The 57,671-nt window shown below is 70.9% G+C and carries 51 protein-coding genes (1 of these 51 running past the window's edge); 34 read left to right on the top strand and 17 right to left on the bottom strand.

What is annotated here, in order from left to right; all coding sequences use genetic code 11:
- Both C471_RS10935 and C471_RS10930 read right to left on the bottom strand, forming a co-directional pair.
- Positions 1-343, bottom strand: the beginning of a protein-coding gene (locus C471_RS10935; protein WP_004048988.1) for an L-lactate permease. It extends 1,424 nt beyond the left edge of the window; only the first 343 of its 1,767 coding nucleotides appear in the window; its start codon is at positions 341-343; its stop codon lies beyond the left edge, outside the window.
- A gap of 462 nt (positions 344-805) precedes the next feature.
- Positions 806-1,255, bottom strand: a complete 450-nt coding sequence (locus C471_RS10930; RefSeq protein ID WP_004048987.1) for an acyl-CoA thioesterase — start codon at positions 1,253-1,255, stop codon at positions 806-808.
- Between the two features lie 120 nt (positions 1,256-1,375).
- On the opposite strand from C471_RS10930, the gene C471_RS10925 reads away from it, so the two are divergent.
- From C471_RS10925 to C471_RS10910, 6 genes are all read left to right on the top strand, one after another.
- Positions 1,376-2,965, top strand: coding sequence for a methyl-accepting chemotaxis protein (locus C471_RS10925; RefSeq protein ID WP_004048986.1), 1,590 nt, complete (start codon positions 1,376-1,378; stop codon positions 2,963-2,965).
- Positions 2,962-3,699 (top strand): bacteriorhodopsin, encoded by a 738-nt coding sequence (locus tag C471_RS10920; RefSeq protein ID WP_004048984.1) that lies wholly within the window; start codon positions 2,962-2,964, stop codon positions 3,697-3,699. Before C471_RS10925 ends, C471_RS10920 begins: the two co-directional genes overlap by 4 nt.
- A gap of 149 nt (positions 3,700-3,848) precedes the next feature.
- Positions 3,849-4,031 (top strand): HVO_0416 family zinc finger protein, encoded by a 183-nt coding sequence (locus tag C471_RS18125; RefSeq protein WP_080505597.1) that lies wholly within the window; start codon positions 3,849-3,851, stop codon positions 4,029-4,031.
- Positions 4,032-4,119: 88 nt separating this feature from the next.
- Positions 4,120-4,278 (top strand): DUF7563 family protein, encoded by a 159-nt coding sequence (locus C471_RS17715; RefSeq protein ID WP_004048982.1) that lies wholly within the window; start codon positions 4,120-4,122, stop codon positions 4,276-4,278.
- Positions 4,279-4,413: 135 nt separating this feature from the next.
- Positions 4,414-6,258 carry a UvrD-helicase domain-containing protein gene (locus C471_RS10915; protein ID WP_004048981.1) on the top strand — a complete coding sequence of 615 codons (1,845 nt, stop codon included), beginning with the start codon at positions 4,414-4,416 and terminating at the stop codon, positions 6,256-6,258.
- Positions 6,255-7,655, top strand: coding sequence for a M24 family metallopeptidase (locus tag C471_RS10910; RefSeq protein WP_004048980.1), 1,401 nt, complete (start codon positions 6,255-6,257; stop codon positions 7,653-7,655). Before C471_RS10915 ends, C471_RS10910 begins: the two co-directional genes overlap by 4 nt.
- A 15-nt stretch (positions 7,656-7,670) precedes the next feature.
- Here the strand turns inward: C471_RS10910 and C471_RS10905 are convergent, their stop codons facing one another.
- Positions 7,671-8,000: a DUF7533 family protein gene (locus tag C471_RS10905; RefSeq protein ID WP_004048979.1), complete on the bottom strand. Its 330-nt coding sequence runs from the start codon at positions 7,998-8,000 to the stop codon at positions 7,671-7,673.
- A 112-nt stretch (positions 8,001-8,112) separates the two neighbouring features.
- Between C471_RS10905 and C471_RS10900 the strand changes: the two genes are divergently transcribed.
- Positions 8,113-8,712 carry a riboflavin synthase gene (locus C471_RS10900; protein WP_004048977.1) on the top strand — a complete coding sequence of 200 codons (600 nt, stop codon included), beginning with the start codon at positions 8,113-8,115 and terminating at the stop codon, positions 8,710-8,712.
- Positions 8,713-8,751: 39 nt separating this feature from the next.
- Here the strand turns inward: C471_RS10900 and C471_RS10895 are convergent, their stop codons facing one another.
- The gene (locus C471_RS10895; RefSeq protein ID WP_004048975.1) at positions 8,752-9,450 is read right to left on the bottom strand and encodes a phosphoglycerol geranylgeranyltransferase; all 699 of its coding nucleotides are present in this window, start codon (positions 9,448-9,450) and stop codon (positions 8,752-8,754) included.
- 85 nt (positions 9,451-9,535) lie between these two features.
- Positions 9,536-10,615 (bottom strand): tubulin/FtsZ family protein, encoded by a 1,080-nt coding sequence (locus tag C471_RS10890; RefSeq protein ID WP_004048972.1) that lies wholly within the window; start codon positions 10,613-10,615, stop codon positions 9,536-9,538.
- 76 nt (positions 10,616-10,691) lie between these two features.
- Between C471_RS10890 and C471_RS10885 the strand changes: the two genes are divergently transcribed.
- The 12 genes from C471_RS10885 to C471_RS17710 all read left to right on the top strand — a co-directional run bounded on the left by C471_RS10885 (position 10,692) and on the right by C471_RS17710 (position 23,504).
- Positions 10,692-11,441: a DUF7310 family coiled-coil domain-containing protein gene (locus C471_RS10885; RefSeq protein ID WP_004048970.1), complete on the top strand. Its 750-nt coding sequence runs from the start codon at positions 10,692-10,694 to the stop codon at positions 11,439-11,441.
- Between the two features lie 27 nt (positions 11,442-11,468).
- On the top strand, positions 11,469-11,939 hold the full coding sequence (locus tag C471_RS10880; protein WP_004048967.1) for a DUF7311 family protein: 471 nt from the start codon (positions 11,469-11,471) through the stop codon (positions 11,937-11,939).
- A gap of 33 nt (positions 11,940-11,972) precedes the next feature.
- Positions 11,973-13,943 (top strand): ATPase, T2SS/T4P/T4SS family, encoded by a 1,971-nt coding sequence (locus C471_RS10875; RefSeq protein WP_004048965.1) that lies wholly within the window; start codon positions 11,973-11,975, stop codon positions 13,941-13,943.
- A complete protein-coding gene (locus C471_RS10870) occupies positions 13,940-15,763 on the top strand; it encodes a hypothetical protein (protein ID WP_004048962.1) in 1,824 nt (607 codons plus the stop codon). Before C471_RS10875 ends, C471_RS10870 begins: the two co-directional genes overlap by 4 nt.
- Before the next feature lie 86 nt (positions 15,764-15,849).
- The gene (locus C471_RS10865; RefSeq protein WP_004048954.1) at positions 15,850-16,344 is read left to right on the top strand and encodes a DUF7283 family protein; all 495 of its coding nucleotides are present in this window, start codon (positions 15,850-15,852) and stop codon (positions 16,342-16,344) included.
- Positions 16,325-16,765 carry a DUF7285 family protein gene (locus C471_RS10860; RefSeq protein WP_004048953.1) on the top strand — a complete coding sequence of 147 codons (441 nt, stop codon included), beginning with the start codon at positions 16,325-16,327 and terminating at the stop codon, positions 16,763-16,765. The genes C471_RS10865 and C471_RS10860 overlap by 20 nt, the downstream gene beginning before the upstream one ends.
- Positions 16,762-17,262, top strand: a complete 501-nt coding sequence (locus C471_RS10855; protein WP_004048951.1) for a DUF7284 family protein — start codon at positions 16,762-16,764, stop codon at positions 17,260-17,262. Before C471_RS10860 ends, C471_RS10855 begins: the two co-directional genes overlap by 4 nt.
- Positions 17,256-20,567 carry a DUF7286 family protein gene (locus C471_RS10850; protein ID WP_004048949.1) on the top strand — a complete coding sequence of 1,104 codons (3,312 nt, stop codon included), beginning with the start codon at positions 17,256-17,258 and terminating at the stop codon, positions 20,565-20,567. The genes C471_RS10855 and C471_RS10850 overlap by 7 nt, the downstream gene beginning before the upstream one ends.
- A 42-nt stretch (positions 20,568-20,609) precedes the next feature.
- Positions 20,610-21,059 (top strand): DUF5791 family protein, encoded by a 450-nt coding sequence (locus C471_RS10845; protein ID WP_004048947.1) that lies wholly within the window; start codon positions 20,610-20,612, stop codon positions 21,057-21,059.
- The gene (locus C471_RS10840; RefSeq protein ID WP_004048944.1) at positions 21,056-21,994 is read left to right on the top strand and encodes an NAD-dependent epimerase/dehydratase family protein; all 939 of its coding nucleotides are present in this window, start codon (positions 21,056-21,058) and stop codon (positions 21,992-21,994) included. The genes C471_RS10845 and C471_RS10840 overlap by 4 nt, the downstream gene beginning before the upstream one ends.
- Positions 21,995-22,096: 102 nt before the next feature.
- Positions 22,097-23,272, top strand: a complete 1,176-nt coding sequence (locus tag C471_RS10835; protein ID WP_004048942.1) for a DHH family phosphoesterase — start codon at positions 22,097-22,099, stop codon at positions 23,270-23,272.
- Between the two features lie 85 nt (positions 23,273-23,357).
- Positions 23,358-23,504, top strand: a complete 147-nt coding sequence (locus C471_RS17710) for a hypothetical protein (RefSeq protein ID WP_004048940.1) — start codon at positions 23,358-23,360, stop codon at positions 23,502-23,504.
- A gap of 54 nt (positions 23,505-23,558) precedes the next feature.
- On the opposite strand, the gene pan1 is transcribed toward C471_RS17710, so the two are convergent.
- The 6 genes from pan1 to C471_RS10805 form a co-directional block, all read right to left on the bottom strand.
- Complete coding sequence (gene pan1, locus C471_RS10830; RefSeq protein WP_004048939.1) at positions 23,559-24,776, bottom strand: proteasome-activating nucleotidase Pan1; 1,218 nt, start codon at positions 24,774-24,776, stop codon at positions 23,559-23,561.
- A gap of 233 nt (positions 24,777-25,009) precedes the next feature.
- Positions 25,010-25,336, bottom strand: coding sequence for a NifU family protein (locus C471_RS10825; protein WP_004048937.1), 327 nt, complete (start codon positions 25,334-25,336; stop codon positions 25,010-25,012).
- A 290-nt stretch (positions 25,337-25,626) separates the two neighbouring features.
- A complete protein-coding gene (locus tag C471_RS10820; RefSeq protein ID WP_004048935.1) occupies positions 25,627-26,619 on the bottom strand; it encodes a DUF1616 domain-containing protein in 993 nt (330 codons plus the stop codon).
- A complete protein-coding gene (locus C471_RS10815) occupies positions 26,616-27,275 on the bottom strand; it encodes an ABC transporter ATP-binding protein (RefSeq protein ID WP_049909310.1) in 660 nt (219 codons plus the stop codon). Before C471_RS10815 ends, C471_RS10820 begins: the two co-directional genes overlap by 4 nt.
- Positions 27,272-28,882, bottom strand: a complete 1,611-nt coding sequence (locus tag C471_RS10810; RefSeq protein ID WP_004048931.1) for a hypothetical protein — start codon at positions 28,880-28,882, stop codon at positions 27,272-27,274. Before C471_RS10810 ends, C471_RS10815 begins: the two co-directional genes overlap by 4 nt.
- Positions 28,879-31,782, bottom strand: coding sequence for an FtsX-like permease family protein (locus C471_RS10805; protein ID WP_004048921.1), 2,904 nt, complete (start codon positions 31,780-31,782; stop codon positions 28,879-28,881). Before C471_RS10805 ends, C471_RS10810 begins: the two co-directional genes overlap by 4 nt.
- Before the next feature lie 75 nt (positions 31,783-31,857).
- Here C471_RS10805 and C471_RS10800 point away from each other — a divergent pair, with 75 nt between their 5' ends.
- Both C471_RS10800 and C471_RS10795 read left to right on the top strand, forming a co-directional pair.
- Positions 31,858-33,012, top strand: a complete 1,155-nt coding sequence (locus C471_RS10800) for a glycosyltransferase (protein WP_049909306.1) — start codon at positions 31,858-31,860, stop codon at positions 33,010-33,012.
- Positions 33,013-33,040: 28 nt separating this feature from the next.
- On the top strand, positions 33,041-34,306 hold the full coding sequence (locus C471_RS10795; RefSeq protein WP_004048917.1) for a hypothetical protein: 1,266 nt from the start codon (positions 33,041-33,043) through the stop codon (positions 34,304-34,306).
- On the opposite strand, the gene C471_RS17175 is transcribed toward C471_RS10795, so the two are convergent.
- Both C471_RS17175 and C471_RS10790 read right to left on the bottom strand, forming a co-directional pair.
- Positions 34,196-34,459, bottom strand: coding sequence for a hypothetical protein (locus C471_RS17175; RefSeq protein WP_004048915.1), 264 nt, complete (start codon positions 34,457-34,459; stop codon positions 34,196-34,198). The genes C471_RS10795 and C471_RS17175 overlap by 111 nt on opposite strands.
- Positions 34,460-34,491: 32 nt before the next feature.
- Positions 34,492-35,685 (bottom strand): glycosyltransferase family 4 protein, encoded by a 1,194-nt coding sequence (locus tag C471_RS10790; RefSeq protein WP_004048914.1) that lies wholly within the window; start codon positions 35,683-35,685, stop codon positions 34,492-34,494.
- Positions 35,686-35,765: 80 nt separating this feature from the next.
- On the opposite strand from C471_RS10790, the gene C471_RS10785 reads away from it, so the two are divergent.
- Positions 35,766-36,716, top strand: a complete 951-nt coding sequence (locus C471_RS10785) for a hypothetical protein (protein ID WP_004048913.1) — start codon at positions 35,766-35,768, stop codon at positions 36,714-36,716.
- Between the two features lie 2 nt (positions 36,717-36,718).
- Positions 36,719-37,954, top strand: a complete 1,236-nt coding sequence (locus C471_RS17170) for a glycosyltransferase family 4 protein (RefSeq protein ID WP_152421896.1) — start codon at positions 36,719-36,721, stop codon at positions 37,952-37,954.
- A gap of 56 nt (positions 37,955-38,010) precedes the next feature.
- On the opposite strand, the gene C471_RS10775 is transcribed toward C471_RS17170, so the two are convergent.
- Positions 38,011-39,816 (bottom strand): ABC transporter ATP-binding protein, encoded by a 1,806-nt coding sequence (locus C471_RS10775; protein ID WP_004048911.1) that lies wholly within the window; start codon positions 39,814-39,816, stop codon positions 38,011-38,013.
- A gap of 146 nt (positions 39,817-39,962) precedes the next feature.
- On the opposite strand from C471_RS10775, the gene C471_RS10770 reads away from it, so the two are divergent.
- The 5 genes from C471_RS10770 (at position 39,963) to C471_RS10750 (ending at position 45,971) form a co-directional block, all read left to right on the top strand.
- Positions 39,963-41,075 (top strand): DUF4330 family protein, encoded by a 1,113-nt coding sequence (locus C471_RS10770; RefSeq protein WP_004048910.1) that lies wholly within the window; start codon positions 39,963-39,965, stop codon positions 41,073-41,075.
- Positions 41,076-41,321: 246 nt separating this feature from the next.
- Complete coding sequence (locus C471_RS10765; RefSeq protein WP_004048908.1) at positions 41,322-41,906, top strand: GNAT family N-acetyltransferase; 585 nt, start codon at positions 41,322-41,324, stop codon at positions 41,904-41,906.
- A complete protein-coding gene (locus tag C471_RS10760) occupies positions 41,903-43,261 on the top strand; it encodes a lysine N(6)-hydroxylase/L-ornithine N(5)-oxygenase family protein (protein ID WP_004048907.1) in 1,359 nt (452 codons plus the stop codon). Before C471_RS10765 ends, C471_RS10760 begins: the two co-directional genes overlap by 4 nt.
- A 2-nt stretch (positions 43,262-43,263) precedes the next feature.
- The gene (locus C471_RS10755) at positions 43,264-45,084 is read left to right on the top strand and encodes an asparagine synthase-related protein (protein WP_004048906.1); all 1,821 of its coding nucleotides are present in this window, start codon (positions 43,264-43,266) and stop codon (positions 45,082-45,084) included.
- Positions 45,081-45,971: a glycosyltransferase gene (locus tag C471_RS10750; RefSeq protein ID WP_004048904.1), complete on the top strand. Its 891-nt coding sequence runs from the start codon at positions 45,081-45,083 to the stop codon at positions 45,969-45,971. The genes C471_RS10755 and C471_RS10750 overlap by 4 nt, the downstream gene beginning before the upstream one ends.
- Here the strand turns inward: C471_RS10750 and C471_RS10745 are convergent.
- The 3 genes from C471_RS10745 to C471_RS10735 are packed head-to-tail and all read right to left on the bottom strand — an operon-like array spanning position 45,941 to position 50,077.
- Complete coding sequence (locus C471_RS10745; RefSeq protein ID WP_004048901.1) at positions 45,941-47,113, bottom strand: ABC transporter ATP-binding protein; 1,173 nt, start codon at positions 47,111-47,113, stop codon at positions 45,941-45,943. The two genes, C471_RS10750 and C471_RS10745, sit on opposite strands and share 31 nt — an antisense overlap.
- Before the next feature lie 59 nt (positions 47,114-47,172).
- Entirely contained in the window at positions 47,173-48,822 is a 1,650-nt protein-coding gene (locus C471_RS10740) for an ABC transporter permease (RefSeq protein WP_004048899.1), read from the bottom strand.
- A 1-nt stretch (position 48,823) separates the two neighbouring features.
- A complete protein-coding gene (locus C471_RS10735) occupies positions 48,824-50,077 on the bottom strand; it encodes an extracellular solute-binding protein (protein ID WP_049909304.1) in 1,254 nt (417 codons plus the stop codon).
- A 337-nt stretch (positions 50,078-50,414) separates the two neighbouring features.
- On the opposite strand from C471_RS10735, the gene C471_RS10730 reads away from it, so the two are divergent.
- The 6 genes from C471_RS10730 (at position 50,415) to rad50 (ending at position 57,620) form a co-directional block, all read left to right on the top strand.
- Positions 50,415-51,845, top strand: coding sequence for a sugar transferase (locus tag C471_RS10730; protein WP_004048897.1), 1,431 nt, complete (start codon positions 50,415-50,417; stop codon positions 51,843-51,845).
- Between the two features lie 10 nt (positions 51,846-51,855).
- A complete protein-coding gene (locus C471_RS10725) occupies positions 51,856-52,665 on the top strand; it encodes an undecaprenyl-diphosphate phosphatase (protein WP_004048896.1) in 810 nt (269 codons plus the stop codon).
- Positions 52,666-52,866: 201 nt separating this feature from the next.
- Positions 52,867-53,130, top strand: coding sequence for a MarR family transcriptional regulator (locus C471_RS10720; protein ID WP_049909309.1), 264 nt, complete (start codon positions 52,867-52,869; stop codon positions 53,128-53,130).
- 115 nt (positions 53,131-53,245) lie between these two features.
- Positions 53,246-53,557, top strand: a complete 312-nt coding sequence (locus C471_RS10715; RefSeq protein ID WP_004048894.1) for a hypothetical protein — start codon at positions 53,246-53,248, stop codon at positions 53,555-53,557.
- Between the two features lie 65 nt (positions 53,558-53,622).
- Entirely contained in the window at positions 53,623-54,915 is a 1,293-nt protein-coding gene (mre11, locus tag C471_RS10710) for a DNA double-strand break repair protein Mre11 (protein ID WP_004048892.1), read from the top strand.
- Positions 54,912-57,620 carry a DNA double-strand break repair ATPase Rad50 gene (rad50, locus tag C471_RS10705; RefSeq protein WP_004048890.1) on the top strand — a complete coding sequence of 903 codons (2,709 nt, stop codon included), beginning with the start codon at positions 54,912-54,914 and terminating at the stop codon, positions 57,618-57,620. The genes mre11 and rad50 overlap by 4 nt, the downstream gene beginning before the upstream one ends.
- Positions 57,621-57,671 lie beyond the last annotated feature (51 nt).

The following is a 57,671-nucleotide window of genomic DNA, read 5'->3' as shown; positions in this document are numbered from 1 at the left end:
TCGCCATGAAGAAGGCGATCAGGACGATCTGCACGCGTCGGTCGTCGCTGACCGTCGCGAATCCCTGATTTATCCGGTCGAACGCACCGGCCTCCATCAGGGTGTACAACAGCACGAGCGCACCGAAGACGATCCAGAGGATCTCGATCGCGGTCATGAACCCTCTCGCCGACGCCGCCGCCAGCCAGTTCACCGGCATGTTCCACGCCGCGTACCCGATCACCATGGCTGCGACCCACGCGATGGGCATCGCGCGCGTCGCCGGCCACAGGAACCCGACGAGGAGAACCCCGGCGAGAAGCAGCGGAATCGCGGCCACGGCGACGTCGATTCCGGTCGTCATAGGTCCCCTCCACCGTTACTCTCGTTCGCTCGATTCCACCGACGACTCATGTGACAAGTTACCATCCACATGCGACGGAGGTACATCACGTTCATTGATTATAAAAGGTAAGTTTCCGGACAACGACGTGTCCGGAAGCGACCGGGTGCACGGTGCAGTCGCCTCCGTGAACAACTCGCTCTACGACTGGGGGATTGTCCGAACGGATCCATCAACGACCGATCATTTTCCGACCGGTCATTCGTCCGGTAGGTACCGGTCACGGCTCGCCGTCCGTCCGAGAAGCCGAGCCGTTCCCACCGAAACGTCGTCCAGGGACCTCAACGAGATGCGGCGCGCGTGGGAATTGGGTAGGGACCTCAACGAGATGCGGCGCGCGTGGGACTTGGGTAGCGGCGACCGGCTCGGCGCCTTAAGCGATGCCGAGGCGGACCGGGTCGCGGGCTCTCGTCCGCCCCGTCGTCACCGGTCTTCTTCCGGCTCCGCGGCGAGCGCGGCGTCGCGCAGCTCTCGGCAGCGGTCACCCTCGACCGTCAGCTCCGGCACCGCCGTCGGACTTCCGTCGGCGTCGACGGCGACGAACACGAAGTACGACTCCGTCGTCAGCTCGCGCTCGCCGGTCCGGGGAGACTCGCGGAACGCCCGGATCCGCGTTCGGAGGCTCGTTCGCCCGACCGCGTACACGTACGACTCGACGATACAGGTGTCGCCCTGCGGTACCGGTCGCTTGAAGTCGAGCCCGTTGATCTTGGCCGTGACGCACGTCTCGCCGGCGGCGCGCATCGCCGACATCGCGCCGATTTCGTCCATCCACTTGACGACGTTGCCCCCGTGGGCCGACTCGTAGTTGTTCGTGTGGGTCGGCTGGACGCGCTGGCGGTTCTCGATGTAGGTGTCGCTGACGGTCGGCATGGCCGCCCCAACACGCCCGGTGGTGAAAGGAGCGTCGGCGGGGCGCAAACGGATTATCACACACGATAACTCGACGATCAGTCCTATATGACCCACATATCCTCCTTCGAGTAACGATCTATGTTCGACTCGATAACGGACCACTACGGGCGCCGAGTGGGCGTCCTCGTGTTGCTCGCGTTGGGCACCACGCTGGCGTTCGTCGCGATCTTCGGCGCGCACGTCGCCGCCGTCGGCACGGGCGAGGCGGGGCTCGCGGCGCTGAGCGCCACGGCGGTCGTGGTCACGCTCAATCTCGGGCTCTTGGGGATCGTCCTCGTCGGGAACGTCGGGGTGGACCTGCGGCGGCTCACGGCGGTCGCGGAGGCGGTCCGCGACGGCGACTTCGAGGCGAGCGCCGACTCCGACCGACCGGACGAGATCGGGCGGCTGTTCGGCGCCGTCGACGAGATGCGGCGCTCGCTGCGCGACGCGGTCGCGGAGTCGGAACGGGCGCAGGCCGACGCGGAGGCGGCCCGCGAGGAGGCGGAGGCGCTCACCGACGACCTCCTCGACCACGCCGAGGGGATCGGCTCGGCGATGGAGGACGCGGCCGACGGCGACTTCACCCGACGGCTGCCCGAGGACGCTGACGTGGACGCGATCGCGCGGATCGCCGGCGCGTACAACGAGATGGCCGCGGACCTGTCCGCGACGCTCGACGACCTCCACGCGTTCGCCGAGGACGTGGAGTCGACGGGCGAGCGGATGGCCGAGCGCGCCGACGACGTGGCGGAGATGAACGAGACGGTCGCGACGGAGATGCGGGAGCTGGCGGGCGCGCTCGACGACCAGACGGCCCGGCTCCGGGAGGCGTCCGACGAGACCGACGACTTCTCCGCGATGGTCGAGGAGATCGCCTCCACCACCGACGACGTGGCGGGCGACGCCGCGGCCGCGGCCGAGCTCGGCGAGGCCGGCGAGCGACACGCCGCCGAGGCGGTCGACTCCGTGCTCGCCATCGCCGACCTGCTCGGCGAGCTGCAGGAGCTGATCGACGGGCTCGACGACCGGATGGACGGGGTCGGCGAGACCACCGACATGATCGCCGACATCGCCGAGCAGACGAACATCCTCGCGCTGAACGCCTCGATCGAGGCCTCCCGCGCCGGGGGCGACGGCGACGGCTTCGAGGTCGTCGCCGACGAGGTGAAGTCGCTCGCGGAGGAGACGCGGGCGTCCACCGAGGAGATCGACGAGACGATCGACGCGGTGACCGGCGACGTGGCGGCGGTGGCCGCGGAGATGGACGAGACGATGGCGGAGCTCGACGAGACCACGGAGGCCGCCCGCGACGCCGGCGACGCGATCGAGGAGCTCACCGGGACCGTCGAGGACGTCGACGCCGCGATGGCGGACATCGCGCAGGCGACCGACGAGGGCGCGACGGGCGTCGAGGCGATCGCGGCGACCGTCGACGAGGTCCACGGGACCGCGGAGGCCGCGGCCGACCGGGCGCGGTCCCTCGCGGAGACCGCCGACGAGACCGCGGCGACGATGGAGACCGTCCGCGAGACGGCCGCGTCGCTGTCGGACCGGACCCGGACGCTCGAACGCCGCCTCGACGAGTTCGACACGCGGACCGACCGCTCGACCCAGACCGCGAGCGGCGAGCCGACGGGCGACCGCGCCGCGGTTCCCGCCGCCGACGGTGGGGAGGTGGACCGATGATCGAGCCGTCAACGGTGCGGTTCGTCTCCGCGACCCTGTACGGCGGCTGGGCGGTGGCGCTGTTCGCGGCGGTCCGGCTGAAGCGGCCCGCCGCGCGGCGGTACTGCTACCCGTTCGTCGCGGTGGTCGCCGCCGCCTCGGTGCTCGTCGCCGCTCGCGGCGCGGGGGTCGGCGCCGTGCCGGTGGGCACGGGCGAACTGGTGTTGCCACAGACGGTCAGCGACTACGCGACCTACCCACTCCTGTTCGGGTTCGCGGCGTTTGTCGCGGGTGCGAGCCGCCGGTACATCGGGGTCGTCGTCGCGACGATCCTCCTCATGCGGACCGCCTACGACGTGGCCGACGTGGCCGACGGAACGGTCGGACTCGCGGCGACCGCGGCCATCGTCGTCGGATACGCGCTACTCGCGCTGCTCTACTTCGGCCCGGTGGCGGCGGCCGCGCGGCGACGGTCCCCGCGGCGGGCGCTGTTCTACCGGAAGACCCGGAACCTCGTGTTGTTCGTCTTCGGGATCTTGATCACGTGGGCGATGCTCCAGCTGTTCGGCGTCTTCGACGCGTTCACGCAGGCGGTGACCCTGGAGTACATCGACTTCATCCTGCGGGTCGGCTTCGCGGGCTTCGTGATCGCGAACGCCGAGACGCTGCTCGACGACGAGGGCGAGGCAGACGCGACGGGCGGGGGCGACCGCACCGGCCCCGGTTCGGGAACCGCCCCGACGGCGGCCGACTGATCGGACAGATCGGATTGGAACGGGACGGCCTAAGCCGCGTCGCGAGGTTCGACAGTTCTGTCCGTGAATCTCGATCATTCGTGGCCGTTTTCGCAGATTGATAGAGCCGCAACAAGATATTTATACTCGCGTGGCATTCACTAGCATGCATGTCTAGTAGTGCACCCAGCGCGGACGACGACGTGTTCGACGAGTTCCTGTCCGATCACGGCCACGAGACAGAGATCGTACGCTGGGAGCGATCCTATAACAAGCTTCAGTGTCCGGAGTGTGGTGCGCTACATCCCGAAGGAACCGCACAGTGTGACGTCTGCGACTGGCGTCCGACCTGACGCTGACGGCGTCGCACGGGCGATTAGCGGTTTTCTTTCGACTGAGTTTGGCGGCAGTATTATGTGGTATCAATCGATAGTGGCGAGTATGCCGACCTGCCAGAACTGCGGTTCGTTCGTCACGACCGACTACGTTCGGGTCTTCACGCCGAACGAGATCGATCGGCCCCGAGTCTGTCCCGACTGCGAGGATCTCGTCCGCGACGGCGCCGACGTGCGCGAGGCGCGAGCGACGCGAAGCAACTGAGCGCGCCGAGAGTCCGACGGCGATCCGTCGACGATCGTATCTGCGGTCCGATCGATGGCTCGGGGCCGATCCGTCGTTCCCTCCGGTACGGCCAGAGCCACGGCGTTTAAGGAGAACCGGAATCTGGAGTAACTAATGACCGATCCCACGGTGACGCGACTGTTCGGCGGTCCGGGCAGCGGGAAGACCACAGCGCTCCTGGACCGCGTCGAGGGGATCCTCGACGACGGGGACGCCGACGTTCGCGACGTGCTCGTCGTCTCGTACACGCGTGCTGCCGCCGCCGAGATCCGCGAGCGGCTCGCCGAGCGGCTCGACATCTCCCCGCGCAGCCTCCAGGGGAACGTCTGTACCATGCACGCGAAGGCGTACGAGCTGCTCGACCTGTCGCGCGGCGACGTGGTCGGCGAGGACGACAAAGAGGAGTTCTGCGAGGAGTACGGCATCGAGTTCGAGGACCAGCACGGCGGCGCCGGACGGCGGACCGCGCGGTCGACGACGATCGGCAACAAGATCATCGCCACCTCGCAGTGGCTCCAGCGCACCGAGCGCGACGTGGCCGACTGGTACGACGTGCCCTTCCAGTGGAACGTCGAGGAGGTCCGGCTCCCGCCCGAGGAGGACCCCAACGCGCAGCAGGGGAACAAGTACACCCCGACGTGGCCCTCCGACGACGACCGGATCGACATCCCCGACACGATCCGCGCGTGGCGCGGCTACAAGGGCGACCACGACCTGGTCGGCTTCGCAGACATGCTCGAACGCGTCGCGCAGCGCTCGCTGGTGCCGAACGTCGAGTACCTGATCATCGACGAGTTCCAGGACATCACGACGCTGCAGTACAACGTCTTCGAGGAGTGGAAACCCCACATGCGGAAAGTGCTCATCGCCGGCGACGACGACCAGGTCGTCTACGCGTGGCAGGGCGCCGACCCCGACCTCCTCTTAGACACCGACGTCGACGAGGACGTGGTGCTCCCGAACTCCTACCGGCTCCCCTCCGAGATCCTCAACGTCGTCAACGCCGAGATCCGCCACATCGACAAGCGACAGGAGAAGGACCTCCACCCGCGCAAGGAGGGCGGCACCGTCGAGGCGATCGAGTCGCCGTCGATGCTCGAACTTGTCCGGAACGTCCGGTACACCGTCGAGGACGACGAGGGCAGCGTGATGTGTCTGTTCCGGGCGCGCTACCAGATGTTCGACTTCATCGACGAGTTCATCGACCACGGGATCCCGTTCACGATGCTGACCGACGGCCGGATGTGGACCGACCGCGTGCGTGACTACGTCAGCGCCATCGAGAAGGCCGACACGGGCGACTCCGTGAACGGGCTTGAGGCCCGACGGCTCGCCGACATGCTGCAGGACTCGGCGTTCGGCACCCACGAGCGGGACGAGTTCTACGACTTCCTCGACGACCGCGAGGAGGCGGCCGACGCCGACGACATCGCCCAGATCGAGGTGACGAACGACGAACTCGACGAGTTCATCCCGTTCATGCCCGACGCGAGCAGCGCGAACGACATGGTCCGGAAGGTGACGAGCTTCCAGCGGAAGTCGATGGGCGCCTACTTCGACGGCGACTACGAGGGGATGGACCCGACCCGCGTCCGCGTCGGCACCATCCACTCCGCGAAGGGCCGCGAGGCCGACCACGTGTTCGTCGCGACCGACCTCACCGAGAAGGTTGTCGAGCAGATGGCGGCCTCCATCGACGACCCGACCGACGTGGACGGCATCGAGGAGTTCACGAAGACCACGAGCCCGGTCCCGGTCCTCACCGACAACGAGCGCCGCGTGTTCTACGTCGGGATGTCCCGCGCACGCGAGCGACTGGTGATCATGGAGAGCCTCATCAGCGGGGCACCGACGCTCCCGATCAGCGTTCTCCTCTTCAACGAGCTCCGCGACGAACCCGCACAGGATCTCGTCGAGGAGGTGCAGGCGGAGCTGGCCGTCCCCGAACCCGAGCCGTGAGCGACGGGAGCGACGCCGCGGAGGCCGGTGCGGGAAGCGGCGGGGACGGCGACGCCGCGGAACTGCGCGACCGCCTCCCGGTCCGCACCAACCTCACACCGATCGCCGAGGCGGTCGCGGCCGCGGACGCCGACGCCTTCGTCGCGGTCGGCGACCGGTTCGACGACGACCTCCGGTATCTCACGCGCTTCGCCGGCCCGGACCGGGCGTACGCGCTTGTGGTCGTTCCGGAGAGCGTGGGTTCGGAAGACGACGGAATCGCGGGCCGCGCCGTCCTCTGTGCCCCCTCGCAGTTCCGCGAGCAGGCCGAGCGAGAGTTCGTCGCCGGGGCGCGCGACCGAAGCGAAGGCGCTGACGGCGGAGGCGCCGACGGCGACGCCGGGTTCCACGACGGCGTCGCCCGCGAGGTGCGGACCGAGCGCGTCGGCGACCACGCGGGCGAGCGCGCGGCGGCGGTCGTCCGAGACCTGCTCGACATCGAAGAGCGCGACCGAGCCGACAGCGACCGCACCGCTCTCGTTTCCCCGTCGATCCCGCACGACGCGGCGGTGTACCTCGAACGCGCCGGCAACGCGCTGGCGTCGACCGACGCGGTCGCGACCGCCCGATCCCGGAAGACCGACGCGGAGGTCGACCGGCTCCGACGAGTCCAGCGCGCGGCGGTCGCGGGAATGGCACGCGCCGAGACCGTGTTGGCCGAGAGCGAGGTCGTCGGGAGCGAGTCCGACGCCGATGGCGACTCGGCGGGGACCCGCGAGCCCTCCCTCCGGTGGGAGGGCGCACCCCTGACGACCGAGCGTCTGCGGCGGGTCGTGAACGCGACGCTCGCCGCCCGCGGCGTCCGGGACGCCGGCGACACCGCGATCCGCGTGGGGCCGGCAGCGGCCGACCTCCGCTACGTCGGCGACGACCCGATCCGGCCGGGCGAGACGGTGCTGATCGACGTCTCGCCGCGCGGGCCCGACGGCTACCGCGGCGACCTGACCCGGACGTTCGTCGTCGACGGCGACGGCGGCTGGGAGCGTCGGGCGTACCTCGCGGTCGAGTCGGCCCGCGAGGTCGCGCTCGGCGAGGTCGAATCGGGCGCGACGGCCGCGAGCGTCCACGGAGAGGCCGCCGCCGAGCTTGGCGCGTACGGGTTCGACCCGAACGCGGGGGAGGGCGAGGCCGGGTTCACCCACGGCACCGGCCACGGCGTGGGCGTGAGCCGCCACGAGTCGCCGTCGCTGTCGGGTGCGGGCGAACTGCGGTCGGGCCACGTCGTGACGGTCGGGCCGGGCGTGTACGACCCCGACGTGGGCGGCGTCAGGCTGGAGGACCTCGTCGTCGTCACCGAGGGCGGCTACGAGGTGCTGGCCGAGTACCCGTTCGGGATCGTTCCGACCGCGCGGGAGTGAATTCGAAAAGAGCGCTCACTTCTCGACCGGTGTCCCGTCCTCGGGCGTCGCCTCGGTCTGCTCGCCTTCGATCGACGGCTCCTGGGTCGGACGCTCATCCGGGGCGTCGAGATCGGCGATCTCGCGGAGCTGTCGGGGGAGCAGCCCCGCGAGCAGTCCCCGCAGGATCCGCCCGGGATCGAGGAAGTACTGCGGGAGGACGACCATCGCGGCGGCGACGACGAGCAGGCCGACGCCGAGCGCGACCTCGCCGGCGAACAGCCGGATGATCGCGTAGTTCGCGAGCGGGAGGGCGAAGATCAGCGACGCGGCCAACCCGATCATGTCGGTCAGCCCGAGTCTCATTGCGACTGCGTTGGCTCCGGGGGGTCAAAAGAGGCGCGGCGTCAGCGGGAGCCGAGAGCGGAGCCGCGAGCGAACACCGAACCGATATGTGTCGCGCGCGCCCAGTTCCGGTATGTTCACCGGCATCGTCGAGGACACCGGGACCGTCCGCGAGCGGACCGAGACCGAGGACGGGCTCCGGCTCCGGATCGCGGTCGACGGGTTCGACGACCTCCACCACGGCCAGTCGATCAGCGTCAGCGGCGTCTGCCTCACGGTCGAGGAGTACGCGGTCGGATCGGACGACGACTGGTTCGAGGTGTTCCTCGCGAGCGAGACGGTCGCGAAGACGTACCTCGGCGCTGTCGACGAAGGCGACGCGGTCAACGTCGAGCTCGCGATGCCCGCCGACGGGCGGTTCGACGGCCACGTCGTGCAGGGCCACGTCGACACCGTCGCCGAGGTGAAGTCGATCGAGCGCGTCGGCGAGGACTGGCGGTTCACGTTCGCGATTCCCGAGGGCCACGGCGACTACCTCGTGGACAAGGGTTCCGTGACGCTCGACGGGATCTCGCTGACGGTCGCCGAGAAGCGCGAGGGGGAGTTCGACGTCGCGATCATCCCGACGACCTACGAGCTGACGACGCTCTCGGAGAAGTCGGTCGGCGACCCGGTCCACCTGGAAGTGGACGTGATCGCGAAGTACGTCGAGAACATGCTGGACGGGTACTGAGCCGGACAGAACCGCACGGCAGGGCTGCTCCTCCGAGGCTTACGCGTCCTTCGCGCCCTTCACCGTCTCGCGGACCGCGTCGACGCCCTCGTCGTGGAGCAGGTCGCCGACGACGATCACGTCGCTGTGGGCGGCCATCTCGTTGGCCGACTCGTAACCGTGGATCCCGCCGCCGTAAAACAGGGTGGCCTCGTCGAGCGCGTCGTGGGCGGCGGCGACCTTCTCCGTGTCTCCGAAGGTGCCCGAGTACTCGACGTAGACGATCTCCTGGCCGAACATGCGCTCCGCCACCTTCGCGTACGCCCCCACGTCGTCGGCGCTGAGGTCGCAGTCGGCCTCGGTCAGCTGCGCGACCGACGCCTCGGGGTTCATCACGATGTACGCCTCGGTGTGCGTCCGGCTCCAGTCGAGGTCGTCGATGCGGACCCACTCCTTGTGCGCGCCGGTGATCCAGAACGGACCGCCCGCGTTGAACACCGTCGGGATCAGGTACCCGTCGAGGGCGGGCGAATCGATGACGACGCCCGGGTTCGACGGCTCCTGGTAGAGCGGGACGTCGTACTCCGCAGCGGCGTCGACGACGCGAGTCATCTTCTCCGCGGTGACATCGAGGGTCCCGCCGATCTCGATCGCGTCGGTTCCGGTCCGGCAGACGTCCTCGAAGGTGTCGTCCCCGTACAGCTGCTTGTCGGGATCGACCTTCAGCACGTGGTCCCAGTCGTCCCACGGGTTGTTCATCGGAATCGACTCTACCGGGCGGGACCAAAAAGGTGCGGAACCTGTCCCGCGAGCGGGCGACGCCCGCCGGCGGGATCGACACGTCTCAGAGCAGGTCGTCGAGCTCGTCGTTGCGGAACGCGTCGGCGGGGTCGGGCTGTTCCTCCGGCTCGTCTCGGATCGCCTGTCGCGCGCGTTCGAGGAACTCCTCCACGCGGCGCGAGCGCTCGACGCCGCCGAGGAGGACCAAGGCGGCCACCCGGTCGGAGTCGAGCGGGAAGTCGCCGCCGCGCACCTCCATCGATCCGGTCTCCTCTTGGAGCCACTTGCGCGCCTTCTCCGAGCCCTTCCGGGATATCCTGTCGGGATCGCCCGCGATGGCGACCAGAGCGGCGTCCGCGTCGGTCGCGTTCGGGAGCGACATCCCGGTCATCACCGCGCTCCGGACCGTACTCATCACCGTCGTGACGTTCTCCTCGGCGTCCTCGGCGGCCGGTGCGGACGCGAACCCGACCGCGGCCATGCCGCCGGCGCGCAGCGTGTTGATCACCTCGCTCGTGTCGACGACCGACTCCGCGACGCCCTCGACCGACTCGCCGGCCGCGAGCAGGAGCCCGACCCGCTTCGCCATCGAGGCGTTGATCGCCGCGTAGCCGCCCTCGACCGACTCGCCGGAGGAGCGCCACGCGTCGTTGTCGAGCAAAATCGTCGCGTCGGCCTCGCGGACGAGCGTCTTCAGCGATCGCCCGGCGTTCACCTGGTACATCGCCCCCTCGTCGCGGCCGGGGAGGACGCCGAGCGCGTACACCGGCACGTCGTACACGCGGCTCAGCTCGCGGACGAGCACCGGCGCGCCGCCGGATCCGGTTCCGCCGCCGAGCCCCGCGACAACGAACAGCGCCTCCGCGTCGGCGTTCACCTTCGGCGCGAGCGCGTCGAGCACCTCGACGGCGTCTTCCTCCATCACCTCGGCGCCGAGCTCGTTGTCGCCGCCGACGCCGTGCCCGTTCACCCGAGACTGACCCACGAGGACCGTATCGAGCGGGAGTGGCTCTAGGTCGGCCGACGCCGTGTTCACCGCGAGCGCGTCGAGCACCGCACCGTAACCGGCGTCCGCGTCGAACTCGGCGAGCGCAGTCGTAAGCTTTCCGCCCGCCTGTCCGACGCCGAGGAGGACCGCGTTCATGATCGAGAGCTAACCGATCCGGTCGTAATATCTTTTCCCCCGAGGTTTAAGTAGAAACCCGCGGCCAATCGACCGCGTGACAGACGACACTCGCGACCGCGACCGGCCGTTCGTCGGCGCCGGAGGGGCTCCGGAGACGACGGGTGACGAGCAATCAGAGCGATCTCCGGCGTTCGGCCGAGCCGATGGCACACCGGCCGGAACGGCCGGAACGTCCGGATCGACGCGATCGACGGGCGAGAGGCCGGCCGTCGCCGACGCGGACATCGCATCGGAGAAAGACCCGAACATCGGGGCGAACCCCGAGCGGGACGGCGACCGGGTCGAAGAGCGACTCCGCGCGGTCGAGCGGGCACTCACCGGGACCGACGACGCTGTCGCCGATCTCAGCGACGGGGCGGCCGCGAGCGCGGAGCGGGAGGAACTGTCGACGCGGCTCGACGACCTCGAAGCACGCGTGGAGGAACTGGAGGCGGCGACGCAAGCGATCAGGGGGTACGTCGGATCGATCCGGTCTGTGAATCAGGCGGTCGAGCGCCGCGCCGACCTCGCGCTCGCTAAAGCGAGTGAGAACGAAGCGAGTGAGAACGGCGAGGCGACTCACGACGGCGCGGCCAACGAGAACGCCCTCGACACCGCCGTACCGAGCGACGACGCCCTCGACGCCGCCGTACCGAGCGACGACGCCGTACCGACAAACCGGCGCCGAGAGAACGGAGCCAGGTCGGCGGTCGAGACGGCGACCGACCGCTCCGAAACGAACGACGAGAAAGCGGACGACTCGTGGCGCTCCGGCGCGCTGGATCGGCTCCGTGACTCGCTGTAACCGCCGGCGCGCCGCGAGGACGGGGCCGTGATCCGCGTCGTCCTCACGGTCCTCGTCGCCGTCGCGCTCCTCGCGGCCTCGATACCGGCGCTGGAAGACGCCCGGACCGCGACGACCGAGGAGCAGCTCGACACCGAGTCGGACCGCATCGAGCGAGCGATCGGCGGACTCGCCGCCGGATCGATGAGCGTCGCGGACCCGTCGCTCGCCGCCCGAACGACGGTGACGGTTCGCGCGCCGAGCGGCGTCACCGCGGCACCGATCGACCGTCTGGCACTCGTCGAGGCGGAGCAGTCGGGAAACGAAACCGTCGCCGCGCTTCGGTATCGGATCGACGGCAGTCGCGGCCGGACCCGTCCGATCGTTCCTGGCGCGACGGCCGCGACCGTCGAAGTCGTCGACGGACCGATCGCGCTCCGGACCGACGGCGAGAGTCGCCTGGACCTCCGCCTCGTCGACGACGGCGGCCCGACTGTCCGGATTTCGCGGATCGGGTGAGAGTTTATATGCGATACCGCGGGCACGCCCGCCATGAGCTTCGATCTCTCCTCGCTGTCGTCGCTCGGAGGCGACGACGCGCCGCTGCGATCGCTCCCGTGGGTCGATGACGACCCTGACGAGTGTCGATGCGATCCGTCGTTCAGAGAACCGGTCGGGACCGGCGTCGACGATCGGGTCGTGCTCGCGGTGGACGCCGACGACTGTCCGGGGCGCGGTGATCTCGCTGCGAGCCCCGGCTGTCTCGCGACGGTCGTGGAGGCGCTGACGGAGCGCGACGCCGACGTGGTCCGGACGCGCCACGCGGGCCGCGAGCGGACCTACGCCGGGCGGGCCGCGGCGTGTCTGATCGCCGCCGGGCGGTTCCGCGAGCAGGTCGAATTCCACGAGACGCGGCTCGCGGAGCGCGTGGCCCGAGAACCGATCGCGGCGGCGCGGGAAGCGGGCGGCCGTGAGGGGCCGCCGAAGCGGATCGCCGCGGAGACCGGACTGTCCGAGATCGTCTCTGACGCGGAGGAGCCCGGCGACGTGCTCCGATCGCACGCCGGCCCGAGGATCGCGGCCACGCGCGTCGCGTCGACACCGCCGCCGGACGCAGCGCTCGTCGATCGGTGGGAGGTCGACACCGGCGCGACCGTGCGGCTGTACGAGGGATCGGGAGCGCTACGGACGTATCACCTCACGCCCCCCTCGGCGCGGCTCGACGACGAGGCCGTCGAGCGACTCGCCGCCGCCAAAGACCGGTTGCTCGACGATCCGACCGGCGGCGACAGGGGACCGGGACGAGCGGTGCGATCGGTCGCGGCGGCCGGCGATCCCGTCCCGACGCTGGTCGACGTGCTCCGTCGGCACACCCGCGGGTACGGCGCGTTCGAACACGTGTTCGCCGACGAACGCGTGAGCGACGCGACGGTGTCGGCGCCCGTCGCCGAGAACCCGATTCGAGTCGTCGTCGACGGGGAGCGGTGTCGCACCAACGTCAGGCTACCGGCCGAGGGCGCGGCGACGCTCGCGTCTCGGCTCCGACGGACGAGCGGGCAGGGATTCTCCCGCGCGAGCCCGACCCTCGACGCGACGATCGAGGCCGAATCCGGTCGCGTTCGGGTCGCCGCCACGACCGATCCCGCCAGCGACGGTCTCTCCTTCACGTTCCGTCGCGGCGAGCCGGACGCGTGGACCCTCGCGCGGCTCGTGGACGTGAAGACGATCACACCAGCGGCCGCCGGGCTCCTTTCGGTGGCCGTTGAGCGGGGGGTGACAGGGCTCGTCGCCGGCGGTCGCGGGGCGGGGAAGACGACCGCTCTCGGGTCGCTTCTCTGGGAGCTGCCGGCCGAGACGCGGTCGATACTGATCGAGGACACGCCGGAGCTGCCGGCCGAGGCGGTGACCGCTGCCGGGCGCGATACGCAGCGGCTCCGAGTGGGCGACGGTGCGGAACCGTCGCCGAGCGAGGCAGTGCGGACCGCCCTCCGGCTCGGAGGGGGCGCGATCGTCGTCGGTGAGGTCCGCGGCGAGGAGGCGGCGGCGTTGTACGAGGCGATGCGCGTCGGCGCGGCCGGCGAGACGGTCCTCGGAACGATCCACGGCGAGGACCCAGAGGCGGTCCAGGAGCGAGTCGTCACCGACCTCGGCGTCTCTCCTTCCTCGTTCGCCGCGACGGATCTGATCGTCGTGCTCGATGACCATCGTGTCGAGACGATCGCCGAGGTCGTCGGCCACGACGAGGGAGCCTCGTTCGAGCCGCTGTTCGAGCGATCGGGAGCGGGACTGTCTCCTACTGGTCGCATCGACCGCGGGGAGAGTCGGCTCGTCGAGTCGCTCGCGGAGACCGGCGAGTCGTACGCGGCCGTCCGCAGTGCCATCGATCGACGGGGAGAACGCGTCGGAGAGTCAGCGAGAACCGGACGGATCGCGCCGGAACGATACGTAGACCGCGACGGGGACGCTCGCGGGAGGAGCGACGGCCCGCGGAAGGACGGCGACTTCGACGGTGGCGATCGATGACCGGTCCGGACAGGGACTTCGTCGGGGCGTCGCGACGCAATGCGGCAGACGGCGGTGAGGGGTCGGCGGATCTCCGTCGCGCGATCGCCTTCCTCGGATGGGACGCGACGAGCGCACAGGTGATCGAATCGGGATATCGGGCCGGCGTGGCGATCGGCCTCGTCTGTGCCGTCGTCGTCGCGTTCGTCTCCGGCCCCGTTCCGGGCCTGTTGTCCGGGATGGCGGGGGGGCTGGGCGTCACACACGCCGTTCACCGGGGGCCGGTGTGGCTCGCTTCGCTCCGGCGGACCAGAGCGCTCGGGGCCGCGCCCGGACTCGTCGGACGGCTCGTGTTGCGGATGCGGTTGGACCCCTCGACGGAGCGGGCCGTCCGGTTCGCCGCGCGGACCGGCGACGGGCCGCTTGCCGACGGCCTCGCGCGTCACGAGCGGGCGAACGCCGACGGACCGACCAGCGGGCTCCGGGCGTTCGCCCGCGAGTGGCAGCCGTGGTTCCCGACGATCGACCGGGCAGCGGCACTCGTTCGGACGGCGGCGTCGGCACCGCCGGAGCGCCGAGGACGATGCTTGGACCGGGCTCTCGACGCGACTATCTCCGGAACGACCGATCGGCTCGCCTCCTTCGTGGGGGCTGTCCGTGGTCCCGTCTCGGCGCTGTACGCCTTCGGGGTGTTGCTTCCGCTCGCACTCATCGCTCTCCTCCCGGCGGCCGCCGCGGCGGGCGTTCCGATCGGCCCCGTCGTCGTCGCGGCGCTGTACCTCGGCGTGCTGCCGGCCGGGCTGCTCGGGGCGTCAGCGTGGCTGCTCTCCCGTCGCCCGGTCGCGTTCGCGCCGCCGAGCATCGACGGAGATCACCCGGATGTCCCGGAGAGAGGAATCCACGCGACGGTCGCCGGACTGGGAGCCGGAGCCGTCGCCGCCGCGGTCGCAGCGCGGTTCGTCGCCGAGTGGACCGCGCCGGTCGCGGGGGTCGGCGTCGGAGCGGGCGTCGCGCTCTTCGTCGCCGTCCGGCACCGCAGAGCGGTGCTGTCGAACGTCCGCGCCGTCGAGCGCACCCTCCCGGACGCGATGACGGTGATCGGCGGCGACGTGGCCGAGGGCGTCGCCGTCGAGACCGCGATTGCGAACGCTGGCGAACGACTCGACGGCGCAACCGGCGAGCTCTTCGAACTCGCCGGACACCGGAGCGACACGCTCCGCGTCGGCGTCCGGGAGGCGTTCCTCGGCCGCGGCGGTCCGGCGGTTCCGGTTCCGTCCCCGCGGGTTCGGGGAGCAGTCGCGCTGCTTGCCGTCGCCGCGAGAGAGGGGCGGCCGGCGGGCGACGTGCTGCTCGAGCTCGCCGACCAGCTGGAGGACCTCCGCGAGCTCGAGAGCGACGCCCGGCGACAGCTCGCGACCGTAACGGGGACGCTGACGAACACCGCTGCGGTGTTCGCGCCGCTCGTCGGCGGGGCGACGATCGCGCTCGCCACCGGTATCGACGCGGTCGACGCCGGAGGACTCGGCGCCGGGGCGACGGCCGGTGCGGACGCGCTCGGAGTCGGCGGCGTCGGTGGTGGCGGCGCCACCGGAAGCGGGGCGGCCGGAACGGCCGCGGAATCGGCTCCGGGGACGAACGGGGGCGGAGCCCTGTCGGTACCGGTGCTCGGACGGATCGTCGGCGCGTACGTGTTGGTCCTCGCGGCGCTGCTCACCGCGTTGGCGACCGGCCTCGAACGCGGGTTCGATCGGACCCTCGTCGCCTATCGGGTCGGGATCGCGCTCCCGACCGCGGCCGCGACGTATCTCGTCGCGTTCCTCGGCGCCGGGATGTTGCTGTAGCGAGGCGAGGGAAGGGGAGAGAAGGGAAGGCCTCCGAATATATCCCGGAGCGATCCTTTAAGTACGAAACAGCGGCCAGCCGTCCCGTGTTCGAGACCCACCTCGACGCCACGTACGCGTGGCTCGGCTTGGCGCTGGTGAGCGTCGCGACCGTCGGCGTCGCCGCCGCGCTCCCGGCCTCTCCGCCACCGGACGCGAGCGGCGTCGCACACACGATCGACTCGGTTGCCGACGGCGAGCATCCCGCGACGGCGGAGCACGGGCTGGCCGCGGACCGCATTCGTCTCACGAACCGATCGATCGCCCTCGACAGCGGGAGCGGGAGCGGGAGCGCGCGGGCGGCGCTGCGGGCACCGCAGGTAACTCCTGTCCCGACGGAGCGACGCGGATCCTCGGGCGCCGACGGGCTTCGCCGAGTGCTGGCCGGCGTCCCGCCGACCGTCGCGTTCGACGATCCGGAGGCGTTCGCGGCCGCCGCCGAGCGCGCTCGGGGGCGAGACCACGAGTGGCGTCCGGCGCCGGATCGGCTGACGGTGAGACGCGTTCACTACGGAGGGGTCCATGTCACGCTCGTCGGGTGAGGGCCTTCTCTCCGGGGAAGGGACCGAGAGCCGCGCCGCGGTCGAACCGATCGCCGCCCTGGTCGCCGTGCTCGCCGTCGGTGCCGCGCTCGGGCTGTACGTCGCCGCGCTCGACGACGCGGCGCCGGACCGAGAGCGTCCGACCGCCGAAGCGACCCTCGATCGGGTCGAGCCGTCGGTGACGACGGGCGGGGTCGTCGATCCGGAACGCTTGCGCGATGTCGTCGAGTTCCGATACGCCGCGACGGTCGTGATCGAGGCCGACGGCGAGACGTGGACGGTCCGGTCCGGCGACGAGGCGCCGGCGATGGAGAGCGCTCGGAACACGGACGCGGTCGCGGTCGCCGAGCGGCCGGCAACGGTCAAGGTGGGAGCAGGCCGGAACGTCCGCGGAACGCTTCGGGCGGTGGTGTACCGATGACGAGCACCGTGCTCGACGTGACGGTGCTGCTCCTCTGCGTCTCGGCGAGCGTCGTCGCCCTCGGCGCGGCCGACGGCGGTCGCGGAGAGACGGGACCCGAAGCCGCCGAGGTCACCGATCTGATCGCGACGGAGACGGTAACGGTGACGTACGCGTCGGAGGAGGCGCCGAACGGGACCAGGACGGTCCACGCGACGCGCGCCGAACTGCTGGCGCTGGTGGCGGCCGGAGACGATGTCAGCGACGAGAAACGCGCGTCGAAAGAGGCGTTTGAGTCCGAAGCACTGGCAGCCGTCGGACGGGGAATCGGACCGCGGACGCGGATCGACGCGGAGGCGGGGGCGAGATCGTCGGACGAGACAGACGATTCGAACACGATCACCGTCGGAAGCGAGCCGCCACGAGGCGCTGCTGTTACGGCAGCGGTGCTCACGCATCCGGCTCCGAACGGCGAGAACTCGACCGGTCAGATCAGGATCGTGATCAGGAGGTGGTGAGCGTGGGAAAGCGATCGTCGGGAACACGCGCGTCGCACACCAGATCGAGGTGTCGGTCCTTCACCGTCGACGAACGCGCGCGGGTCCCGTTCGCACTGATCGGCGTGCTCCTCTTGGTGACGAGTTCGACGTACGCCGCGGGGATCGCCGATCAGGGACTTATCGGCGAGGACCGGAGCGTGGAGCGCGCCGTCGAACGCGTCGACGCCGACTCGACCGCCGCGCTCAGGGCGGCGGCGCGCCAGGCCGCGCACGACGCGGCCAAAGAGCCAGTGACGCGGGCGCCAGACGAGGCGGTCGCCGGCTCGAAAGAGGGACACGAAGCGACTGCGGTCAGGAACGGTTCAGTTTTCGAAGACGCGTTCCGGATCCGGCTCGCGATCGCCGGCGCAGAGGCGCTGGCGGCCGTCGACGCCGAAGTGGGCGGCGTAACGGCGACGGCGTCGCTACCAGCGGTGGACGATCCGAGTGAGCTAGCGGCGGCGCGCGACCGGATCCGCATCGGGTCCGCCGCAAACGGAACGGCGACGCGTGTGACGTTCGAGGGGGTGAAAACGACCGCGACTCGGAGCGGGCGCACCGTCGTTGAACGAACGGGGGATCGGACCGTCGTGGTGGCAGTCCCGACGCTCACAGCGCACGAACGGACGGAGCGGTTCGAGAAGCGACTCAACCGGGGCCCCGTCGAGGGACCGGGGTTGGGTCGCCAGCTCACCGCGAGCCTCTACCCGATGACGTGGGCGCGTGGGTACGGCCAGTACGCTGGTGCGCCGGTCGAGAACGTGCTCGCGAACCGCCACGTGGAGCTGTCGACGAACGCGGGGATCGTCCGGACGCAACGCGACGTGTTCGGCGCGAGCGATCCGAACGCGCGCGGAGGAGTGGCGCGCGCGACGGCGCGAACCGGCGTTACCGACCTGCTCAAGCCGACCGGCGTCGATGAGGGATCGTGGACCGAGGCCGTTCTCGACGCACCGACGCCGGAGAAAAACGACGGCCCTAGTGAGGGAGACAGTCCGGGAGCGAGCGACGGTCCGAGCGGTCAGCCGAGTGAGGACGCCGCGTTCGAGCCTGGAAGAGACCGGACTGACGAGCGGACTTCGGTCCCGATCGGTCGTGCGGCCGACGAGGGGGCGACGCGCGTCTACGACGATCTGGACGCGATCATCGGGAACGCGTATCGGGTCGAAGCGAGCATGGAGACCTCGACGACACAACTGATCGACGGCGGGCGTCCGACACCGCCGAAGCCCTCGGGGTTCGCGACAACCAGCGGCTGGGAGCGCGTCGATCTGCGTCGGGCGGAACGGTCCCCGGTCGTCTCGGGGGACGGCGTTCCGGAAGGCGTCCCGTCTGGGACGGTCGACCCCGGTGAGCGCGTCTCGTTCGGCCTCGCGACCCGCGAGGCGACCGTCGAGCGCGTCGCGATCGCGGAGTGGGAACGAGTAACGGTCGAGCGCGGCCCGAACGGGAGCGTCGTCGACGAGCAGGTTCATCGGGTGACCACGCGCGACGCGGTGACCGACCGCTACCGAGTACGGGTGTCGGTATCGGGCGAGTACGCTCCGACCGGCGGAGCACCCGACCGGGCCACCGCGACGTTCGGTGCTGGCGACGCGACCGACGGTCCGGATCTGCGCGACGCGCCGTCCGCCGCCCGAACCGATCTTGAAGTCGGTGCCGAGAACGGCGTCGATCGGATCGTCGAGGACGCGGTCAGCGACGGAGCGGTGACCGAGTCGACCGTCGTCGTCGGATCTCGTTCGGCGGCCGATCGGGACGCCGTCGCGGCCGAGGTGGCCGCGCTCGCGAGCGAGGTGCGCGGCATCGAGACCGAGGCGTCGATGGAGGACGCGGCGGTCGGTGAGGCGGAACCGTACGCCGACCTATCGGACGCGCTCCGCAATCGGCGTTCGGAACTCATCGCCGCGCCGGCGACGTACGACGGCGCCGTCGATCGGGCCGGGACCGCCGCCCGCGCCGCGTACCTCGACGCCGTGATCGACGAGCTGGAGGCCGCCGCGGACGACCGCGAACGCGCGACGGACGGGTTCCTCGACCGCGTGAACGGCGCGTTCGACGGCCCCGACGTGGGCGACGCGCTCGCCAGCCGCGAGGCCGCCCGCGACCCCGGGACGTACGCGGTCGGCGAGGGCGGCCCGGGCGGAGAGGTGACGTTCGCGCCGAGCGGCTCGCCGGGATATCTCCCGCGGACGACCGTCGACGGAGAGACCGTCGACGGCGTGAACGGGACGACGACGCGACCCCTCGCGGTCCGCAACGTGAACTACGTCACCGTACCGTACGCAGAGGTGTCGAGCGGTATCGTGGACCGGATCCTCGGCACCCAGGACACGGTTCGGGTCGGGACGGCCGGGCGATCGCTCCTGTTGGCGAACGAGGCGCTTGCGTCGGGCGACGACCCCGACCTGCGGGCGGATCGGGACGCGCTCGCCCGGCAGATAGACGGGTCGCTCGACGGGGTGGACGAAGCGCTCAGAGCGACGCTCCGCGTGCGGACGTCTCTCTCTCGCGACGAGCGGCGCAATGCGCTCGACGCGGCCGCCGCGAACTACGGCTCGACGGGCGAACGTGCGGTCGCCGTCGGGAACGGCTCCTATCCGGATCGAGTCGCCGCCGAGGCCGCGAGCGTCGGATCGCTGTCGCGGGCGGCCGAGGAGGCGCTCGGCGCGAACCTCCGCGTCGCGACCCGGACCGCGGCCGGGAGAGACGCGGTTCGGGTCCCGACCCGGTTCGTCGACGAGACGACGAGCGGCGCGCGGGTGCTACTCAGAGACCGGATGGAGAAGGCGATCGAGAGGGAAGCGACGCGGGCGGGCGGAGCGGCCGCCGGGAAGGCCAGCGAGAAGGCGGCGGAGGAGCTGGGCGAGAAGTGGTCGCTGAAGCCCGCCCGCACCGTCGGCGCGGGGCTCCCGGTCGCACCCGTACCCGGATACTGGGTGACGACCGTGAACGCGTGGCGCGTCCAAGTCCGGGGGGAGTATCCGCGATTCGCGCTGCGCGCCGACGTTGGGACGCCCGGAGAGCGCTTCGCGTACGTCCGGAGCGAGGGCGACGTGACAGTCGACGTCGGCGGCGAGACGGTGCAGTTGGGCGAGACGGAGCCGGTCGCGTTCGAGACGGAGACGGTGGTTGCCGTCGCGGTTCCGGCCGGCCCGCCCGGCGTCGGCGACGTAGACGGAGTCCGCGACGAACGGTCCGAGGGATGGCCGTGCCCCGGCGCGATCGGGGAGTCGCCCGCGAGCGACGAGAGAGAGGGGGAGGGGAAGTGTACGAACCCGTGACCCGACCGCAGCCGTTTTGAGACGCCGCGACCGAGGGCGACCATGTTTCACGAGGTCGTCGTCGACGGCACGACGGGAGCCGAAAGCGACGCGGACGAGGTGACCGCGGCGACGCTGCTGGCGGCGTTCGAAGCGCTGGTGAACGAGGCGGCCGCCGAGGTCGGTCACGATCGGATCGCCGAGGAGGCGGGGATCGACGGAGCCGCCATCGACGCCGTTATCGACGGCAACGTCTCGGGGCTCCGACTCGAAGACGGGGCCGCGATAGTCGCCGTATCGGCCGACCGCGACGGCGACGCGGTCGTCGCCGAGGTCCGCGACCACCTGCTGATGGGGATGGCGACGGCGGTGCTCGACGTCGATTCGATCGCCGCCGCGATCGACGCGGACCTCACGGGACAGGAGGTCCAGCAGGCGCTGGAGGGACGCGCCCCGATGACGCTGGGCCAGCTCGCGGAGATCATGGCGGTCATCGAGCGGCGGAAGCCATGAGGGTCGTCGTGGTCGGCTGCGGCTACGTCGGCCTCGAGCTTGCTCGACAGCTGGCCGAGCGCGGCCACTCCGTGACGGGCGTCCGGCGGTCCGACGCCGGATTGGGCGCGATCGAGTCGATGGGGGACGAAGTGGACGGCGACGGAAACGCGGGCGGCGAGGCCGAAGTGGACGCCGTCCGCGCGGACGCGACCGACCCGGAATCGCTCGACGCGCTCCCCGACGCAGACGCGATCGTGTTCGCTGCCAGCTCCGGCGGTCGCGGCGCCGCGGCCGCCCGCGAGGTGTACGTCGACGGTCTGCGGAACGTGATCGAGGCGTACGGGTCGCGGGCGGCGACCCCGGACAGGCTGGTCTACACGTCGTCGACCGGCGTGTACGGCGACCACGACGGCGCGTGGGTCGACGAGGAGACCCCGATCGAGCCCACGACCGAGAAGACCCGCGTCCTCGCCGAGGCGGAGCGGACCGCGCTGGAGACGGCGGCGGAGTTCGGGGTCGACGGGACGGTCGCGCGCTTCGCGGGGCTGTACGGACCCGATCGCTACCGGCTCGAACGCTACGTCGACGGCCCGGTCACGGCCGGCTACCTCAACATGGTCCACCGCGACGACGCGGCCGGAGCGGTCCGGTACCTCCTCGAAGCCGACCGCGCCCGCGGCGACGCCGTTCTCGTCGTCGACGACGAGCCGGCGGACAAACACGCGTTCGCCGACTGGCTGGCCGACGCGTGCGGCGTGTCGCGGCCGGAGAAGCGGTCGAAGGAAGAGCGCATCGCGGAGGGCGGCCTCTCCGCGGCGGCCGAGCGGCGGATCCGGACGAGCAAGCGCTGCTCGAACGACCGCCTGCGGGCGCTCGGCTACGAATTCGCCTACCCGACCTTCCGAGAGGGGTATCGCGACGCAGTGCGGGCGTTCCGAGCGGCGAGCGAGTGAGCCCGCAGACAGGCGCGATCGGTCGAATTTCGGCTATCGCGTCGTCGGCTGGTCGAAACGGTAACGAACCTTGATGTATCGGGAGCGAGTCGACCGGCACGTATGTGGTCCCTGAGCGCGGCCGGCGACCGACTCTCGCAGGCGGAGGCGATGGCGCGAGAGGCTCCGGAGCTCGTCGTCGTGGCCGCGATCGTCGCGCTCGTCGTCGCCGTCGGAGGGTACGTCCTGTTCCGCGCTCGCAGGACGCCCGGCATCAGGTTCCGTCGACTGCTGGCCGACCGCGACGAGATCGCGGTGTTGATGCATCCGAATCCGGACCCTGACGCGATGTCGGCGGCGCTCGGTGTCGCGTCGCTCGCGGAACAGCTCGGCGTCGACGCGACGGTGCAGTATCCCGGACAGATCCGCCACCAAGAGAACCGAGCGTTCCGAACGGTGCTCGATCTGGACTTGGAGCCGATCGAGCACGTGAGCGACCTGGCCGCCGAGTCGGTCGTGCTGGTCGATCACAACGAGCCGCGCGGATTCGCCGGCGCCGACGGCGTGCTCCCGCTCGCCGTCGTCGACCATCACCCCGGCGACGGCGCCGGCGAGGCGTTCACCGACGTGCGGACCGACTACGGCGCGACGGCCTCGGTCGTCGCGGAGTACTTCCAGCAGAACGACGCGACGCCGGTGCCGCCGGACAAGCACGCGAGCGAGACGGACAGCGACCTCACGCTGCCGACCCCAACGGCGACCGGGCTCCTGTACGGGATCCTCACCGACACCAAACATCTCACGGTCGGCGCGAGCGAGCCCGACTTCGCGGCGGCGGCGTACGTGTACCCCGGCGTCGACCAGGACCGGCTCGACCGGATCGCCAACCCGGCGGTCGACGCCGAGGTGCTGGAGGTGAAGGCGCGGGCGATCGCGGGACGCCGGGTCGAGGGGTCGTTCGCGGTCGCCGACGTGGGCGGCGTGAACAACGTCGACGCGATCCCGCAGGCGGCCGACGAGCTGATCCAGCTGGAGGGGGTAAGCGCCGTCGTCGTTATCGGCGAGCGCGACGGGACGATCCACCTCTCCGGCCGGTCGCGAGACGACCGCGTTCACATGGGGAACGCCATCGACGCCGTCCTGTCCCGCCGCGAGAACGGCAACGGCGGCGGCCACTCGCGGATGGGCGGCGGGACGATCGCGCCCACGATCGACCCGACCGGCGACGAGGGACCGGAGACCGTCGACCGCGATCGGCTCGCCGACGACCTGTTCCGCGCGATGGCGGGCGACGTGTGAGCGGCGAGCGGCCGGCGGACGAGAAGGAGCGCGGCGGGGCGGGTCGGCCACCGAGAGTTAAGTCGACGGCGGCGAAGCAACGGGTATGAACACCGACTTCTCGCTTGGCGATCTCCCTACCGACGACGGCTGGCGCGCGCTCGCCGGCGTCGGCGTCGGCTACGCGATCGCGACCGGGTTGATATTCGTGCTCTTCTTCCTCGTACCGTACGCGGCTCTGCGAGCGCTGTAGCGACTGGCGACGCGATCGGAAAAACGGAAGAAAAATCGGCGGTGGCGAGCCGAATCAGGCGAACGCCAGCGAGTCGTCGGCGCCGGTCTCGTCGTCCTTCTGGAGCTTCTCGTGAGCCCCGAGGAAGTCGTCGAGGGTGACCTCGGTGCGGTCGTCGCGGATCGCGAACATCCCGGCCTCCGTGCAGATGGCCTTGATGTCGGCGCCCGAGGCGTCCGGCGTCATCTCGGCGAGCTCGGTGAAGTCGATGTCGCTCGCGAGGTTCATCTTCCGGGTGTGGATCTGGAAGATGATCTCGCGGCCCTCGGTGTTCGGCTTGGGCACCTCGATGAGCCGGTCGAAGCGGCCCGGCCGGAGAATGGCGGGGTCGAGCATGTCAAAGCGGTTGGTGGCGGCGATGATCCGGACCTCGCCGCGCTCGTCGAAGCCGTCCATCTCCGAGAGCAGCTGCATCATCGTCCGCTGGACCTCGGCGTCCCCCGAGGTCTTCGAGTCCGTCCGCTTCGAGGCGATCGCGTCGATCTCGTCGATGAAGAGGACGGCGGGCTGGTTCTCGCGCGCGACCTCGAACAGGTCGCGGACGAGCTTCGCGCCCTCGCCGATGAACTTGTGGACGAGCTCGGAGCCGGCCATCTTGATGAAGGTGGCGTCCGTCTCGTTGGCGACCGCCTTCGCCAGCATCGTCTTCCCCGTGCCCGGCGGGCCGTACAGCAGGACGCCGCTCGGCGGGGTGATGCCCACGTCCTCGAACATGTCGGGGTGTTCGAGGGGCATCTCGACGGTCTCGCGGACCTCCTGCATCTGGTCTTCCAGCCCGCCGATGTCGGCGTAGGTGACGTCGGGGGAGTGCTCGACCTGCATCACGCGGGCGCGCACGTCCGTCTCCTTCTCCAGCTTCTTGACGACGGACAGCGAGTTGTTCACCGCGACCCGGTCGTCCGGGTTGAGCTTCTCCCGCATCTCGGCGGTGATCTCGGTGAGCGCCTCCTGGTTGTTCCCGTGCTGTTTGATGACGGCGCCGTCGGGCGTGACCTCCTGGACCGTCGCCACGAACAGCGGGGACTGCTTCAGCTTCTTGTTCTCGTGGGTGAGCCGTTCGAGCTTCTGCTGGTACTTGTTGTTCTCGGCGTTCGCGTCGAGGAGCTTGTCACGCATCTCCTCGTTCTGTGACTCGAGCACGTCGAGCCGCTCTTGGAGCGACTCGATCTTCTCCTGTCTCGACGCCGACCCCTCGTCGTAGGGCAGCTCGACGTCGTCGACGGTGTCTGTCATTGTGCGTAATAAGGCGTCTCGCGCGTAAGAGGTTTCGGGTAGGGGACGTTCGAAGGAAGTCGGGTAGGGAACGTTCGAAGGGAGTCGAAGCGCTGTTCAGGGTGACTGCACCGGGAGTGAGCCGCGATCTCCGCCGGTGAGCGTCGGTCATCGGACTCGATCCGCCGCGGTCGCAGCTCGATCGGTCGTGGCAGATGAGCAAAATAATCGGTCGAGGGCGCCCGGCGCGGTCGTCAGAACGGGGGTGAGTAGTCGGTGTACTCCTCCATCTCCTCCATCTCGGAGGTCTTGTCGGGCATGACCGCCGCCCGCGGGCCACCGGCTCGCCGGACGGTCACCTCCGAGACCCCGTCGAGCTCGTCGGCGAGGCGCCGTCGGATCGCCTTCATCGTCATCGGCGCGATGCCGCACCCGGAGCAGGCGCCGCCGATGGCGACAGTGACCTCCCCCGTCTCCTCGTTCACGTCCTCGATCTCGAAGTGGCCGCCGTGCTCCTGTATCTGCGGAACGTTGTTGCTCAGGTAGTGCCGCGTCTGTCGTTCGAGTCCTTGGGCGCTCATACAGTTCAGCGATCAGGCGGAAATGTCATAAAACCTCGCAATTAGGTGAGCCAAAAGAATCGGAATGTGTTTTTGGTGTGCCAAAATCCAAACATACGTCGATATATCCGCGTTCGGCGGAAGGCGAGTACGGAGGTCCGACCGCGAACTCGATCCGAGGTTTTAGACTCAGATACGAAACCGAGTATAAAGCGTCCGAACGGGTGACTCGGCACGCTCACCGATCGGCCGTCCTCGCGGCGCTCTCTCGCGTCGAGGCGATAGATCCCGGCGTCCGGCGCGGGGGAGCGTCAGGCGTCGGTCGCGGTGAACCAGACGTGAACCGACTCGTCAGCGTTCGCGATCGTCGGAGCGTCCGGAGGGGCGTCCCGGTAGAGCAGGTATTCGACGCGCGTCCGGTCGTCGGGGAACGGGGGCGACGCGGAGTGCGGGCGCCGCCACGTCTCGCCGGGCGCGACGATCCGCGAAAAGCGGTGCAGTTCGGTCGGGTCCGCGGTGCCGCCGCTCCCGCCGGCCGACGCATCGGGGGGAGCGGCGGCGCCGGCGGGGCGGGCCACGACGACGACCGTGTAAGTGACCGCCTCACGCTCGCGGTTCCGGACCGCGACCGCCAGGTCGACGCTCTCACCCGGCGCGATCGTCCGCGCGTCGTCGGTGAGCGCCGAGCCGTCGGCGCTCGCGATCGACAGCGTCGCGTACGGTTCCGGCGGGGAGGCGACGGCGAACCCGGCGACGGCGACGGCAGCGACGGCGAGGGCGACGAAGGCGACCGTGAGCCGGTCGTCGACCGAGACGCCGGGAGTCGGGACCTCGACCCGGGGCGTTCCGGGCCTCATCCGGCGGGCGAGGGCGACGGCCGACGCCCCGACCGTGACCGCAGTCAACGCGAGTGCGAGGGGGGCCGGTCGAACGCCGACCGACAGCACCGACAGCGCGACGCCGGACGCCCCGGCGACGAGCGCGCTCGCGGCTATCGAGAGCGCGGCGCGCTCAAACCCGTCGAGCGGCGCGTCTCCCTCCTCGGCGGCGGGGGGGAACAGGGCGGCTATCACGGCGTATCCGGGTGCCCAGAGGACGAGCAGAAAGCCGAAGACGACGCGCGGCGACGTGTCCCGGACCACCGGCGCGAGCGCGAACGCGTCCGCCGCGATCGCCACCGCGAGCGCCGTCGCGATGTCGGGGGAGCGGCGGAGCGCGGCCAGCGGCGACCGGTCCGGGCGGTTCACGTCCGCGGCTATCGGCGCGTCGTCAAAGGCGTTGTCGTTCTCCGGTTTCCGGGTCACTCCGGGCGGATCCGACCGTCGGAAAGCACGTGAACGTCGTCGAACCGGCCGGCGATCCGCGGGTCGTGGCTCACGACGACGAGCGCGCGCGTGAATTCCTCGTGGACGGACGCCAGCGTCGCCAGCACGTCGTCGGTCGTCGACGGGTCCAGCTGCCCGGTCGGCTCGTCGGCGAGGATGACGCTCGGTCGGTTCGCGAGCGCTCGCGCGATGGCGACGCGCTGGCGCTCGCCGCCGGAGAGCGTCGGCGGGCGACGGTCCGCGAGCGGTTCGATCCCGAGTCGCTCGAACAGCGTGTCGAGCCACGCCTCGTCGGTCTCGCCCGCGTGTTCCTGCGGGACGCGAGCGTTCTCGTAGGCGCTGAGGTCGTCGATGAGCCGAAAGTCCTGAAACACGAAGCCGAAGTGGTCCCGCCGGAGCGCCGCCCGCTCGCGCTCGGGGAGCCGGGCGGCGTCCTCGCCGTGGACCTCGACGCGACCGCCGTCGGGCGTCGCGAGCAGTCCGAGCACCTCGAACAGCGAGGACTTTCCGGCCCCGCTTTCCCCCCGGACCAACAGCCGGGCGTCCGCCGGCACCTCGAAGGAGAGCCCGTCGAGGACCGCCCGGTCACCGCGGGTGAGCGTCACGCCGCGGGCCGCGACGACGGGGTCGCTCACGGCCGCACCCCGCCGGAGCAGGCGCCGTCCGCCCACCGGAGCGCGAGGCCGTCGGCCCCGCCGCTGGCGTAGAGGACGCTGCCGTTCATCAGCCACTCCTCGTACGCCGGCCGTGATATGCGGTGCGGTTCCACCGCCGTCGGCGCGCCGACCGTCGTCCACGACTCGCGAGCGAGCGTCGGGCAGTCCGGCGGACCGGTGTCGCCGCGGAGCCAGGCGGCCACCGGCGCTGCGGTCGCGCCGCTCGACCGGTAGTTGTCGGCGGCGAGCGCCAGGTGGGCGTCGGTGGCCCAGCCGTCCGGAGCGCGGTCGTCGGCCGCGGTCACGGCGTCGAGCTCCGCCGGCTCGGTGACCGGCTCGAACGGGATTGTTCCGAGCCCGGCGAACGGGAGCACCGCCGAGGCGACGAGCGCAGCGACGGCGAAACACACCGCGACCCGCCCGAGAGCCGGACGGCGGCGACGGAGCGCCGCGAGCGCGGCCGCGACCGCGACGAGCGCGCCGGGGTGGAGGAACGTGGACGCGCGCAACGCCAGGTCCTGATACAGCGGCGTGCTCCCGCCCGTGAACGCGAAACCGACGGCCGCGAGGGGCCCGAAAACGGCCGCGAAGACGGCCAGCCCGCGCCGGGTCGCGAGCCGCGGGAGTCCGACCGCGGCGACGCCGAGGAGACAGAGGAGCGGCCCGGCGAGCGCCAGCAGCCTCGGCGACGTGGTCGCCGTCCCGGGGAACACCGGCGCGACCGCGTTGAGGGCGAACACGCCCGCGCCGGCGGCGAAGGCGACGAGCGGGACCGCCCGCTGTACGGTCGGCGTCGCGGTGTCGAGCCAGCGCGCCAGCGCGACGGCGGCGACGACCCACGCGAGGAACAGCCCGAGCGCCGCGGAGACCGCGCCCGCCTTCGGCAGCGCCACCAGCTCGTAGTAGCCGACGGTGAACGCCCAGAAGCCGGCCACTCCGGCGGCTCCCGCCGCGGCGCGACGGGCGGACGGTCGCCGCGCGAGCGAGAGCGCGACGAGCACCGTGGCGATCAGTCCCGCGATCAGCGCGGTCAGGTTGTGGACGAACGGCAACGTCGCGGCGAGCGCGACTGTCGCCGCGACCCACGCGGGGCGCTCGGTTCGAAGCGCCCGGTGGAGCGCCAGCGCGAACGGGAACAGCACCGCGAGCCCGAGGACCTCCCCGTTGACCGACATCGTTCGGAACAGGTACGGTCCGTCGAGCGCGAGCCCGACGCCGACGAAGGCGGCGGCACCGCGCCGGTGCGGTCGCGGGAGGTCGGCCAGGATCGCACGGACGTACGCGACGGCCACGAGCGCCGGGACAACCCCGAGGCAGGCGACGAGCCCCTGGAGCACGTACAGCGGGGCGACGCCAGTGAGCTCGCTCACGACCGCCGCGAGCGTCACGAACAGGTACTGGTCGGCGGCGGGCGCGGCGGGGCCGGTGAGCGCGACGGCGTCCGCCGCGAGGACGCGCTCCGCGCCGCTGGCGAAGACGAACCCGTCGGTGTTGTACGGGAGCGGGGAGCGACCCAGCGGGCTCAGTCGGGCCGCGACGCCGACGGCGAAGACGGCCGCGAAAAGCGACGGGTCGCGACGGCTCACGGGTCACCTCCGAACAGCGCCGACGGGTCGACCGCGCAGTACCGCCACGCCACGATCCCGGCGCTCGCGAGCGAGATGACCAGCGTGCCGACGGCGAGCGGCGGCGCGAGCCAGAGCGGAACGCTCGGGGCGAGTCGGACGCCGAAGACGGTGAGCAGCCCGGCGCGGGACAGCGCCGCCAGCGCGACGCCGGCGAGCGCGAGGCTCGCGACCGCGGCCGGCAGGCCGATCCGCGCCGCGTCGGCGAGGACCCGCCGCGCGATTCGACCGGGCGCGGCGCCGAGCGCGCGGTGAGTCCCGATGTCGCGGCGGCGCGCCTGAACGGCGTCCGCGAACGCCGCGACGGTGCTCCCGATCGTCATCACCGCGCCGAGCCCCACGAGCGTCGCGAGCACGAGCGCGACGTTCCCGAAGGCCCGCGAGACCAGCCCGCCGGCGCCGGCGCCGCCCGCGTCGCGGCCGCTGGCGGCGACGGCGCCGGCCAGTCGGTCGTCGCCGACCACGCGGTACTCCCCGGTCGCGCTCGCGTCGCCGGCGCCCCCGCGAACGCGGTACGTCCCCGGCGGGCGACGGGCGAGGGTCGCCTCCAGCCGCTCCTCCTCGCTGGGTGCGAGGCGGAGGGTTCGCGTCCGGTCGACGCCCGGTCCCGAGAGCGTCGCCGCCGGACCGAGAGACCGCTCCCACGGGTTCCGCACCCGGAGTCCGGCCGTCGGTGCGGTGAACACCCCGGTCTCGTCGGGGAGCGCGAGTCGGGTCGCCGGCGACCGCGCGGCGTCCCTTCCGACCGTTATGTCGCGGTAAGCCGAGCGCTCGCCGGCCGTCACCGCGACGGTGTGCCGACCCGGGTCCGACGGGAGCCGCACGCGGGCGCTGCCGTTCGCGTCCGTTCGGGCGGTTCGGTCGCCGACCGAGACGGTCGCGCCGTCGACGCGGTCGCCGGCGACGGTGCCGACGCCGACGCGGAGCGTCGCGTCGGTCGGTCCGCGGTCGGGGAGCGGCGCCAACACCAGCGTCTCGGGCGAGAGGACCCGCACGGACCACCGGCGGTCGCCGACCGAGACGGTTCGCGTGCCGGCCTCGCGAGCGGGGAACGAGAGCGCGACGGTCCGTTCCTCGCCGCCGCCGAGGGTCACCCGCTCGCGACGCACCTGATCGCCGAAGGACGCCCGGAGCGTCCGCGCGGTTCGCTCGGCGCCGACGTTGCGGAGCCGGACGGTGACGGTGACGTTCTCGCCGACGGCGACCCGTCGCTGCGCGCTGATCCCGAGCGTGGCGATCGTCTCGTCGGTCGTCGCCTCGCCGCCCTCGCGGTACCGGACGAGGTTCGCTGCACCGTCCGGAACGCCCTCCAAGTGGCGCGCGAGAGGGAGCGAGACGAGCAGGTGGTCGTCGGCCGCGCCGCCGGCTGCGACGACGCCGACGATCTCGACGGTGCCGACCGCCCGCGTCGTGCTGCCGCCGAGCGCGAGCTCGTCGCCGGGGGCGAGGTCGAGCGTGTCGGCGAGCCCGGCCCCGACGAGCGCCTCGTCGGTCGCGTTCGGCGGCGAGCCGGCGACGACTCGGGCGTCCGACACCGAGCAGTAGGCGTCGAAGTCGACGCCGCGAGCGGGGAACGCCCGGCCGTCGTGGGCGAGGAACAGCAGGATCTCCGGGCTCGCGGCGACGCCGCGCTGGCGGAACGCCGAGGCGTAGGCCGTCGGGACGCGGCTGTCGACGGGGTGGACCGACCCGGGCTCGACGACCATGCCGCCGCCCCCGCCGGCGCCGAGCCCCCCGAGCACCCCGCCGAGCGCGGCGACGACGAGGACGAACGCGACGAACACCGTGAGCGTCGAGACCGTCGGGACGACGGCGCCTGCGGAGAGGAATTTCGGTCCCTCGGGGAGGAGGTCCGAGCCGTCGGCGCGGAACGGGAGGGCGGGGACCCGCGACCGCTCGGCCGTCTCCTCGCCCGCGTCCAGCGGTGCGCCGCTGACGACCGAGCGCGCGGCGAGCGCCCCCGCGAGGACGCCGACGCAGACGAGCCCGCAGAGCACCGCCGCCACGAGCGCGGTCGCCCGGCCGGTGAGTTCGAGCGGCAGGCCGACCGGGAACCCGAGCGCGACGCCCGCCGTCGCGGCCGCGTTCGGGACGATCACCCCGACCGCGTAGCCGATGGCCGCCCCGCAGAGCGTGAGCAGCCCGGCGCGGGCGGCGACGAGCGCGCCGACGCGCCGAGCGGACGCCCCCGTCGCGCGCAACACGGCGAGCGTCCCACGTCGCTCTCGGACGGTCATCCGCGTCACGCTGAACGCGACGACGCCGACGAGGGCCGCGACGCCGACGGAGACGACGCCGAACACGGCGAGCATCTGCCGCGTCCCGACGAGGAAGAAGGCGAGCACGCCCGACAGCGGCGCCCCCGTCTCGGGCACCGGATCCGCGGTGTGCCGGAGCGCGAGTCCCCGGTCGGCTCCGATCTCTGTCGCCGTCGCCGCATCGGTCACGAGCCACGGCTCCGGAAACGGAGCGTCGCCCGACCGGGCGACCGCCGTCCGCGTCACCGACGCGCGGTCGCCGACGACGGTGACCGTCCCGCCGGAGCCCGCCCCGGCGACCCCGGGCGGCGGCGGAATCCCGAACCCGTTGTCGGGCGGGACGCCGACGACCGTCCGGCGCTCGCCGTCGACCGTCGCCTCGGCGAGTGGGAACGCGACGGCGTCGTCGGCCGGGGTCGCCGGCGGACCGAGGCTGACGGCGGCGTCCGCGCCGTGGTCGCCCGCCATCGCCGTCGTCTGCCCGGACACACCGAGCAGAACGACGACGGCACCGACGAGGAACGCGGCGGTCACGGCGATCACGAGCACCGCGAGCCGGTCACGCGTCGACCACCGCACGAGCAGCGCTCGCGCGTAGCTCATGGAGGAGAAACGGCGGCCGAGAGCGACTGATCGGCTGACACGGGCGGCTTTTTGGATAGCCTAAAGATAAAGCGTGTGGATCGCAGAGTCGTGAGCGAAGCGATGACTGCCGCCCCCGACGACAGACCGATCCGCGTGCTCCAGGTGAGCAAACACTACCACCCGGTGACGGGGGGGATCGAGACCGTCGTCGAACAGCTGGTGTCGGGGATCGAGGGCGTCTCGTTCCGGGTTCTGACGGCGACCGAACGCGGACTGGGGGGCGTCGACTCGGTGGACGGGGTTCCGGTCGTGCGAGCCGGGAACCTCGGGAACGTCAAGTCCACCCCGCTCGCGCCCTCCTTCCCGGTCCGGCTCCGGCGGCAGGCGGAGTGGGCCGACCTCGTCCACTACCACCTCCCGTTTCCGGTCGGACCGGTGAGTCACCTGCTGGCCCGCGTCGACGCCCCGACGGTGGTGACGTTCCACGACGACATCATCGGGAAGGGGCCGGTCGTCTACCCGTACCGTCCGGTGCTCGACCGCTTCCTGCGAGGCGCGGACCGGCTGCTCGTCACGTCGCCCAACATGCGCGACGAGTGCGAGACGGTCGCCCCCTTCGCCGACAAGACTACCGTGATTCCGCTCGGGATCGATGCCGACGAGACAGCCGCCGCGCCGCGTCGACCCGGGGGTCGGCGGGTCCTGTTCGTCGGCCGGCTCGTTCCGTTCAAGGGCGTTTCGACGCTCCTCGCCGCGATGGAGCGCGTCGACGGATCGCTGTCGGTCGTCGGCACCGGCCCCGAGCGCGACGCGCTGGAGCGGGAGGCGGCGAGGCGGGAGCTGACGGACCGCGTGACCTTCGAGGGGTTCGTCTCCGATGCGCGCCTCGACCGGCTCTACCGCGAGGCCGACGTGTTCGTGCTCCCGTCCGTCGGCGCGAACGAGTCGTTCGGGATCGTACAGCTCGAAGCGATGCAGCGGGGGCTTCCCGTCGTCAACACCGACCTTCCGACCGGAGTGCCGTACGTCAGCGTCGACGGGGAGACCGGGCGCACGGTCCCGCCCGGCGATCCGGAGGCGCTGGCGGCCGCCGTCGAGGGAGTTCTCGACGACCCCGACCGCTACGAGCGGTTCTCCGAGAGCGCGATCCGGCGCGTGCGCCGCGAGTTCACGAGCGACCGGCTCCTCCGCGAGACCGAGGCGGTGTACCGCGAGGTGCTGGACGAGGCCGAACCTGCAGGTATATGATCCGAGGCGCGTAACTCCGGCCCGAGCGATGCTCCTGGCGATCCTCGCGGTCGGCGTCGCGTTCGCGCTCCTCTCGCGCCCGTACCCCGCGGTGTACCGGTACGCCGGGGGGGTCGCGCTCGCCGGCCATCTGCTGTTTTCGGTCGTCGTCCTCCCGGCGCTGCCGTACGAGTGGGACATCGCGCTGTTTCACGCCAACGCGCTCCGCGTGGTCGCCGGGAGCCCGACCGACCCGTTCTCGTCCGTGGACGCGTTCGCGACGTTCCAGGCGCTCGCGTACGTCATCTTCGACGCCGACACGACCGTCGTCTCGGTGCTCAACGGGCTGTTCGCCGTCCTGACACCGCTGCCGGCAGCGGCGATCGCGCGGCGGCTCTACCCCGATATCGACCGGACGGACGGGCTCGTCCTCGCGCTGTTGTTCTTCCCGCTCCCCTTCCTGTTCGCCTCGCTCCCCATGCGAGACGCGCTGTCGACGCTGCTCGCGACGGTCCTGCTCGCGCTCGTCGTCCGGGCGCTGGACGAGCGCGACTACTGGACCGCCGTGACCGCGGTGCCGCTCTGGGCCGCCGTGTTCCTCCTGCGCGAGGAGCTGGCGCTGCTCGCCGTGATCGCCGCCGTCGCCGGCGGGAGCGCCCTGGCCGCGAGCCGGCTCACGGACGGCGAGGTCGGCCTCCGCGCGCTGGTACCGGCGGCGGTTCCGAGCGGCGTCGTCGGACTGGCCCTGTTCGCGGCGGTGCTCCCGGTGGACGCGCTCAATCGCCGCCTGCAGTACCGAGCGACTGGAGGCGCCGCCTACCTCGAAGGGATGGCCTACGACTCGTGGCTCGACGTGCTGCTCGCGGCCCCGATACGCGCCGTCTACTTCCAGTTCGCGCCGTTTCCGCTGCACGTCGGCTCGGCGTTCGACGCGCTCGCGATCGCCTCGCTGCCGGCGCTCGTCGTCGTCTCCGTCGCCGCGGTCGGCTCGCTGCGGGAGACAGAGGCGCGAGAGGTGGTCGCGGTCGCGGTCGGCGCCTTCTACCTCGCCGGCGTCGTCGGCTACGGCCTCGTCGACGCGAACTTCGGGACGACGGTGCGCCACCGGTCGATCTTCGTGTTCCTGCTCTGCGTGTTCGCCGCGCCCGCGCTCGAAGGGTGGTACCGGTCGCTCTCTCGATCCATCTCCCGATCCCCCTCGCGTTCACTCGCCGCCCGGACCGAGGCGGCGGGCCGTCGCCCCCCCGAGGACGGCGAACACGAGCAGGAAGCTCAGGAACTTGACTCCCGCACCGAGGTTCGAGGCGAGCACTGAGAGGACGCTCCCGACCACGAACACGGCCACGAGTCCCTTCAGCACGCGCTCGTCGACGACGGCGGAGCACACGACGCTGTCGTCGGCCCACCGACGGAGCGTCCGGAGGGCGCGATAGGCCCTCGACTCGCGGAGCGCGTCGTCCAGCCGCACACCCCGACTCCGGCCGCCGCGAGGATAACTGTTCACGTTTCGTCCGCGGCGAGCCGCTCGAACAGCGCCGCCACGCGGTCGGTGACCGCCTCCCACGTGTAGCCGGCCCGCTCGACGTACGCGCGACACGCGTCGCCGGCCGCCGCGCGCTCGGCGGGCGACAGCCGCCCCCACGCCGACAGCCGCGTCGCGAGCGCGTCGGCGTCGCCCGGCGGGACGAGGAGCGACTCGGGGATCGCCGGGTCGCCGTCGAGGTCGCCGAGGATCTCCGGAGTCGCGCCGGCGCGGGTCCCGACGACCGGCGTCCCCGCGGCCAGCGCTTCGAGCGTCGCGAGCCCGAACCCCTCCAGCTCCAGCGTCGGGAGGACGAACACGTCCGCGCTGGCGTACGTCGCCGGCAGGTCGTCCTCGGGGACGTAGCCGAGGAACGTCACCGAAGACGCGACGCCGAGCCGCTCGGCGCGGGCGACGAGCGACTCCCGGAGGTGGCCGTCGCCGCCGACGTAGAGGTGCGCGTCCGGCGCGTCCTCGACGACGGCCGCGAACGCGTCGAGCAGCGTCTCGATCCCCATCCGGGGCGTCAGCCGCCGGACCGTCAGGAAGTTCGGTCCCGCGGTCGGGAACCGGTCCGCCGTCGCCGCGCTCGGAGCGAACCGCGCCGTGTCGGCGCCGCCGGGAATGACCGTACACGGCGGCGTCGCGTCGTGGTGGCGGTCGACCCGGTCGCGCATGTACTCGCTCAAGACGACGACCCGATCGCTGTGCGAGACGGTGCGCGCCTCGACGCGGTGGCGGAGCCACCGGTTGAGTCGGTGCCACGGGGCCGCGAGCGCGCCGCCGGAGGCTCGGATGTCGTACTCCACGCCCCAGAGCCCGTGAACCGTGTACGTCCGCGGGACCGCGGGGGAGACGGCGCGGTCGACGCCGAGGGAGCTCAACGCGCCGTGAAATCCCACGGCGTCGACCGGCGCTTCGGCCTCGACGGCCTCGACGTGCCGACGGATCTCTCTGAGCGTGGCCGGGAGCCGCGGGATCGACGCCCCGTATCGGTAGACGTCCATCCCGGCGACAGTCTCCCGTCGGGGCGCGTCGCCGCGGCGCCTCGTGACGACGGAGACGCGGTGACCGCGGTCGACGAGCCGGCGGCCCACCTCGTAGCTGTACCGTCCCGAGCCGGTCGCCTCGGGGTCGGGGAAGAGGTTGTTCGTCGCCGCCAACAGGTGCATATCGGGTCGACCGCGCGTCGGCAGTAAGGTCTTGCCTTCCAGCGAAAGGCTCAATCCGGTCCCCCGACGACGCCGAACACATGGAGACGCGCGCCCGACTCGCTCGCGCCCTGACGAACCCGGTGTTGTTCCTGCGCGGGTGCAACCGCCAGTTCCACCGCCGCCTCGGTCTGCGCCCGCACAACCCCGACGGGATCGCCGTCTTCGAGGCCGACTGGGACGCGCTCGTCGTGCTGGACGCCTGCCGCTACGACGTGTTCGAACGGCGGAGCGACCTCCCCGGCCGGCTCGAACGCCGGCGCTCGCGCGGCTCGACTACCGTGGAGTTCCTCCGCGCGAACGTCGCCGGGCGGGACCTCACCGACACGGTGTACGTGACGGCGAACCCGCAGCTCTCACAGCACCGGGAGTCGATTCGGCCCGACTTCCACGAGGTCGTCGACGTCTGGCGCGAGGACGGGTGGGACGACGACCACGGCACCGTCCTCCCCGAGACGGTGACGACCTACGCGAAGCGGGCGGCCGAGGAGCACCCGAACAAGCGGCTGGTCGTCCACTACATGCAGCCGCACTACCCGTTCGTCGGGTCGGGAACGACCTTCGACGAGGGGCATCTCGACGGCGCGGGCGACGGCGAGAACGTCTGGAATCGGCTTCTCACGGGACGCCTCGATGTCGACCGCGAGGAGATCTGGCGGCTCTACGCCGAGAACCTGGACCGCGCCCTCCCGCACGTCGAGTCGCTGGTGGAGTCGCTCGACGGCCGGACCGTCGTGACGGCCGACCACGGGAACATGGTCGGGGAGCGGTCGTTCCCCATCCCGTTCCGCGAGTGGGGGCACCCGCGGGGCGTCTACACGGACGAGCTCGTCGAGGTGCCGTGGCTGGTCCACGAGTCCGGTCCGCGCCGAACCGTCACCCACGGGGCACCCGACAGTCAGGACAACGAGGCCGACGATGCCGACGGCTCCGGCGAGGCCGACGAGAGCGTCGTCGCCGAACGGCTGCGCGACCTCGGGTACGCGGAGTGACGATGACCGGCGAGTCGCTCGCGATCGCGTTTATCCACCCGAGTCACCCGGAAAGCGAGGGGACGGGCGCGACCCACAGCGCCACTCGCATCGTCTCCGAACTGGCCGATCGGGGCCACGACGTGACCGTGTACTGCCGGGAACGCCCCCCGGAGGACGCCGCGGTCGATCCGGCGATCGAGCTCCGCTCGCTCGACCGCTCCGGCTACCCGTACCACACGGGGTTCCAGCTGAACGACGCGATCCGCGACCGGGCCGCGGAGTTCGGCGCGTACGACGTGGTCCACAGCTACGTGATGAACGCGATGCCGGCGCTCGGCGAGGCCGTCGCCGACACCGACGCGGCCACGGTCGTGACGCTCAACGCCTACGGCGCCGTCTGCCCGAAAAACGACCTCCGGTACATGGACCGAGAGGCGTGTGCGTCGAACGGCCTCGCGAAGTGCGCCGCCTGCACGGTCGCGACGAGCGGCGGGCACGACGAGTACAGCGCGCCGTACCGGGCGGCGAGCCGACTCGGCTACCTGGAACTCGTCCGACGGGGGGAGGCGGTCGCCGATCGGATCGACGGCTATCACGCGCTCTCGCCGCACCTGAAGTCGACGTACGCCGACTTCGGCTTTCCGGCGGACCGGCTCGCCGTGATTCCGAACCTCCTCGACGACCGGTTCGACCGTCCCCACGAGAGCGACTTCCGGCCCCCGTACGACCTGCTGTACGTCGGCGCGCTCGCTGAGCACAAGGGCGTCGACCGACTGATTCCGATTCTCGCGGCGCTGAACCGCCGCCACGAGGCCGACTTCCGACTGACCGTCGTCGGCGACGGCGGGAAGCAGTCGCAGTTGGCGGCCGCCGCCGAGCGGGAGGGGGTCGGATCGGCCGTCGCGTTCACGGGATGGGTGCCCAACGCCGACCTCCCGGCGCTGTTCGCCGACCACGACTGCTTCGTCTATCCCGGGCAGTGGGACGAGCCGTTCGGCCGGGTGTTCCTCGAAGCGCTCGCGACGGGGACCCCGGTCGTCGCCAGCGACGTGGGGAGCGTGGCCGACATCGTCGGGGACGGCGGCCGTGTCACCGACGGCTCCGTCGAGGAGTTCGTCGAGACCATCGGCGCGCTCACCGCGGGCGACGACCTGCCGACGCTCTCCGAACGCGCGAAAGAGACGGTGGACGCCTACCGCCCGAGCACCGTCGTACCGCAGTTCGAGCGGCTGTACGAGCGGTGCCTCGACGGCTGATCGGCGAGCAGAGTGCGGTCGGGGCCGAACGCGACCGCGCTACCGGCTCACCTGGGCTACCGGCTCGTCTGGATCCCGTACAGGTCCGCGTAGGTCCCGTCCCGCTCGATCAGTTCGGCGTGATCGCCGGCCTCCGAGATGCGACCGTCTTCCAGCGTGTAGATGCGATCGGCGTTTTTCACCGTCGAGAGCCGGTGTGCGATGGTGACGACGATGTACTCGTGGCTCATCGCCTCGATGGCCCGCTGGACCTCCCGTTCGAGGTTGGAGTCGAGGTCGCTCGTCGCCTCGTCCAACACGAGAACGTCGGCGTCGGCGTCGAGCAGGGCGCGCGCGAGGGCGACGCGCTGACGCTGCCCGCCCGACAGCCTGACGCCGTCGTCGCCGACCCGGGTCTCGTACCCGTCGGGCAGGTCGTCGATGAACTCGTCGACGCGGGCGATGCGACAGATGCGGTCGAGCTCGGCCTCGTCGACGTCGCGGTTGCCGATGGTGAGGTTGTACCGGAGCGTGTCGTCGAACACGAACGGGTCCTGCCTGACGACGGCGACGTGCTCGCGCCACTCGTCGATGTCCATCTCGCGGATCGGCGTCCCGTTCGCTCGGATCTCGCCGCCCGTCGGCTCGTACATGCGCGAGAGCAGCGAGACGACGGTGGATTTCCCCGCCCCCGACTGGCCGACGAACGCGACGGACTCGCCCGCCTCGGCCTCGAAGTCGATGCCGCGGAGCACCGGCGTCTCCCCGTCGTAGGAGAACGCCAGGTCCTCGGCGACCAGCGTCTCGACGGCGTCCGGAACCGGCTCCGAGCCCCCCTCGGGCTCGGTGTTGCTCGACAGTTCGGCGGTGAACTCTCGGGTCCGGACGAGGTGCGGGAGGTCCTTCTCGATCTGGTAGACGAGCTCGTTCGCGCGGCTCGCTTTCGGGCCCAGTCGGAACGTCGCGACGAGGAAGAGCCCGAGGTGGCCGAGGCTCAGGTCGGCGACCGTGAGCGAGAGGTAGATCAGCGCGAATATCGAGACCGCGACGACGAGCTGGTAGAAGTTCGTGATCAGCGCCTCGTTCCGCCGGAGCCGGATCCGGGAGCGGGTGTACTGCTCTACGGCGTCGCTGAACTCCGAGAAGAGCTCGTCGCCGATACCGAAGATGCGGATGTCGCGCATCCCCTGCGTGCCCGCCTGCGCGGCCGACTGGCGCTGCTCGTTGGCGTCCGCGACCCGCTCGCCCACGTCGTATCCGGAGTCGACCATGCTGCGGGAGAGGAGGGTCGCGCCGCCGAGCGTGACGGCGGTGACGACGGTCAGCACCGGCGAGATGACGAGCGCGGTGAGCCCGTACGCGAGCGCGAGCAGCGACTGCTCGAAGAAGAGGACGAAGTTCTCGATGACGCGCCCGGCGTAGAACGTCTGCGTGATGATGGCGTTCAACACGTCGTCCGACCCCTCCTCGTCGAAGTACGAGATGCGCGCGTCGAAGGCGTTCGAGAACGCCGTCATCTGGAGGTCGCGGATGTAGTAGGTCCGCAGCGCCTCCCGCAGCCACGCGACGAAGAAACTGGCCGTGAACCGGACGGTCATGACGACGGCGACGCCGGCCACCGCGGTACCGAGCGTCAGCGGAACGCCGACGAACCGGTAGACGCTCGCGAACGCCTCGGCGATACCGCCGGCGGCGCCTCCGGAACCCGACTGGACCAGTTGGATGATAGGGAGGATGAAACTCAGCCCGATCCCTTCGAGAACGGCCGCGAGCGTTCCGAGCGCGATTATCCCGCCGGTGAGACGCGGGTTGTAACGGGCGACGCTCGCGATCGCTTCCAGCTTCTGTCGTCTCGAGGCCGAGGGGGGGTCAGGGTCCGGCATTACCGATTGCGTACTTCGGTGGAGAGCCGCCGGCGATTATAAGCGCATCCATATACGAAACGCATTAGTCGGGGCTCTCGGAATCGTGGTTAGTTGACTCGAACGATGGAGACCGCCACCAACCGACGAACGGCGAGGGCGATCCCGTGAGCCTCATCGACGAGCGGGGACGGCTGTTCGGCCGCGTCAACGTCATCGACGCCGCGGTGGTCGCGGTCGCGGCGCTCCTCCTCTTCGCGGCCGGCGGGATGGTCCTCGTGTCGCTCACCGGCGATCGCGGGACCCCGGAGTCCAGGTACGCGACCGTCGACCTCGGCGACCGGTCGCCGGCGGTCGCGTCGCAGCTCTCAGCGGGCGACGCGTCCCGCGACGGCGACGTCGTCGTCACCGACGTGTACGTCGGACCGGGGGCGGGAGACAACGTCACCGTCGTCGCCCGCGTTCGCGTCAACGGGACGCTGACTCCCGCCGACGCCGCCGGTGAACGGGCGTTCGAGTACGGGGGCGACCCGGTTCGGCGCGGCGATCGGCTCGCGGTCACGACGCCGACGTACGACGTCGACGGGACCGTGCTGGCGCTGGCCGAGTCCGGCGCGTCGCTCGACACCGGCACCCTCCCGGTCGTCGTCGAAACGAGCCTCCCGGCGGCGACCCGGGACGCGATCAGCGTCGGCGACGCCTTCCGGCTCGACGGCCGGCGGGTGGCGACGGTCGAGGAGACGGCGTTCCCGCCGGTCGGAAACGAGTCGACTCGGACCGACCTCGTCGGCCTCACGCTCCACACCGTGAACCGCTCCGGCGGGACCTACTTCGGCGGCACGGAGGTCAAGCTGGCCGAATCGATCGAGTTCGGCACCTCCCGATACGCCTTCGCCGGGAACGTGACCCGCTGGGGGAACAGTTCGCCGGCCGGCGAGCCCGTCACGACGACGGCGACGGTCACGCTCCGCGGTGTCGACCCCGATGTCGCCGACGACGTTCGCACCGGAGCGGTCGAGCGGCGCGGCGACACCGTCACCGCAACCGTCACCGACAGGCGGACCGCGCCCGCCGCCGTCGTGCTCACGAGCGACGACGGGAACATCTACGAGCGCGAGCACCCCCGCGACGTCGACGTGACGCTCACGGTCGACCTCCGGACGCGACGGACCGCCGACGGCCTCCGGTTCCACGGACGGTCGCTCCGCGCCGGGACGGACCTCACGCTGCGCCTCGAAACCGTGACGGTCGACGGGACGGTCACCGACCTCGGCGAGTAGCGATCACCCGCCGTTCCGACGGGGGAGGCGTCGGACCGTCGATCTCCGCGAACCGACCGCTCGAAAGCCGTACCGCCGAAACGGTGGATGGGAATAATTTTAAGGCCAGCCTAAACAATACGACTCAAGAGAGTGATCACGCGTGAGTAGAACGACGAGACGGGCGCGTTCGGGCAGTTTCGGGGGGAGCCGAGACGCGGTGGAAGAGCGCGACCACGACCGACCGCCGTCCCGCTCGACAGGACCATGAAGGGCCACCAGCAGGCGGTCCGCGATCCGTACAGCTTCTCCGCCGTCGACGACTCGATCGGGAAACACGTCGGCTTCCGGGAGGTCGACCCCGACCGGGACCTCGGCCGCCTCCACACGTGGCTCAACAGCGACCACGTGCTCCCGTACTGGGAGCAGAACGACCCGCTTCCGCAGGTCCACGAGACGATCCGCGAGCGGGCCGCGAACCCGAACCAGACCCTCTACATCGGGTCGCTCGATCACACGCCGATGAGCTACTGGGAGGCCTACTGGGCGGCCGACGACCGGATCGGCGAGTACTACGACGCGGGCCCGGCGGACCGGGGATTCCACTTGCTTATCGGGCCGCCGGAGTACCTGGGCCGCGGCTACGCCGCGCCGCTGGTGTCCGCCATGCTGACGTTCCTGTTCCAGCACTCCGAGACCGACCGCGTCGTCGTCGAGCCGGACGCCCGCAACGAGACGGTGATCCACGTCTTCGAGCAGTGCGGCTTCGAGCCCCAGCGGGAGGTCGATCTGCCGGACAAGACCGGGCTGCTGATGTTCTGTGACCGGGCGCGCTTCGAAGGGAACGCATGACCGACGCCGAGTACGATCTCCTCGGTATCGGCCTCGGCCCGTTCAACCTCGGGCTGGCGGCGCTGCTCGACGGCGCGCCGGCGGACCTCGACGTGCGGTTCCTCGAACAGAACCCCGAGTTCAACTGGCACGAGGACACCCTCATCCGGGGGACGACGCTCGAGGTCCCGTTCCTCGCGGACCTCGTCACGATGGTCGACCCGACGAACCCCCACAGCTACCTCAACTACCTCAGCGAGGCGAACCGGCTGTACGACTTCTACTTCTACGAGGAGTTCTTCATCCCGCGGCGGGAGTACAACGAGTATTGCCGGTGGGTCGCCGACTCGCTGTCGACGCTCCGGTTCGACCGCCGCGTCACCGACGTCGACGAATCGGACGGCGTCTTCACCGTCGAGACCGTCAATCCGGCCACCGGCGAGCGCGACCGCTACACCGCGGAGAACGTGGTGATGGGCATCGGCACGAAGCCGCACGTCCCCGAGGAGCTGTCGGACGCCCTCGGCGGGAGCGTGTTCCACTCGGCGTCGTACCTCGGCCGACGCGACCGCTGTCTGGAGGCGGACTCGGTCACCGTCGTCGGGTCCGGGCAGAGCGCCGCGGAGGTGTTCCGCGACCTGCTCGAACGCCGTCCCGAGAACGGCTACGGCCTCGACTGGATCACGCGCTCGCCCGGCTTCTTCCAGATGGTCGACGGGAAGCTCGGTCACATGGTGTACACCCCGGAGTACACCGAGTACTTCTACGGGCTGTCACAGGAGACGAAAGACGAGCTGCTCGCCGAGCAGGACCTGGTGTACAAGGGGATCGATCCCGCCACGAGCGCGGAGATCTACGACCAGCTGTACGAGCAGTCCATCGGCGGCGCGGACGTGGACGTCGGCCTGCTGGCCGCGACGGAGGTCGTCGACATCGGCGACATCGAGGGCGAGCCCGGCCACCAGCTGCTCTGTGAACAGCGCGAGGAGGACGAGGCGTTCGTCCACGCGAGCGACGCGGTCGTGCTGGCGACGGGGTACGAGCGGGAGGATCCACCGTTCCTCGCGCCCCTCGAACCGGAACTGGCGCGCGACGACGCCGGGCGACTCTCGATCACGGAGGATTTCCGGCTCCGAACGGCGCTCGACGGCGAGATATTCGTCCAGAACGCGGAGCTTCACACCCACGGCATCAACGCGCCGGACCTCGGGCTCGGCCCGCACCGAAACGCCGTCATCGTCAATCGACTGGTCGGCGAACCGGTGTACGACGCCGCGCCCGCCGAGACGTTCCAACAGTTCTCGGTCGACGACTTCGTCCGCGAACGCGGGGCCCGACGGCCCGGAGAGACGACCGAAGCGCCGAGCCCCGACTAGCGATGGTCGGGTTCACGGGCGTCGTGGGGGGCGACCCCGCGGGCGACCTTCGGACGGTCCCGGAAACGGTCGCCGGCGGCGAGACGACGGGGACCTACCGAGACGCGGACATCGCGGTCCGGACGGCGTTCCACGACGGCTCGACGGTCGACCAGCCGGTCGAGGGGCCCGACGGCGCGCTCGTGTGGGTCTGGGGCGAGGTGTACAGCGTCGACGACGACGACGGCCGGCGGTCGGTCGACCCGCGGCGAACGGCCGCGGTCTGTGCCGCCGAGCACGCCGCCCACGGACTCGACTTCGTCGACCGGCTGGACGGTGAGTTCGTCGGCTGCGTCTACGACCCGAGCGCCGGAACCGCCGCCCTCTTCGTCGACCGGCTGGGCGCGCGACCGCTGTACCTCGCGGCCGGCGACGACCGGCTGGCGTTCTCGACGAACGTCCAGACCGTGCCGGAGCCGCCGGGCGTCTCGTTCGGGTTCGACGACGCGTACCTCTCGGAGTACCTCTACGCGCGGCGGGTCTTCGGAACGAAGACGCCGGTGACGGGCGTCACGCAACTGCCGCCGGCGACGGTGCTCACCCGCGACCTCGACTCGGGAGAGACGACCCGCGAGCGGTACTGGACGCCGCGCTACCGGCCGGTCGACAAGCCCGCGTCGTACTTCGCTCGGGAGTTCAGAGAGCGGTTCGCGAAGGCCGTCGCCGATCGGACCGACGACGGCCGCGACTACGGGCTGTTGATGAGCGGCGGGAGCGACTCCCGGGCGGTTCTCGCGGCCGCCGACGCCGACCTCGCGGCGTACCACCTCGCCGACGGCGAGAACCGGGAGGCCCGGACCGCGCGCCGAGCGGCGGAAGCCGGCGGCGCCCGGTTCGAGCGGCTCGACCGCGGTCCGGGGTACCACGCCACGCTGCTCGAACGGGCCGCGCCGATACAGGAGTTCGTCGGCCCGTTCCACACCGGTCACACGCTCGGGTTCGCCGAGGAGATCGCCAGCGGTGTCGACACGCTCCTGACGGGGCTGTACAGCGACGACCTGTTCGGCGCGTGGAGCGTCCCGCAGCGGACGGTGCAGCTGCCGGCGGGCGTGGAGCTGTATCCGCCGTTCGTCGACCGAGTGCCGGACGTGGACGGGTTCCTCGACCGGCGGGTGGCGTCGGGCGAGACCCGCCAGCCGTCGTACCTGACCGGGCCCGCCTATCGGGAGATACTGGCCGAAAACACCGCGGCCGGGTCGGACGGCGTCGCGTTCCACGGCGTCGGCTACGAGTCGATCCAGCAGCTGAGCCTCCACACGTCGCTGTTCCCGATCACGAACGGAATCGGATTCGACCTGTTCAGCGCGCTCCAAGTCGCGCCGACGCGGAACCCGTTTCTCGACCGGCGGCTGATCGATCTGCACCTCTCGATGCCGCTCGCGCACCGCCTGCGTCACGACGTGGTCCAGCGGGCCGTGGCGTCGTTCGACGACTCGCTCGGCCGGATCCCGCACGCCTCCTCGCGGCTCCCGATGTCGTATCCGAAGGCGGCCCACGCCGTCGGCAAGCGGGTGTCGAACCAGCTCGACGAGCTCGGGCCGGCGTCCTACCGGACCGAGGGTCCCTGGCAGGACAAAAACGAGGTCGTCCGCAACAGCGACTTCGTGGGGGACGCCATCGCGGCGAACGAGGAGACGATCCGCGCGCTGTCCCCCCTTGACCGGGACGTGACCGAGCGGATGTACCGGCGCCACCGCGACCGCGAGGCGAACGTCGGCGAGGAGCTGTATCGGCTGGTGACCGTCCTCGAAATGCCGCTTACGCGGCGGCTCGTCGACCGATGACGACGAGCGTCGTCGTCCCGGTGTACAACGATCCGGAGGGGTTAGAGACGACCGTCGAGTCGCTGCTCGACCAGCGCGCGACGGACTACGAGGTCGTCATCGCCGACAACGGCTCGACGGACGAGACTCGCGCCGTCGCGCGGCGGTTCGCGGAGCGCGAGCGGGTCCGACACGTCGTCGAAGACGAGGTGCAGAGTTCTTACGCCGCGCGCAACGCGGGGATCGCCGCCGCCTCGGGCGACGTGATCGGCTTCGTCGACGCCGACATGTGGGTCGAGGAAGACTACGTCGGCGCCGTCGAGCGGGCGATGGCGGAACGCGACTACATGGGCTGTCGGGTCGAGCTCGTCGCCGGCGACGGGACGGTGGCGCGCTACCGGCGCGCGAGCGGGTTTCCCATCGAGAAGTACGTCCGAGAGAACCGCTTCGCGCCGACCTGTTGTCTCGCGGTCAGCCGGCGGCTGCTCGACGCGATCGGCGACTTCGACGCGCGATTGGTCTCGAACGGCGACCTGGAGTTCGGCCGCCGAGCGCACGAGGCGGGCTTCGATCTGACGTACGAGCCGGACATCACGCTGTACCATCCGGCTCGCGCGACGCTCGGCGACGTGCTCTCGCAGAACCGCCGGATCGGTCGGGGGCGCGAGCAGCTCCGCCGCTACCACGGCGACCGGTTCGACGTGCGACCGCTCGCGGACCCGCGGAACGCGCTACCGGTTCACCCGCTCCGGTTCCGCGAGTCGCTCGAACGGGTCCCCGAACGACGACACGAGCTCGTTCTGTGGTTCATCTTCGCGTGCATGCAGAAGTGGGCGCGGACGGCGGGGTCGCTGCGACAGCGCCGGGCGGCGGTTCCTCACTCGGACGGGTACCAGGAGAGCGAGTGATCGGCGGCGATCTCCACGGTCACCGGCTCGCCGACCTCGAAGTTCTCGGTGTGGTTGTGGAGACAGTGGACCGTGTTGCCGTCGGAGAGTTCGACGCGGTAGACGAAGGCGGGACCCTGATACTGCCGGCGGACGATGCGGCCGTCTCCGGCTCCGTCCGTGGGCGCCGCCCGCAGGTCGTCCGGACGGACGAGGACGTCGACGGTCGACCCCTCGGGCGCGTCGAGGCCGGCGCAGCGATCGGCGTCGATGCGACCCAGGTCCGTCACTAGCGAGTCGCCGGCGACGCGGGCCGAGAGGAAGCTCGCCTGCCCGAGGAAGGTGGCGACGAACCGCGAGGCCGGCCGCTCGAAGATGGACTCCGGCGAACCGATCTGCTGGAGGCGGCCGTCGTTCATGACGCCGACGCGGTCGGCGACCGAGAGCGCCTCCTCCTGGTCGTGAGTGACCCAGACGGCCGTGACGCCGGTCGCCTTGATGATGTCGCGGATCTCCTCGCGCATCGAGACCCGGAGCCGGATGTCGAGGTTCGAGAGCGGCTCGTCGAGCAACAGTACGTCCGGTTCGGGGGCGAGCGAACGGGCCAGCGCGATCCGCTGTTTCTGACCGCCGGAGAGCTCTTCGGGGTAGTGGTCGGCGTGGTCGGTCAGCCCCACGAGGTCGAGCAGCTCCGCGACGCGCTCGTCGCGCTCGCTCTCGGGGCGGTCAGACAGCCCGAAGGCGACGTTCTCCGCGGCGGTCAGGTGCGGGAACAGCGCGAAGTCCTGGAAGACCAGTCCGATGTTGTGCTCCTCCGGCGGCACGAAGACCCCGGACGCCGGGTCGGCGAGCGTCCGGCCGTCGAGATCGATCGTCCCGGCGTCGGTGCGTTCGAGCCCGGCGATCAGCCGCAGTGTCGTGGTTTTCCCGCAGCCGGAGGGGCCGAGAAGCGCCAGGATCTCGCCGTCGACGACCGACATCGAGAGATCTTGGACCGCGCTCTCGGCGCTGTAGGTCTTGGCGATGCCGTCCAGATCGAGGACCGTCTCGGCCGCGGGGTCGGTCTGGGCGGGGCCGGTCTCCGCGTCCACGGCGGCGTCAGTCGTCGCGTCCATAGCGGTGTCGGTCTCCGCGTCCACGGCGGCGTCAGTTGTCGCGTCCATAGCGGCGTCGGTCTCCGCGTCCGATTCGTCGGTGTGTGTAGGGGTCATTCGTGACATGGTTACTTCTCCTGTGAGAGGATGACGACCATCGAGAGGCCGGAGACGACGATGAGGACGAGGGCGGGGATCGCCGCCGCCCCGTAGCTGCCGGACTCGCGGATCGCCCAGATGTAGGTGACGAGCGTGTCGAAGCCGGTCGGCTGGAGCAGCAGCGTCGCCGGAAGCTCCTTCATCGTCGTGAGGAAGACGAGCGCCGCGCCCGCGAACACGCCGGGCGCGATGAGCGGCAGCGACACCTCCCGGAAGGCGGCGAGCGGCGAGCGGCCGAGCAGCCGGGCCGCCTCCGTCAGGTTCCGGTCGACCCGCATCGCCGACGATCGGGTCGCACCGACCGACTGCGGCAGGAAGCGGACGACGTACGCGAAGATCAAGAGGGGGAGCGTCTGGTAGAGGGTCGGGAGGTAGTTCGCGGCGGGCACCACCGACGCGATGTCGCTCACCGTCGACCCGTAGGCGACGCCGAAGAACACCAACGCGAGCCCCAGCACGATGCCCGGCATCGCGTAGCCGACGTACGTCGCGCGGTCGATGATCTCCGTCACCGTCGAGCGGTGTCGGGCGGCGAGGTACGCGACGGGGATCGCCGCGAGGGCGCACGCCACCGCCGCGGCCACTGAGACGAGCACGGAGTTCGTGGCGTACGACCACTCGAACACGAGCCGCGTTCGGCCGATGCTCGATCCGCCCCGCCGGAACCAGACGAACAGGACGCCGAGCGGGACGGCCAGACACATCGTGACGACGGCGCTACAGAAGGCGAGCGCCGGCGCCGTCCACGCGCCGAGCGAGACCGTCGTGTCGCCGCTCGTGCCGGCGCGGGTGCCGACGTACGCGCCCTGCGTCGTGTCGCCGACGCGCGACTGCACCGCGAGGATGACCGCCGTGATGGTGAGCAGCTGCAGCGACAGCATCGCGGCCGTCTCGCGGCCGAAGCCGTTGAACTCCACCCAGATCGCCTGCGTGAGCACTTCGAGCCGGAGGAGGTTCGGCGTCCCGAAGTCGGAGAGCGCGTACAGCGCGACGAGCAGCGCCCCGGACGCGATACCGGGGACGAGCTGCGGGAGCGTCACGCGCCGGAACGCCTCCAGCCGCGACACCTGCAGCGTCCGCGCGGCCTCGATCAGCGACTCGTCGAAGGAGAGCAGCGACGCGCGCGTGGTGATGAAGACGTACGGAAACGTGTACAGCGTCAACACGAGCGCGGTGCCGGAGAAGCCGTAGATCGACGGGATCGACTCGACGCCGACGGCCGCGAGCGCGTCGGCGACGTAGCCGCTGGGACCGAACGCGGAGATGTAGGTGAAGGCCCCGAGATAGCTGGGGATGACGAGCGGCAGCGCGACCGCGATGGTCCAGAAGCGCCTGAACGGGAGGTCGGTCCGGACCGTGAGGAAGGCCAGCGGGACGCCGAGGAGGACGGACGCGCCCGTGACGACCGCGACGAGACCGATACTCGTGAGCAGCGTCGTCGGCTGCGTCAGCAGGGAGACGTCGGTTTCGGCGTTGACGACGCGGAACAGGAGCCACGCGATGGGCGAGAGCACCGCCGCCGCGATGGCGCCGCTCAACAGGACGAGCCCCGTCGGAAGCTCCGAGTCCGACGATCCGAGCCGAGCGAGCGGTCCGCCGAGTCGGTCGAGCGCGGACATCCTACAGCGCGCCCACCTCCCGGAGCAGGTCGAGGGTCGGTTCGACGTTGGCGAGCGTGCTCAGGTCCAGGTCCGGCGGGTTGAGCTCGTCGATGGTCGGGAGGTTCCCGATGGGCGGGACGCTCGGAACGAGCGGGTAGCCGAAGCCGCGGGTGCCGAGGAACTCCTGAACCTCGATAGACAGGAGGTGATGGATGAAGTTCGCCGCCGTCTCCGGGTTTGAGCTGTTCTGGATGACCCCGGCCCCCGAGCAGTTGACGAGCGCGCCCGCGTCGTTCTCCGTGAAGGCGAGCTCGATCGGGGCGTCGGGGCGCTCCTCGTACACCAGCCGCGAGTAGTAGTGGTTCGAGAAGCCGGCCGCGATCTCGCCGCTGGCGACGGCGTTGGCGACCTGAAACTCGTTGCCGTACGTTTCGACGCCGTGTTCCTGCATCGCCTCCAGCCACTGCTTCGTCGCCTCCCGACCGTTGAGCTCCCGCATCGCGGTGACGAACGCCTGGAAGGCGCCGTACGTCGGAGCCCATCCCATGCCGTCCTCGAACGGGGGATGCTCGGGGAACTCGGCGACCGCGTCGGGGATGTCGGCCTCGTCGAACTGGTCGGTGTTGAACGGGATCGAGCGCGCGCGGCCCATGATACCGACCCATTCGTCGGTCGGGTGATACGTGTCCGGGACCGACTGCGTGACGTGATCGGGGAGCGTGAGGGTCGCACCGTTCTCGGCGACGACGCCGACGGAGCCGGCGTCGATGGCCCAGAAGACGTCGGCGGGGCTCTGTCCGGCGTTGGCCTCCTCGATGATGGTGTTCGCCAACTGCGAGGAGGACGCCGGCCGAATATAGACGGAGAAGTCCCGATAGAGGTTCTGGATGCGCTGCATCGCGTCCTCGTAGAGCCCGCCTTCGCCCCCGCCGAGGTACACGGTTATCTCTCCGCGGAGGTCGGGAAGGTCGAGCACCGAGAGACCGGTGTACTCGCTCGGACGCTCCCCGACCTGCGGGCCGTCACCGCGCCAGTCGTTGATGTTGTAGAGCTCGTCGTCGGAGTGGGTCATCGGCTCGGGCACCGACGCCGAGTCGCCCGACCCGACGGAACCGCTCGACCCGTCGGAACCGCTCGACCCGTCGGACCCGTTCAGACAGCCCGCAACTCCAGCGATTCCGGCAACCGCACCGACGTGTTTGAGGAACCCGCGACGTCGCCCAAGCGCGCGCTGAGAACGTCGTTCCACACGGCTGCCGTCATGCTCGTCCATACCAGTCTCTTTTTTGGCTGGCCTAAAACATTTATGCCTCGCCGCCTTCGACGGAGACGAACGCCGGTGGACGAGCAGCGGACGGTGGTCCGCCGAGGGCGAGATCACGTCGTCGGGTTCGGGCGGTTCACGAATAAATCGCGCGGAACCTCGCCGAGAGCGCGGCGAGCGACGGTCGCCGCGCCGCCGCGAAACCCACACCTTTTTGATTTAGGTCAGCCTAAAAACGTTCAGCAATCATGCGACGCACAGCCGATCGCGATCCGCACCGAGAGCGTCCGGGACCCGCTCGGGCGAAACGGACGTGTTCGAATCGACCCGTGGCGGTCGGACGGCCATGACGATGCGCTCGGGGCAGCTGTATCGGTCTCTGGGCTTCGTCGGAACCGTCGCGATGACCGTCCTGACGGTTGTCGCGGGGAACGCGCCGTGGGTGCAAACGCGCGTCGCTCGGCTGCTGCGTCTCGGGGACCCGTCGTCCGCCTCGTCCGTGTCGGCTCTCACGCCGACGCTCGCCGTGACGACCCTCGTGATCGCCGTCGCGCTGCAGCCGCTGTACAAGCCGCGCTCGCGACGCGTCCTCGATACGATCACGGGGACGCTTCGGCCGTTAGCGATTGCGGTCCTCGTGCTGGCGACGCTCGGCTACTTCGGGTTCCCGTACCGGCTCGCGCAGCCGACGCTCCTGTTCGCGACGATCGGTCTTGGGGCGGCGCTGCCGGTGTGGTTCCTCGCGCTCCAGCGTCGCTACCTCGACGGAAACGGCCGAGCGCTGGTTATCGGACACGAGCCCGAGCGGATCGAGACCGCGATCCAACGCACCAGCGAGTCCGTCGTGGGATACGCGTCCTCGACGCACACGACCGCGGCGAACGGGAAGCGCGTCGGGACCGACGGCGGGTACAAAGCGATCGGTCCCGACGTGGGGGACTACGACTGTCTGGGCGGGCTCTCGCGCCTCGACGAGATCCTCGAGGGCTCCAACGTCGGCACCGTGATCCCGATGTTGGCCGAGGCCGACCGCGGCGAGTTCTTCGGCGTGCTCGCCGCCTGCCACCGGCACGGCGTCGACGTGGTGGTTCCGGACGAACACGACGAGAGCGTTCTTCTCAGCGACCGACACGCCGGGGTCGGAACGGAAGCCGGGCTCTGCGAGATCGACCTCGAACCGTGGGGGCTCCAGCAGCGGCTCGGCAAGCGCCTCTTCGACGTGTGGTTCGCCGGGACGATGCTGCTCGCGACCGCGCCGCTCGGCGCGCTGATCGCGGTCGCCATCAAACTCGACAGCCGGGGACCCGTCTTCTACCGTCAGGACCGGACGGCGATGTTCGGCGACACCTTCCCCGTGTACAAGTTCCGGAGCATGTTCCCCGAAAGCGAGACCGCGACGCCCGGCGAGGACGAGCGCCGTATCACCCGCGTCGGGCGGCTCCTCAGACGGACCCATCTCGACGAGATCCCGCAGCTGTGGTCGATCCTCCAGGGTCGGATGAGCGTCGTCGGGCCGCGCGCGGTGTGGACCGAAGAAGAGGAGCTGCTCCTCGAAGAGAGCCAAGCGTGGCAGAAGCGGTGGTTCGTGAAGCCGGGGCTGACCGGGCTCGCACAGATAAACGACGCGTCGAGCGAGACGCCGAGAGAGAAGCTCCAGTGCGACCTGCAGTACATCCGACGGCAGTCGCTGCGCTTCGACGCCAAGATCATCGTCCGCCAGCTCTGGCAGGTGTTCGGCGACCTGGTCTCGCTTTTCACCGACAGGCTCCGGCGATGAGCCGACACCGATGAACGGTTCGGGAATTCTCGTCGGGCTCGCGGTCGGGATCGCGCAGGGGGTACTCGAGTGGCTCCCCGTTTCGAGCGAGGGGAACGTCGCGCTGCTGTTGTCGGCGCTGGGGCGAACCCCGGAACGGGTGGTCGCGTTCGCGCTGTTCGTCCACCTCGGGACCGCGCTCTCCGCGACGGTGTACTACCACGGGGAGCTCCGAGAGCTCGCCGCGGTGACGCCGAGATGGCGTCCGAGCCGCGCCTTCGACGAGGAGCTGGCGTCGGTGACGTTTCTCGCCGTCGGAACGCTGGTGTCCGGCGTGGTCGGGCTCGCCGCGTACGCCTCGCTGACGGGCCTTTTCACCGCCTCCGCCGGAGGCGGTCTCCTCGCGGCGATCGGCGGGCTCCTCGTGCTCACGGGCGCCTTCCAGTACGCCGTGCGCGACGTTGGTGGCGGCCGGGCGACGCCCGACGGAGTCGACGCGGTCGCGGTCGGCGTCGCCCAGGGGCTCGCGATCCTCCCGGGCGTGTCTCGCTCGGGCGTGACCGCCGGGACCCTCCTCCTCCGAGGCCACGAACCGAACCGGGCGTTCCGGCTCTCGTTTCTGCTGGCCATCCCGGCGTCCGTCGGCGGCGGTCTGCTGGCCTACGTCGACACGGGGATCGGTATCGGCGCGCTCGCCGCGGCGGTCGCGCTCGGCGCGGCCGCCGCCACGGGCTACGCGACGATCGGCGCGCTGTTGCGAACCGCCGACAGACTCCCGTTCTGGGGCGTCTGTGTCTGTCTCGGCGCGCTGTCGCTGACGGGCGCGCTACTGGCGGCGTAGCGGACCTCCGTCTGCCGGACGGACCCTCTCGTCCGACACCGATCGGTCGATGCTTCGATCCGAGAGCGGCGGGCGCCGCGCGAGCGAAACGCGAGCGAAACGCGAGCCGCGACCGTCCGCAGCCACCCCAAGTAGATTCCCATCAGTAATAATTCTTGATAGTAAATATTATTTACCAGCATGAACGAGGAGGAGGTACACATGAGCACCACCGACGCTGTCGTCACCGAGGAGAACGCCACGGACCGCTGGAACGACGTTCGGGATCTGCCGCCGAGCGCGAAGCTCGTCGCGAAAGTGCTCGATTACAACGAGACCTTGACGCAGAGCGAGCTCGCCGAGGAGACCCTGCTTCCGCCCCGAACGGTCAGGTACGCGCTCTCGCGGCTGGAGGAGGAGGGAGTCGTCGACTCTCGGTTCTCCTTCTCCGACGCCCGGAAGCGGCTGTACACGCTGTCGCTGTAGAGGTCCGGACCGGAGCCGATCCCGCCGCTCCCCAGGAGCGCCTTTCCCGTCCCGCAGCGCCGCCTTCTCCCCGTTCGGGGCCACGTCTTATGAGCGATAGCGACTCAGCCCGCCCATGGTCTCGACCGCCGCCGTCAAGCGGGCGCTCTCCGCGCTGGCCCGTCGAACCGACACCGCGACCCGGCCGTCCGTCGCCGTGATCGACGAGGCCGAGGCCGCGCGATCCGACCTCCGGCGGGCCGCGGGGTTCGTCGACGCGGACGGACTCGACCGGCTCGACGAGGCGATCGCGGCCGCCGAGCGCGCGGCCGACGAGGACGCCGCGGAGCGGGGGCGCGACGCACGCGCGGCGTTCCGTCGGTTTCGCGAGGCGGCAGACGGGGGCGCCCGTCCGCCCGGCGATGCCGGTGACGAGAGCGGCCGGTGACCCTCGGACCACTTCCGCTCCGCCCCCGGAACCCCTAAACCCGATACCGGCCAAGAGCCGGGCAGATGACACGGGTGATCCACACCGGCGACACCCACGTGGGGTACGCGCAGTACCACTCGCCGGTCCGACGCCAGGACTTCCTCGACGCGTTCGCGGCCGTGATCGACGACGCGATCGAGGGGGAGGTCGACGCGGTGGTCCACGCCGGCGACCTCTTCCACGACCGCCGGCCGGAGCTCCCCGACCTGATGGGAACGATCTCGGTCCTCCGCAGGCTCGACGACGCCGGGATCCCCTTCCTCGCCGTGGTCGGTAACCACGAGTCGACGCGGGGGGGCCAGTGGCTCGACCTGTTCGAGCGGTTGGGGCTCGCGACCCGGCTCGGCGACGAACCCACCGTCGTCGGCGACACCGCCTTCTACGGGCTCGATCACGTCCCCGTCTCGCGACGCGACGACCTCGACTACGCGTTCGCGGACCACGACGCCGACTACGCCGCCCTCGTCGCGCACGGCCTCTTCGAGCCGTTCGGCTACGCGGACTGGGACACGGGGGAAGTGCTGGCGGAGAGCGACGTGGCGTTCGACGCGATGCTCCTCGGCGACAACCACACGCCCGACGTCGCCGAGGTCGACGGCACGTGGGTCACGTATCCCGGCTCGACCGAGCGCGCGAGCGCGAGCGAGCGCGAGGGGCGCGGGTACAACCTCGTGACCTTCGACGCCGACGCCGCCGGCGGCGACGACCGCGTGGAGATCCGGCGGCGCGCGCTCGACACCCGCCCGTTCGTCTTCGTGGAGGCCGACCTCCGCGAGGGCGAGGGCGCGGCGCGGGTGCGCGAGAAAGTCCGCCAGCACGACCTCGACGACGCCGTCGTCCTCGTCGACGTGACCGGCGAGGGCGACCCGGTTACCCCCGCGGCGATCGAGGAGTTCGCGACCGACCAGGGGGCGCTGATCGCCCGCGTGACCGACCGCCGCGAGGTGGAGACGGACGCCGAGGTCGACGTGAGCTTCGCCGACCCCGAGGACGCCGTCCGGGAGCGGGTCGAGGAGATGGGGCTCTCCGAGGCCGCGCTCGACGTCGAGGAGGCGGTCCGCGCCGACACGGTCCCCGACGCGAACGTCAGGGAGACGGTGAAACGCCGGGTCGAGGAGCGGATCGACGACCTCGACGACCTCGGCGCGTTCGACCGATCTGAATCAGACAGCGGCGGGGCTGACGACAGCAGCGAGACCGGCGACGACGAACCGACCGGCGACGGCGAACCGGCCGACGAACCGACCGGCGACGGCGAACCGACCGGCGACGGCGAACCGACCGACGGACAGATCTCCATGGAGGATTACCTGTGAACTTCGACCGCGTCCGACTCGCGAACTTCAAGCCGTACGGCGACGCCGACCTCCGGCTGACCGAGGGCGTCACGGTCATTCACGGGCTCAACGGCAGCGGAAAGTCCTCGCTGTTGGAGGCCTGCTTCTTCGCGCTCTACGGCTCGAAGGCGCTCGACGGCACCCTCGGCGACGTGATCACGAACGGCGAGGAGGAGACCGAGGTCGACCTGTGGTTCACCCACGACGGCGTCTCCTATCACGTCGAGCGACGGCTCAAGGAGTACGACGGCCGGATCGACCACCAGTGCACGCTCGAAGCGACGGACGGGAGCGACGTGAGCCGCGACGGCGCCCGCGCGGTGCGGGAGTTCGTCACCGAGCTGCTCCGGATGGACGCCGAGGCGTTCGTCAACTGCGCGTACGTCCGGCAGGGCGAGGTGAACAAGCTGATCAACGCCACGCCCCGCGAGCGCCAGGACACGATCGACGACCTGCTCCAGTTGGGAAAACTGGAGGAGTACCGCGAGCGCGCGGGCGACGCGCGGCTCGGCGTCGAGGACGTGCTGGAGAACCGCCGCGGACGACTCGACCAGCTCGACGACCAGATCGCGGAGAAGGAGGAGAAGGGACTCCACGATCGGCTCAACGCGCTCGAAAGCGACCTCTCAGAAGTCACCGACGAGATCGGCCGCTACGAGACGCAACGGGAGCAGGCGAAGGAGACCCGGGAGGCCGCCGCCGAGACGCTGTCGACCCACGCGGAGAAGCGCGAGAAGCTGGAGGCGGTCGAGTCGGAGATCGACGAGATCGAGGCCGCGATCCGCGAGGCCGAGCGCGAACGCGACGAGCACCGCGACGCGATCCAAGAGGCCCGCGAGCGGATCGGAGAGATCGAAAGCGAGATCGACGACCGGCTCGGCGACGCCGGGCTCGGCGCGGCGAGCGAGGAGGCGATAGCCGAGCGCCGCGACGAGCTCGACGACCGCGAGGAGGCGGTCCGTGAGGAACTGGGCGACGAGCGGGTGAGCGCCGAGGCGCTCCGCAATCAGGCGACGAGTCTCGACGAGAAGGCCGACGATCGCGCCGAGCGCGCCGCGGAGGTCAAGTCGGAGGCCGACGACCTCGCCGACGAGGCCGAAGCAGCCGCGGACGAGGCCGAGGAGCGGGAGTCCTCGATCGAGGAGCTCCGCGGGGAGGCCGAGACGCTTCGCGAGCGGTTCGCGGCCGCCGACGCCGAGGTCGACCGCGAGGGTGTCGACGACGAGCGCGAGCGGCTGCAGGAGCGTCGCGGCGAGGTCCGCGAGCGGAGCGCGGAGCTGTCGGCGGAGCTGAAGAACGCCCGCGAGCGCGTCGAGGAGGCCGAGGAGCTGCTCTCGGCGGGGAAGTGTCCCGAGTGCGGTCAGCCGGTAGAGGACTCCCCCCACGCGAGCGGGGTCGAAGAGGACCGCGAGCGGGTCGCCGAGCTGGAATCGGAGCTGGAGGACGCCCGCGAGCGCGAGAGCGACCTCGACGACCGGATCGCGGAGCTGAACGAGCTCGCGAGCGCGGCGGACCGGCTCGACGAGATCGACGAGACGACCTCGATGCTCGACGAGCGAGTCGAGGAGAAGCGGGCGGAGGCGGAGCGGAAGCGGGAGGCGGCGGACGAGAAGCGCGAGCGGGCGGCCGACCTCCGCGAGGAGGCCGAGGAGACCCGCGAGGTCGCCGCCCGGAAGCGCGAGGAGGCCGAGGCGGCCGCGGCGCGCGTGGCGGAGCTCGAAGACGCGCTCGCGACGGTCGACGACGCGCGGGAGGCGGTGGCGGCGATCGAAGAGCGACTCTCGGCGATCGCGGACGCGGAAGACGAGATCGGGCGTCGCCGCGAGAAGCGCGAAAATCTGAAGGAGGTGAACGACGAGCGGCGCGACCGACTCGCCGACAAGCGCGAACGGCGCGACGAGCTCGCGGACGCCGTCGACGAGGACGCGGTCGAGGAGGCGAGAGGGCAGAAGGAGCGGGCCGAGGAGTACCTCGAACAGGTCGCCGGCGAGCTCGACCGGCTCGGCGAACGGCGCGAAGAGCTCCAGAACGCGATCGGCGGGGTCAAGGGCGAGATACGGGAGCTGGAGAACCTCCGGGAAGAGCGCGAGTCGCTCGCGGAGCGGGTGGACGCGCTCGAAGCGCTCCACGAGGAGACGAGCGAGCTGGAGGCGATGTACGGCGACCTCCGGGCCGAGCTCCGGCAGCGCAACGTCGCCGAGCTGGAACGCACCCTGAACGAGACGTTCGAGCTCGTCTACGGCAACGACGCCTACTCGCATATCGAACTGGACGGCGAGTACGTCCTCACCGTCTACCAGAAGGACGGGGAGCCGCTCGACCCCGAGCAGCTCTCCGGCGGCGAGCGCGCCCTGTTCAACCTCTCGCTGCGCTGTGCGATCTACCGACTGCTCTCGGAGGGGATCGAGGGCGCGGCGCCGACGCCGCCGCTCATCCTCGACGAGCCGACCGTCTTCCTCGACTCCGGGCACGTCTCCCGGCTCGTCCGGCTCGTCGAGGAGATGCGCGGGTTCGGCGTGCGCCAGATCCTCATCGTCAGCCACGACGACGAGCTGGTCGGCGCGGCCGACGAGCTGGTGACGGTAGAGAAGGACCCGCGATCGAACCGGTCGACGGTGCGGCGGGAGGACGCCGCCGCGCTCGACGCTGACGAGCTCGATATCGGCGAACTCGCCGACGACTGAGCGGTAGATCGCTCCGTCGCTTTTGCCGATGAATGTCCGACTGCGAAGCGA

The organism is Halorubrum saccharovorum DSM 1137, from assembly GCF_000337915.1.
GTDB lineage: Archaea > Halobacteriota > Halobacteria > Halobacteriales > Haloferacaceae > Halorubrum > Halorubrum saccharovorum.
This window is presented reverse-complemented; position numbering and strand designations above follow the sequence as displayed.

Excerpts from the sequence above, each read along its gene's own strand:
- C471_RS10930 (WP_004048987.1), bottom strand. The coding sequence starts at position 1,255 with ATGCCGACCGTCAGCGACACCTACATCGAGAACCGCCAGCGCGTCCAG.
- C471_RS10925 (WP_004048986.1), top strand. The coding sequence starts at position 1,376 with ATGTTCGACTCGATAACGGACCACTACGGGCGCCGAGTGGGCGTCCTC.
- C471_RS10920 (WP_004048984.1), top strand. The coding sequence starts at position 2,962 with ATGATCGAGCCGTCAACGGTGCGGTTCGTCTCCGCGACCCTGTACGGC.
- C471_RS18125 (WP_080505597.1), top strand. The coding sequence starts at position 3,849 with ATGTCTAGTAGTGCACCCAGCGCGGACGACGACGTGTTCGACGAGTTC.
- C471_RS17715 (WP_004048982.1), top strand. The coding sequence starts at position 4,120 with ATGCCGACCTGCCAGAACTGCGGTTCGTTCGTCACGACCGACTACGTT.
- C471_RS10915 (WP_004048981.1), top strand. The coding sequence starts at position 4,414 with ATGACCGATCCCACGGTGACGCGACTGTTCGGCGGTCCGGGCAGCGGG.
- C471_RS10905 (WP_004048979.1), bottom strand. The coding sequence starts at position 8,000 with ATGAGACTCGGGCTGACCGACATGATCGGGTTGGCCGCGTCGCTGATC.
- C471_RS10900 (WP_004048977.1), top strand. The coding sequence starts at position 8,113 with ATGTTCACCGGCATCGTCGAGGACACCGGGACCGTCCGCGAGCGGACC.
- C471_RS10895 (WP_004048975.1), bottom strand. The coding sequence starts at position 9,450 with ATGAACAACCCGTGGGACGACTGGGACCACGTGCTGAAGGTCGATCCC.
- C471_RS10890 (WP_004048972.1), bottom strand. The coding sequence starts at position 10,615 with ATGAACGCGGTCCTCCTCGGCGTCGGACAGGCGGGCGGAAAGCTTACG.
- C471_RS10875 (WP_004048965.1), top strand. The coding sequence starts at position 11,973 with ATGAGCTTCGATCTCTCCTCGCTGTCGTCGCTCGGAGGCGACGACGCG.
- C471_RS10870 (WP_004048962.1), top strand. The coding sequence starts at position 13,940 with ATGACCGGTCCGGACAGGGACTTCGTCGGGGCGTCGCGACGCAATGCG.
- C471_RS10860 (WP_004048953.1), top strand. The coding sequence starts at position 16,325 with ATGTCACGCTCGTCGGGTGAGGGCCTTCTCTCCGGGGAAGGGACCGAG.
- C471_RS10855 (WP_004048951.1), top strand. The coding sequence starts at position 16,762 with ATGACGAGCACCGTGCTCGACGTGACGGTGCTGCTCCTCTGCGTCTCG.
- C471_RS10845 (WP_004048947.1), top strand. The coding sequence starts at position 20,610 with ATGTTTCACGAGGTCGTCGTCGACGGCACGACGGGAGCCGAAAGCGAC.
- C471_RS10840 (WP_004048944.1), top strand. The coding sequence starts at position 21,056 with ATGAGGGTCGTCGTGGTCGGCTGCGGCTACGTCGGCCTCGAGCTTGCT.
- C471_RS10835 (WP_004048942.1), top strand. The coding sequence starts at position 22,097 with ATGTGGTCCCTGAGCGCGGCCGGCGACCGACTCTCGCAGGCGGAGGCG.
- C471_RS17710 (WP_004048940.1), top strand. The coding sequence starts at position 23,358 with ATGAACACCGACTTCTCGCTTGGCGATCTCCCTACCGACGACGGCTGG.
- pan1 (WP_004048939.1), bottom strand. The coding sequence starts at position 24,776 with ATGACAGACACCGTCGACGACGTCGAGCTGCCCTACGACGAGGGGTCG.
- C471_RS10825 (WP_004048937.1), bottom strand. The coding sequence starts at position 25,336 with ATGAGCGCCCAAGGACTCGAACGACAGACGCGGCACTACCTGAGCAAC.
- C471_RS10805 (WP_004048921.1), bottom strand. The coding sequence starts at position 31,782 with ATGAGCTACGCGCGAGCGCTGCTCGTGCGGTGGTCGACGCGTGACCGG.
- C471_RS10795 (WP_004048917.1), top strand. The coding sequence starts at position 33,041 with ATGCTCCTGGCGATCCTCGCGGTCGGCGTCGCGTTCGCGCTCCTCTCG.
- C471_RS10790 (WP_004048914.1), bottom strand. The coding sequence starts at position 35,685 with ATGCACCTGTTGGCGGCGACGAACAACCTCTTCCCCGACCCCGAGGCG.
- C471_RS10785 (WP_004048913.1), top strand. The coding sequence starts at position 35,766 with ATGGAGACGCGCGCCCGACTCGCTCGCGCCCTGACGAACCCGGTGTTG.
- C471_RS17170 (WP_152421896.1), top strand. The coding sequence starts at position 36,719 with ATGACCGGCGAGTCGCTCGCGATCGCGTTTATCCACCCGAGTCACCCG.
- C471_RS10775 (WP_004048911.1), bottom strand. The coding sequence starts at position 39,816 with ATGCCGGACCCTGACCCCCCCTCGGCCTCGAGACGACAGAAGCTGGAA.
- C471_RS10765 (WP_004048908.1), top strand. The coding sequence starts at position 41,322 with ATGAAGGGCCACCAGCAGGCGGTCCGCGATCCGTACAGCTTCTCCGCC.
- C471_RS10760 (WP_004048907.1), top strand. The coding sequence starts at position 41,903 with ATGACCGACGCCGAGTACGATCTCCTCGGTATCGGCCTCGGCCCGTTC.
- C471_RS10755 (WP_004048906.1), top strand. The coding sequence starts at position 43,264 with ATGGTCGGGTTCACGGGCGTCGTGGGGGGCGACCCCGCGGGCGACCTT.
- C471_RS10750 (WP_004048904.1), top strand. The coding sequence starts at position 45,081 with ATGACGACGAGCGTCGTCGTCCCGGTGTACAACGATCCGGAGGGGTTA.
- C471_RS10745 (WP_004048901.1), bottom strand. The coding sequence starts at position 47,113 with ATGGACGCGACAACTGACGCCGCCGTGGACGCGGAGACCGACACCGCT.
- C471_RS10740 (WP_004048899.1), bottom strand. The coding sequence starts at position 48,822 with ATGTCCGCGCTCGACCGACTCGGCGGACCGCTCGCTCGGCTCGGATCG.
- C471_RS10735 (WP_049909304.1), bottom strand. The coding sequence starts at position 50,077 with ATGGACGAGCATGACGGCAGCCGTGTGGAACGACGTTCTCAGCGCGCG.
- C471_RS10730 (WP_004048897.1), top strand. The coding sequence starts at position 50,415 with ATGACGATGCGCTCGGGGCAGCTGTATCGGTCTCTGGGCTTCGTCGGA.
- C471_RS10725 (WP_004048896.1), top strand. The coding sequence starts at position 51,856 with ATGAACGGTTCGGGAATTCTCGTCGGGCTCGCGGTCGGGATCGCGCAG.
- C471_RS10720 (WP_049909309.1), top strand. The coding sequence starts at position 52,867 with ATGAGCACCACCGACGCTGTCGTCACCGAGGAGAACGCCACGGACCGC.
- C471_RS10715 (WP_004048894.1), top strand. The coding sequence starts at position 53,246 with ATGGTCTCGACCGCCGCCGTCAAGCGGGCGCTCTCCGCGCTGGCCCGT.
- mre11 (WP_004048892.1), top strand. The coding sequence starts at position 53,623 with ATGACACGGGTGATCCACACCGGCGACACCCACGTGGGGTACGCGCAG.